This window comes from Microbacterium hydrothermale (assembly GCF_004854025.1).
GTDB classification, from domain to species: domain Bacteria; phylum Actinomycetota; class Actinomycetes; order Actinomycetales; family Microbacteriaceae; genus Microbacterium; species Microbacterium hydrothermale.
Genome location: NZ_STGM01000002.1, coordinates 626,065 through 683,735, shown reverse-complemented (window position 1 = coordinate 683,735; position 57,671 = coordinate 626,065). Strand labels below are relative to the sequence as shown.

The window sequence follows — 57,671 nt, the reverse complement described above, 5'->3', positions numbered from 1 at the left end:
GTTCACGCCCGACGTCATGGCGCGCTTCATCGACAACGCCGCCGCCCTCGACGTCGAGATCATCGACGACTGGCTCTTCCTCTACGCGCGTCGCGACCTGTCGACCCTCGATCCGGCGACGTGGCGGTGGCTGTTCGCCACGGTGGCGGCGATCGACGACAAGCTCGCCCAGTGGGCGCGCTGGCGCGACGAACGCCTGGCCGCCGAGACGCCGTCGGCAGCGCCCACGGCCGGGGCGGCGGCATCCGGGATCCCCGGAGAGGCGTCGGCCCTGCTCACTCCCCCGCCGGTCGGGGTCGCGCGCGAGGGACGACGCCTGCGCCGCGGGTTCTCGTGGGTCGGCGGCGTGATCGCCGTCCTCGCGATCGCGTGGTGGCTGCTGACGGTCGTGACCGACATCTTCGTGCGCTGACGCACGGCGACCCCGCGTCCGGTCGCGCCTCAGGCCCCGCGCGTGGTGCGCCAGAGCTCGCGGCGCGCCTCCTGCTCGACCGGGTCGGGCACGGGCAGCGACGCGAGCAGCCGCCGGGTGTAGTCGTCGCGCGGCTCGGTGAGCACCTGCACCGTCGTCCCCTGCTCCCGGATGACCCCCTGACGCAGCACCACGACGCGGTCGGCGACCTCGTCGACGACGGCGAGGTCGTGGCTGATGAACAGGCAGGCGAAGCCGAACTCGGCCTGCAGCTGCGCGAACAGCTGGAGCACGCGCGCCTGCACCGACACGTCGAGCGCCGAGGTCGGCTCGTCGGCGATGAGCAGCTTCGGGTCCAGCGCGAGGGCGCGCGCGAGCGACGCGCGCTGACGCTGACCGCCTGAGAGCTCGTGCGGGTAGCGGTCTCCGAACGTCTGCGGCAGCTGCACCGCGTCGAGCAGCTCGTTCACCCGCTGCCGCGCCGCGCGGGCTCCGGAGGCGCGCTTGTGCACGATGAGCGGCTCGGCGATGCACTCCGCGATCGTCAGCAGCGGGTTGAAGCTCGTCGCCGGGTCTTGGAAGACGAAACCGATGTCGGGGCGCGTCCGGGCCAGGTGGCGGGGCTTGGCGCCGCGCATCTCGGTGCCGAGCACCTTGAGCGATCCGCCCACCACCGAGGTCAGGCCCACCATGGCGCGACCGATCGTGGTCTTGCCCGACCCCGACTCCCCCACCAGGCCCAGCACTTCGCCGGGGCCGATCCAGAAGTCGACGCCCTTCACGGCGACGACCCCCGCGGAGCCGAAACGCCCGGGATAGCCGATCTCGACCTTCTCGGCCACGACGAGACTGCCCTCGGGCGGAGAGGTCGGTGCGGGGGTGTCGAGCGACTGCCGCGCGCTCTTGCCGCGGCCGACGTGCGGCACGGCGGCGAGCAGCTCGCGGGTGTAGTCCTGCTGCGGTGCGGCGAACAGCTCGCGCACCGGCGCCTGCTCGACGATGTCGCCGCGGTACATCACGATCACGCGGTCGGCGAGGTCGGCGACGACGCCCATGTTGTGGGTGATGAGCACGATCGTCGCCCCGAACTCGTCGCGGCACGTGCGCAGCAGGTCGAGGATCTCGGCCTGCACGGTCACGTCGAGAGCGGTGGTGGGCTCGTCGGCGATGATCAGGCCGGCATCCAGCACCAGGGCCATCGCGATCACGACGCGCTGCTTCTGACCGCCCGAGAACTGGTGCGGGTAGTCGTCGACGCGCTTCTCGGGGTCGGGGATGCCGACTCGGCGCAGGATGTCGACCGCCTTCGCCTTCGCCTCGGACTTCGAGAGCTTCTCGTGCGCGCGCAGGCCCTCGGCGATCTGCCACCCCACGGTGTAGACGGGGTTCAGCGCGGTCGACGGCTCCTGGAACACCATCGCCGCGTCGCGGCCGCGCATCTCGCGCAGCTGCGCGCCGGTGGCGTGCACGATGTCGGTCTCGCCGCCGTCGCGGCCGCGCACGATCACGGCGCCCGACAGGGTCGCGGTCTCGGGGAGCAGCCCGAGCAGCGTGTTCGCGGTGACGGTCTTGCCCGAGCCCGATTCGCCGACGATCGCGAGCACCTCTCCGGCGCGCGCGTCGAGCGAGATGCCGTTAATGGCGGCGACGGGGGCGCCGTCGGTGGCGAAGGTGACGCGCAGGTCGTCGATACGGGCGACGGATGCCGCGGTGCCGGTCATGAGGGGGTCCCGTCGGTCGTGTGGCCCGGGGTCGCGGTGGTCGACGCGTCGGCGGGAGCCGCGGAGGGGTCGACGGCCGTGACCGGGGCGGGGGCGCGACCGGCGCGGCGGCGCGTGCGCAGGCGCGGGTCGCTGAGGTCGTTCAGGCTCTCGCCGACGAGCGTGATGCCCAGCACGGCGAGGACGATCGCGATCCCGGGCGGGATGGCCGTCCACCAGATGCCGCTCGTGACGTCGCTGACCGAGCGGTTGAGGTCGTAACCCCACTCGGCGGCGGCGGTGGCCTCGATGCCGAAGCCGAGGAAGCCGAGCCCCGCGAGGGTCAGCAGCGCCTCGGAGGCGTTGAGCGTCACCACGACGGGCAGCGAGCGCGTCGAGTTGCGCAGCACGTGGCGCAGCAGGATGCGCCCGGTCGGCACGCCGATCACGCGGGCCGATTCGACGAACGGCTCGGCCTTGACGCGCACCACCTCGGCGCGGATGACGCGGAAGTACTGCGGCACGAACACCACGGTGATCGAGATCGCGGTGGCGAGGATGCCGCCCCACAGGGTCGACTGCCCCCGCGTGATCGCGATCGACATGACGATCGCGAGCAGCAGCGAGGGGAAGGCGTAGATCGCGTCGCACAGCACCACGAGGATGCGGTCGAGCCAGCCGCCGAAGTAGCCGCCGACCAGACCGAGGAAGATGCCGAGGAAGATCGAGAACGCGATCGCGCACACGATCACCAGCAGCGCCGTCTGCGCTCCCCAGATCACGCGCGAGAGCACGTCGTACCCGCCGACGGTCGTGCCGAGCAGGTTCAGGGCGTCGGGCGCCTGCTGCGTCCCGAACTTCACTCCGTCGGCCTCTTGCTGCGCGAAGCCGTAGGGCGCGAGCAGCGGGGCGAAGACCGCGATGATCACGAACACCGTCGTGATGACCAGGCCCAGCACGAGCATCCCGCGCTGCAGGCCGACGCTGCGGCGCAGGTGCGAGACGACCGGCAGGCGATCGCGCAGCGGGACCTTGCGCTCGGTCAGGGCGGTGGGCGTCGTGGCATCCGACATGTCAGTACCTCACTCGCGGGTCGATGATCGCCGCGATGACGTCGACGAGGAAGTTCGTGAAGGCGACCAGCACCGCGATCATCACGACGATGCCCTGCACGGCGACGAAGTCGCGGGCCTTGAGGTATTCGCTGAGCATGAAGCCCAGTCCCTTCCACTCGAACGTCGTCTCGGTCAGCACCGCGCCCGACAGCAGCAGGGCGATCTGCAGGCCGATGACCGTGATGATCGGGATGAGCGCGGGCCGGTAGGCGTGCTTTGTGACGAGGCGGTACTCCCCCACGCCGCGCGAGCGCGCCGAGGTGACGTACTGCGACCCCAGCGTGCCGATGACGTTGGTGCGCACGAGCCGCAGGAAGATCCCCGCGGTCAGGATGCCGAGGGCCACACCGGGCAGGATCGCGTGGATCAGCACGTCGCCCACCGCCGCGCCGTCGCCGAGGCGGATCGCGTCGAGCAGGTAGATGCCGCTCGGGGAATCCAGTGCCGCCAGCTTCAGCTCGGTGCGGGTGTTCGCTCGCCCGGCGACCGGCAGCACGCTCAGCCACACCGCGAACACGAGCTTGAGCAGCAGGCCGACGAAGAAGATGGGGGTCGCGTAGCCGAGGATCGCGCCGATGCGCAGCGTCGCATCCTGCCAGCGGTCGCGGCGGTACGCGGCGATGAGACCGAACGGGATGCCGATCAGCAGCGCCACGACGAGGGCGTAGATCGCCAGCTCGAGCGTCGCCGACCCGTACTGCAGGAGGATGCCGATGACCGGGCGGTTGTCGGTGATGGTGGTGCCGAAGTCGCCCCGCAGCACCCCCCAGATGTACTCGAAGTACTGCTGGTAGAGGGGGCGGTCGTACCCGGCGGCGGCGATGCGCTCCGCGAGTTGCTCGGGAGGGAGGCGCCCGCCGAGGGCGGCCGTGATCGGGTCGCCGGTGACCCGCATGAGCAGGAACACGACGGTCACAAGGATGAAGACCGTGGGGATGATCAGGAGGAGTCGGACGAGGATGTAGCGCCAGAGGCCGCCGCCTTTCGGGGCGGCGGGCGCGGCGATGACGGGGGCGTCGACGGCGGTGGCCATGAGGACCTAACTGGGGAACGGAAAGCGGCGGGCACCCGGTCCATTCACGGAGGGACCGGGCACCCGCCGATCGATTACTTGTGCAGCGGGGCGTAGCGGAACTTGAAGGATCCGTCGAGGACGGCGCCCTCCACGCTCGAGCCCACGACCGCGACCTGCTTGCCCTGAAGCAGGGGCAGCGTCGACAGGTCGGCGGCCACCTTGTCCTGGATCTCGCCAAGCTGCTGCTCGCGCGTCGACTTGTCGGTCTGCGTCGCCTCTTCGACGAGCAGCTTCTGCACCTCGGCGTTGTCGTAGTGGTTGCCCAGGAAGTTGTCCGCCGAGAAGAACGGGGTCAGGTAGTTGTCGGCATCCGAGTAGTCCGGGAACCAGCCGAGCTGGTACGCGGGGTAGACGTCGGCCGTGCGGTCCTTGGAGTACTGCACCCACTCGGTCTGCGCGAGGTTGACGGTGAACAGACCGTCCTCCTCGAGCTGCGCCTTCACCGCGGCGTACTCGTCACCCGACGAGGGGCCGTAGTGGTCGCCGTTGTACTGCAGGTTCAGCGTGACGGGCGTCGAGACACCGGCGGCCTCGAGCGTCGCCTTCGCCTTCGCGGCGTCGGGCGCTCCGCTGCCGTCGCCGTACAGGCCCTTGAGGGCTTCGTTGGCGCCCGCGACACCCTGCGGCACGTAGGAGTACAGCGGCGAGTAGGTGTCCTTGTAGACGTCGGTCGCGATCGCCTGACGGTCGATCAGGTCGGCCGCCGCCTGGCGCACCGCGAGCGACTTGGCCGCGTCGGCCTCGGGCGTCGTCGCGCCGTAGGGCATCGTGTCGAAGTTGAACACGATGTAGCGGATCTCGCCGCCGGGGCCGTCGACGATCTTGACCGCGTCGTTCGACGACAGGTCGGCGATGTCGGTCGCGCTCAGGCTGCGGAAGGCCACGTCGATCGCGCCGGACTGCACGTCGAGCTTCAGGTTCGAGGCGTCGGCGTAGTACTTCGCCGAGATCCCGCCGTTCGCGGGCTTCGGCAGCGAGCCCTGGTAGTCGGCGTAGGGCGCGTACGAGATGAGCTCGTTCTGCTTGTAGGACTCGATCGTGTACTGACCGGCGAAGGGCTTGGCCTCGACGATGGTGTCGTCGGGGGTGACCGCGTCGGCCGAGAAGACCTCTTCGTCGACGATGGGAGCCGCGGGGCTCGACAGGATCTGGGGCCAGATCTGGTCGTTGCCGTTCTTCAGGGTGAACACGACGGTGGTGTCGTCGGGCGTGGCGACGCTGTCGAGGTTGCCGAGCAGCGAGGACGGGCCGTTGGGGTCGGCGATGGTCACCTGGCGGTCGAACGAGAACTTCACGTCCGACGAGGTCAGGTCGTGGCCGTTGGCGAACTTCAGGCCCGACTTCAGCTTCACGGTGTATTCGGTCGGCGAGGTGAACTCGGCCGACTCGGCGATGTCGGGCGTGACGTCCGAGGTGCCGTACTGGCTGTTCAGGAGGAAGGGGTAGACCTGGTTCATCACGGCGAACGAGCCGTTGTCGTACGAGCCGGCCGGGTCGATCGAGCTGATCTTGTCGGTCGTGCCGACCACGAGCGGGTCGGTCGAGCCGCCCTCGGAGCCGGTGTCTCCGCCGCCGGCGGAGCAGCCGGCCAGGACGAGTGCCGAGGCGCCGAGAGCGCCGAGGGCGAGACCGAGACGGCCTCGACCACTGGTGTGCAGTGTCATTGCGTTACCTCTGCTGTGAAGTGTCGATTGCGACAAATGCCGCCATCCTTCGGACATCTTTGTCCTCGGCGGGCCTGTCACCAACTGCTCCGAGGTTTTTTAACGTTACCGAAACTCGCGGCAGAAGTCGGATTTCTTCCGGCGCGGTCTCGCACCGCCCCGAAGATCTCCGCGGGGGAGCGCTCCCGACACCGAGCCGTCGCGGTCAGTGCGCCGACCAGCCGCCGTCCATGACGTAACTGGTACCCGTGACCATTGCGGCATCCGGACCCGCGAGCCAGAGGGCGAGGGACGCGACCTCGCTCGGCTCGACGAGCCTCTTGATCGCGGCATCCTGCAGCAGCACCGTCTCGAGCACCTCGGACTCCGGGATGCCGTGCGCCCGCGCCTGATCGGCGAGCTGCTTCTCCACGAGCGGCGAGCGCACGTATCCGGGGTCGATGCAGACGCTGGTGACCCCGCGCGGTCCCCCCTCGAGGGCCGTCGTCTTGGACAGCCCCTCCAGCCCGTGCTTCGCCGTGACGTAGGCGGACTTGTATGCCGATGCGCGTATACCGTGCACGCTCGACACGTTGAGCACCCGCCCGAACCCTCGCTCGTACATGCCGGGGAGGGCTGCGCGGATGAGCAGGAACGGTGCTTCGAGCATCAGGCGCAGCATGAACGAGAAGCGCTCGGGGGCGAAATCCTCGATCGGGCTGACGTGCTGGATGCCGGCGTTGTTGACGAGGATGTCGACGTCGAGGCGCAGATCGGCGAGGGCGGCGGTGTCGGACAGGTCGACCGCCCACGCGCGGCCGCCGATCTCGTCGGCGAGGGCCTGTGCACCCTCGGCGTTCAGATCGGCGACCGTCACCGTGGCGCCGGCCTCGGCGAACGCCCGCGCGATTGCCGCACCGATGCCGCTGGCACCGCCGGTGACGAGGGCACGGCGTCCGCTGAGGTCGATGCTCATGGCTCCTACTTCCCCCGCGCAGCGCGCTCGGCGTCCGCGGCGTCGATGTCGCGCAGCGAGATGCCGCGCGTCTCCTTCAGCGACAGTACGGCGACCGAGGTGATCACGCAGGCCCCCACGATGTACAGGGCGATCGGCAGCCACGACCCGAAGTCCTTGAGCCACTGCGTCGCGAGGATCGGGGCGAGCGACCCGGCGAGGATCGCCGTGACCTGGGCGCCGAGCGAGACGCCCGAGTAGCGCATGCGCGTCGGGAACAGCTCGGCCATGACCGCCGGCTGCGGCGCGTACATGCCGGCGTGGAACACGAGGCCCAGCGCCACCGCCGCGACGATGACGACCGGGTTCAGAGTGTCGAACATCGGGAAGGCGAAGAATGCCCAGGTCGCACTGAGGATCGCGCCGGTGAGGTACACGGGCTTGCGGCCGATGAGGTCGGCCAGTCGCCCGATCGGGGGGATCACGGCGAAATGGATGATGTGCGCGATCAGCAGCGCGAGCAGCAGCTGGCTGGTGTCGTAGGAGTGCACGACCTTGAGATAGACGATCGAGAAGCTGACGACGATGTAATAGACGATGTTCTCCGCGAAGCGCACGCCCATGGCCTGGATGACACCCTTCGGGTAGCGGCGCAGCACCTCGACGACACCGAACGACGTCGCCTTCTCCTGCTCGACCTGCTTCTTCGCCTCGAGGAAGATCGGGGCCTCCTCGACGTGCGTGCGGATGTAGAAGCCGACCAGCACGATCACGGCGGAGAGCCAGAACGCGACGCGCCAGCCCCAGTCGAGGAAGGCGGCGGGGGAGAGGATGAACGACATCACCAGCAGCACGGTCGTGGCGAGCAGGTTGCCGACGGGGACGGCGGCCTGCGGCCAGCTCGCCCAGAACGCACGCGAGCGGTTCGGGCTCTGCTCCGCGACCAGGAGGACGGCACCGCCCCATTCCCCGCCCACGGCGAAGCCCTGGATGAAGCGCAGGGCCACGAGCATCGCCGGGGCCCAGTATCCGACGGAGGCGAAGCCCGGGAGGCATCCCATCAGGAAGGTCGCGGCTCCGACGATGATGATCGTCGCCTGGAGGGTGGGCTTGCGGCCGAAGCGGTCGCCGATCTGTCCGAAGACGATGCCGCCCAGGGGGCGCGCGACGAAGCCGACCGCGTACGTGACGAAGGCGGCGATGATGCCGTCGAGCGGGGAGCCCGACGACGGGAAGAAGAACGTGCCGAACACGAGGCTGGCGGCCGTGGCGTAGAGGAAGAACTCGTACCACTCCACAACCGTTCCGGCCATCGACGCGGCGACGACCCTCTTGATCCTGCTCGTGGGGGCGTCGGGGGAGGCGTTCGCGGTGCGCTGCTGCGCGGCGGGGGATTCCATGCTGGCTCCTTCGGTGTCGACGGTGACATCCGGTGACGAGTCTGCGGGCGCTCGGAGATTGCGACAATGCCCATTCGTGCTCCCGCGCTGTGCACAATTGCACGATGGATGCCATCACCGCGCGCGCCGACGACCTGCTCATGCTCCTCGCGGTCGCGCGAACCGGCACGTACAGCGCCGCGGCGCAGGTGCGCGGCGTCGATCACACGACCATCGCCCGCCGCATCGCGGCGCTCGAGGACGCCCTCGGGGGCCGCGTCGTCGCCCAATCGGGCCGCGGGTGGGAACTCACCTCCCTCGGCCGCCGCGCGACGGAGGCCGCCGGGCGCATCGAAGCGGCGATGACGCAGCTGGCCGCCGGGGGAGAGGAACCCGACCCCGTCGCAGGCGTCGTCCGTATGTCGGCGACCGACGGCTTCAGCGCGTTCATCGCGGCCCCCGCGATCGCCCGCTTGCGGGAGCGGCATCCCGACCTCGTCGTCGAGATCGTCGCCGCGCAGCGCCGCGCGGCCCTGCACCGTCCCGGTCTCGATCTCGAGGTGGTGGTCGGTCGTCCGCAGACCTCGCGAGGGACCACCGTCGAGCTCGGCTCGTACACGCTCGGCATGTACGCCTCGCGCGCCTACCTCGCCGAACACGGGGAACCGCGCGACATGGACGAGCTGCAGACGCACCGCCTGGTCTACTTCGTCGACGCGATGCTGCAGGTCGAGGCGCTCGACCTGCCCCGCAGGGTGGTGCCCCGCATGCGCGACGGCGTCACCTCGACGAACGTGCTCGTGCAGGTCGAGGCCACGCGCGCCGGGGCGGGCATCGGCATGCTCCCGTGCTTCGTCGCCGACCGCCATGACGATCTCGTGCGGCTGCTGCCGCAGCTCGTGACCGAGCGTCTGCCGTACTGGATGGTGATCCGCGCGGATTCGCTCCGGATCCCCGCCGTCGCCGCCCTCGCCGACGCGCTGCGCGAGCAGACGGCGCGCTCGCGGACGATGCTCGAGGGACGGGCCTGAGCCCGGGTCAGCGGGGGACCGGCTGCGTTCCGAGGTCGTGCAGCTCCGCGGCGGCGCGCGCGCCCGTGCGCAGCCCGAGCCGCGGCGCGACCTCCGTGGCCAGCAGCTCGATCGAGCGGAGCGTGATCTCGGTGGCCGGATCGACGGAATGCACCTGGAACGCCACGTCCGTGGCGAGGGAGAGGGTCCGGTCGGCGGAGAGCGAGGCGACGACCTGCTCGACCGTTCCGAGGTGCGTGTCGGTCGCCCGCGCGAGGTCGCGGAGATCGCCCTCTGCATTCCTCTTGAGGAATGTGCGGGTCAGACGCCGGACGCCGTGGTCCGCCGCCCTCCAGGTCTCGTCGAGGCGGTCGGCATCCACCACCACCGCGGTGCGCGAGGCGAGGATGCGGGGCGGAACGCCGTCGGGCAGGGCGGCGAGATAGGCCTCGACGATCGGCACCTGCACCTCGTGCAGCGCCTGCCCCTCGTCGCGCGGCTGCGTGCGGGACAGGAGCAGACCGTCGCCCGCGAGTCCCGCGCGGCGGCCCCCGTCGACCGAGAAGGTGGCCTGCCAAAACCGCCCGCCCAGGTGGGGTGCGGCGGGGTTCAGATGCAGATCGGTGTTCCGGATGCCGCGCCCGCCGAACGCGTCGCGCAGCACCGTCACGTGCGCGGCCTGGATCTCGCGCCGATCGTCGGAGGAACGCTCGAACGCGGCGAACGACGACGGGGTTCCGCCCGTGCCGATGCCGAGCTGCACGCGGCCCCCGCTCAGGGCGTCGACGACGGCGGCATCCTCCGCCACCCGCACCGGCTCATCGAGGGGGAGGGTCACGATGCCGGTGCCGAGCGCGATGCGCTGCGTCTGCACGGCCGCGGCGGCGAGGAAGGGGAACGGAGACGGCAATCCGCCCTCGTCGCGGTCGAAGTGATGCTGAGCGACCCACGCCGACGCGAACCCGTTGTCCTCGGCGGCGCGTACCTGCGCGAGCGCCGCGCGGTATCGCTCGCCGTCGGTCCCGGCATCCAGAAGCCGCGTGAAGAACCCGAGCCGTGCGCCGGTCATCCGTCATCCTCTCCGACGCATTCCCGCCACGGAATGCCGTCGCTCTCCAGGCTAGGACCGTCCGGGGAGGGGTCGGCCGGGTGCCGGCGACTCCCACGCGTCTCTCAGCGCGATGCGACCTCGATCGGGTCACCGGTGCGGGCGAGGTCGGCCTCGATCTCGCGCACGATCGGGATCACCGTCTCACCGAAGCGCTCGAGCTCCTCCTGGAAATGCAGGAACCCCAGCAGGAACAGGTCGACCCCGCGCTTCTTGTAGGCGATGATGCGCTCCGCGATCTGCTGGGCGTCGCCGAACAGCTGCGTGCGGAAGCCGTCGTTGTACTGCACGAGATCGTCGAGGGTCGAGTCGGCCCACATCCCCTTGCCGTCTTTCGTGGAGGCGCCGGCTTCCTGCACGCTCTTGCGGAACCCGTCGACCGCGCCGCCGTCGGCGTGGGCGATGATCTCGCGCAGCTGCGCCTCGGCCTCGGCGCGGGAGTCGCGCTGGATGACGAAGCCGTTGAGCCCGAAGCGCGTACGGCGCCCGTGCTCGGCGGCGATGCGCGTGACGTCGTCGTACTGCTCGGTGAAGCCGTCGAAATCTTTGCCGTTCGAGAAGTACCAGTCGGAGTACGCGCCGCCGTTGAACCGGGCCGCCGTGGAGTTGCCGCCCTGGAAGATGTCGGGGTGAGCGCGTCCCGGCACCTCGTACGGGAACGGACGCAGGGTGAAGTCGGTGATGTCGTAGTACTTCCCGTGGAAAGAGAACTTCTCCTGCGTCCACAACCCGCGCAGCACCTGGATGAACTCAGCCGCACGCTCGTACCGCTCGTCGTGCTCGAGCCACTCGAGGCCGAGGTCGGTGTACTCGTCTTTGAACCATCCGCTGACGACGTTGACCGCCGCACGCCCGTGCGAGAACTGATCGGCGGTGTTGATGAACTTCGCCAGGACCGCCGGATGCCAGATCCCGGGGTGGATCGCCGAGATGACCTTGAGCTTCTCGGTGTTCAGCAGCAGCGCGAGGCTGATGGAGGTGGACTCGTGCTGCTGCGCGGCGCCGTAGCTCGAGGCGTAACGCACCTGGCTGAGGGCGTATTCGAAGCCGACGCGCTCCGCGGTCTGCGCCAGCTTCACGTTGTAGTCGTAGCCCCAGTCGGTGCGCTGCTCGATCGAGCTGATCACGAGCCCGCCGCTGACGTTGGGCACCCAGTAGGCGAACTTCAGCGGCTCGTGGGTGGGCGTGGTCTCGGTCATGGGGTCCTCCTGGCGGGATCGGAACCCGGCTACCGTCGCACCGGTCCGACGCACCGTCAACGACATGTGACGGACCGTTTCGTCGTGTGACGCCGGCGGACGCGCTCCGGGCGAGGATGGAGCGCATGACCTCTCCTCAGCGCGTGCGTTTCGGCTACTGGACCCCGATCTTCGGCGGCTGGCTGCGCAACGTCGACGACGAGCACACGCCCGTCTCGTTCGCGCACATCGCCGAGATCGCGCGGGCCGCGGAGGAGGGCGGGTTCGACCTGACGCTCATCCCCGAGCTCAACCTCAACGACATCAAGGGCGTCGAAGCGCCCTCGCTCGATGCCTGGGCCGTCACCGCCGGTCTCGCCGCGGTGACGTCGAAGCTCGAGCTGATGACCGCCGTCCGCCCCGGTTTCCACAACCCGTTCCACACCGCGAAGCAGGCCGCGACGATCGACGAGATCAGCGGCGGCCGGTTCACCCTGAACGTCGTGTCGGCCTGGTGGGCCGAGGAGGCCAAGCAGTACGACGGCCTCTTCAGCGCGCACGACGACCGCTACGCCCGCACGATCGAGTGGGTCGAGGTGCTGCGGGGCCTGTGGTCACAGACGCCCTTCGCCTACGAGGGCGAGTACTACCGCACCGAGGGGACGTACACCGAGCCGAAGCCGCGGGTCGTGCCGCGCCTGTACGCCGGGGGCGAGAGCGAGGCCGGGCGCACCGCGATCACCCGCTACGCCGACGCGTACCTCACCCACGGCGGCACCCTCGAGGAGCTCGAGACGAAGGTGGCCGACATGCGCCGTCGCCGTGCCGAGGCCGGAGCCGCGCCGTTCGAGGCCTTCGGCATGGCGGCGTACGGCATCGTCCGCGACACCGAGGAGGAGGCGCAGGCCGAGGTCGACCGCATCACCGACGTGCGCGGGGGAGCGGCCTACGGCTCGTACCAGGACTTCGTCAGCAAGTCGAAGCTCGACACCCAGGTCGACCTCAAGGAGTACTCGGTCTCGAATCGCGGCCTGCGCCCGAACCTCGTCGGGACCCCCGATCAGGTCGCGGAACGCATCGTCGCGTTCGCGAACGTCGGCGTCTCGACCCTGCTCCTGCAGTTCTCGCCGCACCTGCCTGAGATGCAGCGCTTCGCGGCCGAGGTCATCCCGCGCGTGCGCCGTCTGGAGGCGCAGCGCGACTCCTGACGCACGCCGTCGCGGTCTGAGCAACGCGAGGTGGCTGAGCAACGCGAGGTGGCTGAGCCCGCGCGAGGTGGCTGAGCCGCGCGAGGTGGCTGAGCCCGTCGAAGCCACCGCCCCACCGCGCCCTCGGGCCCTTCGACGAGCTCAGGGCCCTCCGGAACGCCCGCGCAAGGTGGCTGAGCCCGTCGAAGCCACCGCCCCGAAGCGCACCCGGACCCTTCGACAGGCTCAGGGGCCCGGCTATCCCGCCGCGCGGAGCGCCTGATCGAGGTCGGCGATGAGGTCGTCGGCATCCTCGAGTCCGATCGACAGGCGGATGAGGCCGTCGCCGATCCCGAGGCGGTCGCGCGTCTCTTGCGTGAAACCGAGGTGCGTGGTGGTCGCGGGATGCAGGGCCATCGATCGCGTGTCGCCGATGTTTGTCATGCGGCTGAACAGGCGCAGAGCATCGAAGAAGCGTTCCGCCGCGTCTCGCCCTCCGCGCACGGTGAACGAGAACACCGAACCCGAGAGTCCGTCGTAGTCGCGGACGGCGAGCGCGTGCTGCGGATGGGACGGGAGTCCGGCGTAGTCGACGCTCTCGACCGCGCCGTGACCCTCGAGCCATTCCGCGATCGTGCGGGCACTGGCGAGGTGTTGGCGCATGCGCACCGACAGGGTCTCCATGCCCTGCTGCAGCAGGAAGCCATTCAGTGGCGACAGGGCGGGACCTGTGTCGTTGGCGATCCCGAACCGCAGCGACAGCTCGAACGCGCGTGCGCCGAATGCCTCGACGAACGACGAGTGCGCGGCGACCGGCGTGTCGGTGAGCGCCGGGTAGGAACGGTCGGATGCCACCCAGTCGAACGTTCCGCCGTCGATCACCGCACCAGCGAGGTTGGCACCGTGGCCCGAGAGGAACTTCGTGGCCGAGTGCACCACGACGTCGGCGCCGTGCTCGATGGGGCGGATGAGGAAGGGCGTCGCGATGGTGTTGTCGACGACGAGGGGGATGCCGTGCCGGCGCGCGATGCGCGAGACCGCGTCGATGTCGACGACGTCGTTCTTGGGATTGGGAAGCGTCTCGGTGAAGATCGCCTTGGTCTCGGGCCGGATCAGGGCGTCCCACTCGGATTCGTCGAGAGGGTCCCAGACGTACTCGACGCGCACTCCCATGCGCGCGAACGTGCGGTCGAAGAGCACGCGGGTGCCGCTGTAGATGCTCGCCGTCGAGACGATGTGCTCTCCGCTTCCCGCGAGACCCAGGAGCGCCATGGTGATCGCGGCCTGACCCGACCCGACGACGAGCGCTCCCGATCCGCCCTCGAGTGACGCGAGACGCCGCTCGGCGACCTGGTTGGTGGGGTTGGCGTTGCGCGAGTAGAGATGACCCAGGTCGACGGCGCCGAATCGATCGGTCGCCTCTTGGAAGGAGGCGAAACGGTAGGCGGCCGAGAGGTGCACGGGCGTGATGCGCGACCCGTGCGTGAGGTCTTCTTCTTCGCCCGCGTGCACCTGGCGGGTGGCGAAGCCGAAGCCGGTCCAGTCGACGTGCGGCGGCGCGGGCTCAGCCACGGAGACCGATCGCTTCTTGCGGGAGGAGCGAGCCGAGCCAGCGCGCGATCTCGCGGGGCCCGGAGCGGGGGGCCGTGGCTTCGACGTCGGGGTTGTAGTTCGTGTTGGTGTTGACGTCGTACGTGACGGTGCGCCCGTCGCGCGTCTCGATGAACTCGATGCCGGCGATGCCGACCCCCTCGGCCGCGAGGAAGGCCAGGTAGCGGTCGATGAGGGCGGGATCGACGTCGTCTCGTCGACGGAAGAGCGGCTCGGGCTCCACGCCGTCGGCCCCGGGAACGGCGCACGCCTCGGCGGGGCAGAGTTCGAAGCTGCCGGCGCTCGTGTCGACGCGGACGGCGTAGACGAACTCGCCCGCGACGAACTCGGCGCGCGTGATGAAGGGGGTCTTCGCGACGAGCAGCTCTTGCAGCAGGGTGATGCCGTCGGGGGAGGGCTCGAACGAAGGGCCGTCGACCCACGCGGCGAACTCGTCGACCGTCTCCCATCGACGCACACCGAGGCCCTTGCCGCCCTGATTGTGCTTACTGATGAAGGGGGCGCCGAATTTCTCGGCCTGGGCGACGATGTCATCCGTTCCGAAGACCGCGACGGTGCGCGGAACATCGATGCCCGCGTGCCGGAGCGCCGCGTGCTGCGCGACCTTGCTGACCTCGAGCTCGAGAACGTCGGCGCCGTTGATGACCGTGCGCCCCCACGAGGAGAGCCACCGCAGGACCGCCCGCCCGAACTCCTTGCTGTGGGCGTGATCGCGGGTGTGGGCGGAGGCGCTCAGCCGCGACCAGAACACACCCTCGGGCGGCTCCACCGCCAGGTCGATCGACCCGTCGGTGAGCATCCACTCCTCGAACGGCACGCCCTCCGCCTCGAACGCCGCCGCGAACGGCGGAATCCACTGGGGGTTCTCGTGGATGACATAGACCTTGCCCGACATGTCGCCAGGCTAACCCGGGGCTCCGACATCGCCGCCCTCGTCCGTCACGAGGCGACACCGAAACGACGGGTCCCTAGTCTGGAGGTCTGCCGGAAGGATGCCATGACCTCTGATTTCATCGCCGCCAATCGCGCCAACTGGAACGAACGAGCGACCCTGCACGCCGCGCGTGACGGATCGGGCTACGGCGTGCAGCGCTACGTGACCGAACCGGAGGCGTTGTCCGACGTCGTCCGCTTCGACGCACCCCTCCTCGGAGACATCGCCGGCAAGCGCACCGTGCACCTCCAGTGCCACATCGGCACCGACACCCTCTCCCTGGCGCGTCTGGGCGCTCGAGTGACCGGTCTCGACTTCTCCGAGAACGCCGTCGCCGAGGCGCGGCGACTCGCCGCCGAGGCGGGAGCCGACATCGAATACGTCCAGGCGGAGGTGAAGGATGCCGCCACCGTGCTCCCGCGCGAGTCGTTCGACCTCGTCTACACGGGCATCGGCGCCCTGTGCTGGCTTCCCTCGATCGACGAATGGGCCGGTGTGGTGGCCGACCTGCTGGCGCCCGGGGGAACCCTGCACATTCGCGAGGGACACCCCGTGCTGTGGTCGATGAACGAGACCCTGCCCGGTCTGACACTGGCCTTCCCGTACTTCGAGCAGCCCGTGCCGCTCGAGTGGGACGACGACAGCACGTACGTCGAGGTGGCGGCGCCCCTGCAGTCCACCCGGACGTACGAGTGGAACCGGGGTCTGGGCGAGATCGTCACCGCCCTCCTCTCCCGGGGCTTGCGCATCGACACGCTCGTCGAGCACGACAGTGTTCCGTGGGAGGCGCTCCCGGGTCGGATGACCCTGCGAGCCGATGGCGAGTACGCGCTGACCGAGCAGCCTTCCGTCATGCCACTGAGCTACACGATCAGGGCGTCGAAGGCAGGATGACGGTCGGTTCCGGCGAGGAGGTCATTTGCGGCTGCAGTTCGAAGATGTCCCCGGGGACGCAGGGGCTGACGTAGCTGAAGTTCACGATGCCCGTTCCGATCCACAGATCGGAGAGCGAGCCGTCTGGATTGACCCCGGCGAGGTACGGCGGGTCGGACAGGATGTAGCGCACAGGGTCGAGCGTCGTGTCGACGGCGGTCTCGGCATGAACTCCGAGCTTGCCCCAGGCGTCCTGCACACGTTTGAGCATCTCCTCCGGTTCGGCCTGCGAGGGTTGGGCGAGGCGAGCTTCTCGGCGCAGCACCACCCCGTTTGCTCCGCCGGAGGCGTCGCACGCAAACCATTGGTTGTCCTGTTCCCACCCCTCCCTGCCGAGCACAGCGGTCACCGCCTCGAAAAGCGAATCGCCCTTCTCAGATACCTGTTGCGGCGTCACGACCGACTCCCCCCGTCCTGGTTGAGAGGCACACGCGGCCAACGCGCCCCCCATCGAAAGCAGGAGGACAACACCTCCGAAGATTTTCACGAGGGCCGAACAGCCCATTTGCCACCTCCCATGACCGCTCGTTCAATCGATGTCCCGCCCATGATGAGGCGTTCATCGTGTCCCATCGTCGCCAGTGCAGTGTTGTGCAGCGCGGTGGTGTTGTTCGTGAAGTAGCTCGCATCGCCGTTCTCCACCGAGCCGAGCGGGCCATGCCGGCGCACCGGCTCGAGGATCACGCCCTCCGTCTCGGCTGCCTCGGATGAGAAGACCCGTGCCCCGAAGTCCGGCGACGTGGGATCTTCTCGTCCCGACAGGAGCTGCCCGATCGGCGCCCACTCGTCGCGGACCGCCTGCGACGCGAACACTTGCCCAGGGGGAACGTTCAGATCAGAAACGTGATCGACCTCATCCGCAACCCCCGCGGACCCGAGCAGAACGAGATGATCTGCTCGTGCCGTCTCCAGCCCGAGAGTCGCGACGTCTGTCCCGTAGGAATGCGCGACGATGCTCAGATCGAGCGGGGCGGACGCCGCCTGTCTCATCTGTTGGAGTGCGTCGATATCGTGCGCGAGGTTTTCAGCGCCCGCACGCGCCCGGTCGTCGAGAAGGACCTCACCGGCAGCCACTGTCGGCATAGGCGGGTGATAACCGATCCAGGCGACAGCGGCGAGCGAATCTCGGGTCGCACCGGTCAGTTTCTTCTGCTCTGCGATGAGCTCGTCTGCTGCTCGCACGTAATTCTTGACGTCCCCGCCCACCGTCGTCCCCATTCCCGGCACGATCACGCTCACGTGCTCAGCCGCATCCAGATCCCCGACCGCCACCTGCGCCAACGGTGGCCGGTCCAGCACGAGCGAGGCGATCGTGTTCCCCTCGGCCGCTCGTTCCAGTGCCTCCAACGCCCGCACCTGCTCCGACTGATCCCACGGACTGTTCCGCGCCTCGGCGAGCGCTTGCGCCAGCACGATGCGATTCGCGCGGTCGCGCGCGGCGTACGCCACCCCGCCGAGATTCCCGACGACCCCCGGCGCCTCGGCGATCAGCACGTTCTGTTGCGCAGGGCTCAGTCGCCGCCACCACGGTGCGACGTCCTCCGACGCCGTCTGCTTCAGACGCTCGATCAGATCGGGGCGAGCTCGCAACAGCGCCCGCAGCGATCCCTCATCGAGGGACTGCAGCACGTCGAGGACGCGCTCCGCGGTGACCGGCGCGACGCCCAGCCCGACCCCCAGGGACGCCCAGAAGTCGCCTCGTGCTCGAACCTTCTCGATCGCCACCCGAACGGCCTGAGCAGCGATCTCGCCGGCGGCCGCCACGTCGGCGCGAGCGTCGGCGAGCATCGCCTCGGCGCGGGCCCGCGCCTCTTTCGCTGTCGAGGGAACCGCACCTTGATGGCGGGGGTCGGCGATGAAGGCGGGCCAGCCCTGCGCGAACGAAGCGAATGCTCCCGCTGCCGCCGTGGCATCCTCCGGGAGAGTCGCCGCGAAGCTCCACGCCTCGATCGCCGCCGCCGCCAGCCCCTGCGCCCGTCGGAGCGCCAAAGCGTACGTCCGCATCGGCTCGACGATCATCGTCACGCCCTGACCGATCTCCAGCCACCGTTTCGCAACGGCCTCCATCCGCGCGGTGTACGCATCGGCGCCTTCGCCGGTCCAGCCCTCGATATCGGCGTGCCAGCGCAGTCGCTCCACCACTTCGCCGGTGACCTTCGCGCGCCGTTCCCCCAGATGGGAGACCTCGTACGCCGCTTCGACGGACCCGGGCACGATCTCCTCGGGAATCGACGCGGACGAAAGGCTGCTCACGTGTCACCCGCCAGCGCCCGGATGGTGGCGTCGGACCCTTCTTCGGCCCGCTCGTACAACGCAGCCGCCTCTCGGAGACCCGCGGCGGTGTCGTCCACCTGTGCCGTCGCCTCCGCCCAGCCTCCCGTCATCGCCTGCATGAAGGCGTCCACGGCCTGGCCGAGCTGCGCGTGCCCGAGCTGTCGCGCGTCGGCGACCGCCGTCTCCGCCTCGGCTGCTCGCGCCGTCAGGTCGAGCGATCCGGCCGCGCGACGCAGGGTGTCGGTGACGACGGTGAGGCTCCGCATCCCGGAACCGTACTGAGATCTCGATACACCGCCGCGAAGTTGTCCACAGGCTCACCCGGATGTGGGCGATCCTTCATCCATCTGGACAACCGTGCCACCGCAGCGGTCCGGGCGGTGGGAAGCGGGTCGTCACCGTCGTTCACGGGGCCTGATCCGACGCGGCGATGCCCGCGATCATCACCGCCCGAAGAACAGCGCGGCGCCGCCCGCGATGACCATTGCGGCGAGCACGACCCCGAGGTACAGACCCACGCGAGCGCCGTTCACCCGCGATCCCCGCGACTTCAGGGGTGCCGTGTGGACCGCGAAAGCCGGCGGTGCGGCGGCCGGGCTTCCAGCGGCCGGAGGCAGCTCCGCGGCGGCCTGTGGGAGCCTCAGCTCGCGCACGCGCGCCACGAACAGGTCGACGGTGGCCAGGACGGCCCGCCACGACGTCGCGTCGTCGTTCGACAGTGAACGCGGCGCGTAGAGGAAGAGCCACTGACCGCGCAGCTCCACGTCGAGAGGATGGGCCTCGTCAGCGAGGGCGTCGATGATCTCCGGCGTGAGCAGCGCATCGACGACCTGTTCCGAACCGGGTGCGGCTTCCACCCGCACGCCTGGACGACTGTCGTCCACCGCAGCCCCGGCCGGGGTCGCCGGAAGCGCCGACCGCGCGCGGTTGCGAACCGCCTCGATGGTGACCGAGGGCACGGCGACCCCCAGATCCACGGCGGCGTACCCCCACTGCTGCGTGAACTGATTCCCCACGGCGACCTCCGTGTAGAAGCTGTCGCCGACCTCGACCATCGGATCTCCCGGAATGCGCACGATGTTCACCGCGCGCTGAGAGAACCGCGCCTTCCCGTCCACCTCGCGGAACACCACCCCGGGGAGCTGCTGATCGACGGCGTGCGTGAAGTACTGCCATCCGTTCTCCGACGCCAACCGCGAGACCGCGTGGGCGGTCGGGTCGGTCCGTGCCGGGGGAGCGACAGGGTGCGTCAACGCGGTGTAGTCGATGCCGGCGTGCACGTTCCCAGTCTGTCGCGCTTCGGAGAGCAGCGCAGCAACGACGCGATGCCGGCCGAACTCGCCGGATGCCGCCGCGTCCGAGCCGGCGGGGCGCCTCCACCCATGACGAACGTCACCCCCGAGTCGTGACCCAGGCCCCGGGTACAGGGGGCCGCGCGACGCGAGCATGAAGTCATGACCTCCTCCTCCACCGGCCCCGCCGCGATCGACGCGCGGGGCGTCGTCAAGAGCTTCGGCTCCGTCCATGCCGTCCGCGGCATCGACCTCTCGATCAAGCCGGGCGAGATCGTGGCGTTCCTCGGGCCGAACGGCGCGGGCAAGACCACGACGATCGACATGATCCTCGGCCTCACCACACCCGATTCCGGATCCATCGAGGTGTTCGGCCACAGCCCGCGCGGAGCAGTCGCCCGCGGTCTCGTCTCGGCGGTGCTCCAGACCGGCGGCCTACTGAAAGACCTGACCGTCCGCGAGACCGTCGAGCTCACGGCGAGCCTGTTCGCCGAGAAGCGTCCCGTCGACGAAGCGCTCGAGCGCGCCGGCATCCGGAGTCTCGCGAATCGACGCGTCGGCCTGTGCTCGGGCGGCGAGCAGCAGCGGCTGCGCTTCGCGATGGCGCTCGTGAGCGATCCCGCGCTGCTCATCCTCGACGAGCCGACCACGGGGATGGACGTCGAAGCGCGCCGCTCGTTCTGGAACGCGATCCGAGCGGATGCCGCCCGCGGACGCACCGTGATGTTTGCGACGCACTACCTCGACGAGGCCGACGAGTACGCCGACCGCATCGTGCTGATGCGCGGGGGAGAGATCGTCGCCGATGGCCCGACCTCCGAGATCAAGAACCTCGTGTCGGGACGCGTGGTTCACGCGACGCTTCCGGATGCCGACATCGCGGCGCTCGCGTCCGTGCCGGGCGTCGACTCGGTCGAGGCCGCCGGCGAGCGCGTCGCGATCCGCACGAGCGACTCCGACGCCCTCGCCCGGCTCCTGCTCACCACCACGGACGCGCGAGACCTCGAGATCACGGCCCAGAACCTCGAGAGCGTCTTCCTGACCCTCACTTCCGACACCGCCGCACCCGCCCAGAATGGAGCCGTCCGATGACCGCCATCTCCCTCGACCGCCCGGTCCCCGCGTTCGGCGGATTCACGCTGACCTACCTGCGGATCGAGCTGGTGCGCAAACTCCGCAACCCGCGCAGCATCTTCTTCACCGTGGCGTTCCCCGTGCTGATGTTCTTCATCGTCGGATACCAGTTGCTCGACGAGCCGTTGACCGGAACCCCGGTGGCATCCGGTGGCGTGTCGGTGGCCGCGTACATCATGGTCTCGATGGCGATGTACGGAACCATGATGTCGGCGACCCAGACCGGGGCGTCGGTCGCCGTGGAGCGCGCGCAGGGCTGGTCGCGGCAGTTGCGGCTCACTCCCCTCAACCCCGTCGCGAACGTCGTGGTCAAGATGCTCGCGGGAATGATGTTCGGGCTGGTGGCCGTCGTCGCGACCTACGCGGTGGCCGCGGGCGCCGGCGTACAGCTCGCCCCCGTGCAGTGGATCGCGACCGGTCTCGCGGCGTGGCTCCTCGCGAGTGCCGTGTTCACGACGCTGGGCCTCATGGTCGGTTACATGGTGCCGGGCGAGAACGCGGCGCAGATCACGAGCCTTGCGGTGGTGCTGCTGGCGTTCCTCGGCGGGCTGTTCTTCCCGCTGTCGTCGATGCCCGACTTCCTCCAGGTGATCGGCAAGCTGACGCCCGTGTACGGCATCGGCGAGCTCGCCCGGTCGCCCCTCACCGGCGATGCCTTCGACCTCGGCGCCCTGATCAATGCGGTGGTGTGGCTCGCGGTATTCGTCGCCGGGACTGTGTACTTCTTCCGCCGCGACACGCGGCGCGCGTGACACGCCTATCGTGAACGACGTGAGCATGACGACCGGCCCGGAGCGAGCGATCGTTCCGGGCCGTCGCCCGTTTCAGCGCGGGTGGCTGATCGGTTCGTCGGTCTCCCTGATCTGGACCTTCCCGACGCTGCTCACCCTCTGGGAAGAACCGGACCTGGCCCCGAAGGTCCTCGGAACCGCGATCGTCGTTGTTTTCGCCGCGCTGTTCATGGCGACCGCACCCCTCGCGCGCATCACCCCCTCATTCGGCCGCCGGTTGATTCCCCCCGTCGTGCTCTTCGCGCTGAGCCTGTCCCTCTGGCCGTGGCTCGGTGCCGACGTGCGCTGGTTGTGGACGTTCGTGGGCGTCTCCGTCGCCGTCTCGCGTATGGGATCCCGCACCATGTGGACGACCGTCGGCGTGCTGAGCGGGCTTTCATTCGTCGTGGGAGAGTGGAGCGAAGCCGACACTTTCACGAGCGTGCTCAACTCGGCGATCATCCTCTCCGTCTCGATGATGATGTTCAGCTTCATGCGAAACATCTCGACCCTCGAGCGTCTGCGCGATGCGCAGGCTCAGATCGCCGAACTCGCCGCCGAGAAGGAGCGCGGGCGCGTCGCGCGCGACGTCCACGACATCCTCGGCCACTCGCTCACGGTGATAACCGTGAAGGCGGAACTCGCGGGACGACTCCTGGATGCCGGCTCCCCGGCCGCTCGCGACGAGGTCGCCCAGATCGAAGAACTGGCGCGCGGTGCCCTCGCCGATGTCCGCGCGACGGTGCACGGGTACCGCGGCGTGAGCATCAGCGGCGAGCTCGCCGCCGCGCGAGCGGCGCTGGAGAGCGCCGGGGTCTCCGCCGACCTCCCCGGATCGACCGAGCAGGTTCCCGCCGACCGTCGCGAACTCGCCGGTTGGGTCGTCCGCGAGGCGGTGACCAACGTCATCCGTCATTCCGGTGCCACCGCCTGCCGGGTTCTGCTCGACGGGCGGTCGATCGAGGTGGCCGATGACGGCTGCGGCCCCTCGTCCACGGCATCCACCGGCTCGGGGCTGACGGGCCTTCGCGAGCGCGTCGAGACGTCCGGCGCTCGTCTGACCGTCGGCCGCAGCGATCTGGGCGGGTTCCGTGTGAGGGTGGCGTGGTGATCCGCCTCCTCATCGCCGACGACCAGGCTCTCGTCCGCGGCGCCCTGGCCGCGCTCCTCGGGCTCGAGTCCGACATCGAGGTCGTCGCGCAGGTCGGCCGCGGCGACGAGGTGGTCGAGGCCGCCCGCACCTCCCAGGCCGACGTCGCCCTGCTCGACATCGAGATGCCCGGAATCGACGGCATCGCCGCGGCATCCCTCCTCCGTTCGGAGGTCCCCGGATGCCGCGCCCTCATCGTCACCACCTTCGGACGCCCGGGCTACCTGGCGCGCGCCATGCAGGCCGGTGCGTCGGGATTCGTCGTCAAGGACACCCCCGCGACCGAACTCGCGGACGCCGTCCGGCGGGTCGCTCAGGGTCTGCGCGTCGTGGACCCGGCGCTGGCCGTGGAATCACTCGCCCAGGGGGATTCCCCCCTCACCGAGCGCGAGACCGACGTGCTCGCCGCGGCCCGATCCGGAGGCTCGATCGCCGACATCGCGCGGATGGTCCACCTCTCGGAGGGCACGGTCAAGAACCACCTGTCGAGCGCGATCGGCAAGACCGGCGGCCGGAACCGGGCGGATGCCGTGCGCGTGGCTGTGGAGCGGGGGTGGATGTAGCGAAACGCCTTGCCCGTTCGTTCACTCCGGCAGGAAAAGCGCCAGCGCCATCATCGGAGAAGCGAGGATGCCGGTCACTGCCGTCGCCACCGTCCACGACCCGTCGATGGAGAGCGTCCGCCCGCCCCCGCCCGGGTCTTTGGTCCCCGTGTAAGTGACGAGGTAGGGGATGTCGATGGTGGTCGCCATCTCGGTCGCGACGATCGCGAGCAGCATGAGCACCACCGCGACGAACACTGCGGCGATGACGGGGGAGAGCAGGGCGAGCACCAGGCGACCGACACGGAATCTCATCAGGCACCTCTCGCACGGCACGTCACGCCCGCTATAGCGCGGGGCGGACCGGGCGTCGCGCCCGGAGGCACCACACGCTAGTGAGCGCTGCGCATCAGCATCCGCGGATCCGCTCGCGTTTCACCCCCTCGAGCGCGAGCTTCCCCCGCGCGCGTGAAGGAAACCGCTCACCGCGCACGCACTGCCGCTCCTCACCATGTCGTTCGCGACCACCGCCTGGTATCGCGAACGACGCTGGAGAGCGAGTCTCATTCGGCAGCAGCGCCCACCCCGAACGCCACCGCCTCCTCCTCCGTCAGCATCCGCGAACGGATGAGGAATCGCATCCCCGTCGGCCCTTCGACCGAGAAGCCCGCGCCGCGCCCCGGCACGACGTCGATCGTCAGGTGCGTGAACTTCCAGTACTCGAACTGCGACTCCGACATGAAGACCTGGATCGGATCGTCGAGCCCGGCGTCGATGGTGCCCAACAACACGTCGCTGGGTCCGGTCAGGAACATCCCCACGGGGTAACACATCGGCGAGCTGCCGTCGCAGCACCCGCCCGACTGGTGGAACATCAGGGGGCCGTGCCTGGCCGTGAGATCGCGCAGCAGCGCAGCTGCGGCATCCGTCACATCCACACGGGAGAGCTGGGTCGCCATGTCCCACTCCTTTCGGTTCATGTCCCAAAATGTGTCGGTGTCGCGGCCGGTGACCGGCAATAAGTGGGACGAGGGTCAGCGCGGCAGTCGCAGGAGGGCCGACGGTCAGCGCGGCAGCTGCAGGGACGCCGCCGGTCACCGCGCCAGCCGCAACGGGCCCGGAGCGACGGCGACGAAAAGGGGTGTGACCCCCGGGACGAACCCGGGGGTCACGCGGGTCGGGATCGCCGCCACGACCCCGACACGGCCGATCAGAAGAAGCCCATCGCGCCTTCGGCGTACGACACGAGCAGGTTCTTCGTCTGCTGGTAGTGGTCGAGCATCCTGAGGTGGTTCTCACGGCCGATGCCCGACTGCTTGTATCCGCCGAACGCCGCGTGCGCGGGGTACTGGTGGTAGGTGTTCGTCCAGACGCGTCCGGCCTCGATCGCCCGGCCCGCGCGGTACGCGGTGTCGCCACTGCGGCTCCACACGCCGGCGCCGAGGCCGTAGAGGGTGTCGTTGGCGATCGAGATCGCGTCGTCGAAGTCGTCGAACGACGTCACCGACAGCACCGGTCCGAAGATCTCCTCTTGGAAGATGCGCATGTCGTTCGTGCCCTCGAACACCGTCGGGGCGACGTAGTAGCCGCCCGACAGGTCGCCGCCGAGGTCGACGCGCTCCCCGCCGGTGAGCAGCTTCGCGCCGCCCTGCTTGCCGATGTCGATGTACGACAGGATCTTCTCGAGCTGGTCGTTCGACGCCTGCGCGCCGATCATCGTCTCGGGGTCGAGCGGGTTGCCCTGACGTACCTTCTTGACGCGCTCGAGGCCGTCGCCGAGGAACTGGTCGTAGATCGACCGCTGGATGAGCGACCGCGACGGACACGTGCACACCTCGCCCTGGTTGAGGGCGAACATCGTGAAGCCCTCGAGCGCCTTGTCGTAATAGGCGTCGTCGGTGGTGCGGGCGACGTCCGCGAAGAAGACGTTGGGGCTCTTGCCACCGAGCTCGAGCGTCACCGGGATGAGGTTCTGCGACGCGTACTGCATGATCAGGCGACCGGTCGTCGTCTCACCCGTGAAGGCGATCTTGCGGATCCGCTTGTGCTGAGCGAGGGGCGCACCCGCCTCGATGCCGAACCCGTTGACGATATTGACGACGCCCGCGGGGAGCAGGTCGCCGATGATGTCGAACAGGAAGAGCAGGGATGCCGGGGTCTGCTCCGCCGGCTTGATCACGACGCAGTTGCCCGCGGCGAGGGCCGGGGCCAGCTTCCACGCGGCCATGAGGATCGGGAAGTTCCACGGGATGATCTGCCCGACCACGCCGAGCGGCTCGTTGAAGTGGTAGGCCACGGTGTTCTCGTCGAGCTGGCTGAGCGAGCCCTCCTGCGCCCGCAGCACGCCCGCGAAGTACCGGAAGTGGTCGACGGTCAGGGGGATGTCGGCGGCGAGGGTCTCGCGGACCGGCTTGCCGTTCTCCCACGTCTCGGCGACGGCGATCTTCTCGAGGTTCTCCTCGATCCGATCGGCGATCTTGTTCAGGATGACGCTGCGCTCGGCCGGAGTGGTCTTCTTCCAGCTCGCGAACGCCTTCCACGCGGCATCCACCGCCCGATCGATGTCGTGAGCGTCGCCGCGAGCCACCTCGCAGAAGGGCTTGCCGGTGACGGGGGTGATGTTCTCGAAGTACTCGCCGCTGTGCGGTTCGACCCACTCGCCGCCGATGTAGTGCCCGTACCGCGAGCGGTACTCGGCGACGGCCCCGCGGGTTCCGGGTGCGGCGTAGACGCTCGAGACGCCTTCTTCGACGATGGTCATGCGTGTCTCCTTCGACGGTCATGAGTCGCCGCGACGGCTTCGGGCGGCGATGCGCCGACGCTACGCCGGGGGAGGTTGCATCGGGTTGCACCGGGTTGCGACCGATCGCGGAGGAGCCGGGCGCGCCGAGATCACCCGATCGGCGCGGGATCACATGCATTTCCCTAGAAATGACGTGTGATCTCGGCGGCAGCGCGTGCTCTCGAGACTCCGGCGCGGTGGCGGCGCGAAAGCGTGCCCGACGGGCCGGCATCACGGGATGACGGATGCCACGACCCCGCGGCCGCGGGGTCCGTCACCGCCCGATGCGCTCAGGCGTCGGCGTCGGCCAGCACCGAGCGCAGCGGGGGGACGTTGACCTCGTGCAGGTCGACGTCATCGAGACGCTCGATACTCTGCACGCGCGGAGCGATCGCGCGGTCGTCGGCGACGATCCAGCTGCCCACGAGCAGGAACCGGTCGTTGCCCGCGGTGATCGGCCCGGTGAGAGCGAAGGTCTGGTGCGTGGGCGTGAGGAAGGTCACGCGGACGGGCGTGCCGTGGGGGAGCGTCGAGGGGTCGACGACATCAGCCTCGAGAGCCGGTTGCGGCGGATCGATCCCGAGGTCGATGCGCTGGATCTCGGAGCTGGTGGCGAGGATGACGTCGCCGACGAGGGGCTGACCGCCGACACCGATGCGCACGGTGCCCTCGAGGGCGTAGAGCCCGTAGCGCGGGGAACGGACGATCACGCGGGCGACATCGCCGGCCGAGACCTCGGCGAGCGCCTCACGGATGCGCGCCACATCGCGACGGGCGCGGGCTGCCGAGAAGATGTCAAGCGCTTTTTCGTCCATATGTTCACTGTAACCACGGCCTCCGACATCGGGCACCCGTGCGGCGCGTCGCCTGTGGACACGCGAGCGGCGATCGCCTCAGTCGCGTTCGAGCCGCTCGATGCGGGCGACCAGACCGGCGCGTTTCGGCGAGCGCGCGGGGAGCATCGACAGGCACAGTCGCAGCACGTCGTCGTCGTCGCGGCCGTCGAGCGTCTCGGCGTAGGCGAGAAGAACGTCGACCCCCGCCTCGGCGATGAGCGCCTCGCGCAGCGCCGAGCGCACCGATTCGCGCACCTCGACCACGCCCGGGGCGTCCGACTCCGGCAGCACGGGGCCGGAGTAGGCCGCCAGGGCGACGCGATGCGCCCCCCGGTCCAGCAGCGACAGCATGTGCTGCGCGTCGGTCTCGAGACCGTCGGGCAGGCGGTAGGGACGCGACGCCGGCACCAGCCGCGGCGCGACCGGCACCAGCGCGCGGCGCAGTCGCACCATCTCGGGTCGGAGCGTCTCGACCGCCGCGTGCCCGTAAACGGCCTCGCTCAGGGCCTCGGCCGAGAGCCCCTCGCGGTGCACCGCCAGCAGCAGGAGGATCTCCGCGTGCCGCGCACTGAGCTCGAGCGTCGACCCGCCGACCTCGAGCAGAGCGCGGTCCCTCCCGAGGATGCGCAGGAGGGCACGCGACGGCGTCGAACGCTTCGGCGGCGGAGCCTGCTGCGCGCGCAACCTCGCGACGAGCAGTTCGCTCTCGACCGCCCGGGCCGTGGCATCCACGAGCAACTGCGCCTGCGGGGTGACGGCCTCGAGCCCTCCCGTGACGTCGATCACCCCGAGCAGTCGCCGCGTCTCGGGATCGTGGACGGGCGCGGCCGTACACGACCATGGCTGCACGAGCCGGTTGAAGTGCTCGGCCCCGCGGATCTGCACCGACCGGTCGAGGGTCAGGGCCGTTCCCGGCGCCGAGGTGCCCACGGCATCCTCGGCCCAGTTCGCTCCCGCGACGAAGCCCATGTCGCCCGTCAACGAGCGGATGTGGCGGTCGCCCTCGACCCAGAGCAGCCGCCCCGCCGCGTCGCCTACGGCGACGACGACGCCCGATTCCTCGGCGGTTCCGGGCAGCAGCAGGGCCCGGATCATGTCCATGACCCCGGCGAGAGGGTGGGCGCTGCGGTACGCGTCGAGCTCGTCGCTGGCGAAGTCGAGGCTCGGAAGACCCTCGGGACCGACGAGGGATGCCAGCGACCGCCGCCACGAATCCTGCACGAGCGGGCGCACGTCGGCGAGCCGTCGGTCGTCGTTGCCGGCGAGGAGTTCGTCGTGGGCGCGCGCGATGAGCAGCCCCGAGGTCTCGGGGGAGATCGGCGGTCGCGACCACGGTGAGGGCACGGGACTCCCATCGGCGGTGACGGAGGTGGGTCTCAGTGTAAGTCGGGCGGGGGCCGAACGGCAGGGGTCAGGGCGCGTTGCTCTCCGGGGGGTCGCCCCAGGAGACGACCCGTGCGCGCCGCAGCGGCACCACCCCGGGCGCCAGCACATGCGGGATGCCGTGGAACCACGCCCCGCTCACCCCGCGGCGCGCGCACTCCTCGAGCCAGACGCGGTTCTGCGCCGTCGTGGTCACGGCGGCGCGGTGCGACGCCCGGTCGAACGGTCGGACCTCGCGTGGATCGAGGGGATCGCCGGTGGCCGTCAGCGTGCGATCGACGACGACGGTGCCCTCCGGGAGGTCCGCGGCCGGGATGGCCCAGAACTCCATCGGCGGGCGCTCCCGACCGCGGATCTCGCGCCACGCCGACCAGATCGCGTGCGGGTGCACGGGCGAGAGGAAGACGACCTCCGTCCACGAGCGCCCGAGTCCCGGGATCACCGTGTCGCGCAGACGCCGCCGCTCCGGGGTGTCGTCGTACTTCGCGAGGGCGCGCCGATGCGCCTCGGGATCGACGCCCGCCAGGTCGCTCAGGGGCAGCAGCGAGGACGTGCCCGCCACGAGCTCGATTCGGGCGTGGAAGACGTGACCAGCGGCATCCATCCCCCCACCCTGACGGTGAGAACGGTTCCCGATCAGCGGAAAACGCCGTCAACCCCCGCCCCGGGAGAGAGATCGTGGACGCACGGTGGATTCACTGAGAGAAAGGGATGCCATGAAGGCAGTGCAGTATCGCGAGATCGGCAAGGGCCCCGAGGTGGTCGACATCGAGGAGCCCCACGCGGGCCCGGGCCAGGTGCGACTGAAGGTCACGGCCGCGGGGCTGTGCCACTCGGACTGGTTCGTGATGGACCTTCCCGAAGACCAGTACACCTACGGTCTGCCGCTCACGCTCGGCCACGAGGGAGCCGGCATCGTCGACGAGCTCGGCGAGGGCGTCGAGGGCGTGCAGATGGGCGCGGCGTACGCCATCTACGGCCCCTGGGGCTGCGGTCGCTGCCACGCCTGCGCGCAGGGCGCGGAGAACTACTGCCCCTACGCGGCCGAGATGGGCATCACCCCTCCGGGACTGGGCAGCCCCGGAGCGATGGCCGAGTACGTCATCGTCGACGATCCGCGCCACCTCGCGCCCCTCGGCGACCTCGACCCCGTCGAGACCGTGTCGCTGACCGACGCGGGACTCACGCCGTACCACGCGATCGTTGCGGCGAAGGAGAAGCTCTACCCCGGAGCCACGGCCGTCGTGATCGGCGTCGGCGGTCTCGGACACGTGGGCGTGCAGATCCTGCGCGCCATCACCCAGGCCACCGTCATCGCCGTCGACCTCGGCGAGGACAAGCTCGCCCTCGCCCGCGAGGTCGGGGCGCACCACACCGTGACCTCCGACGAGCACGCCGCCGAGCGCATCCGCGAGCTCACGAACGGCCTCGGCGCCACCGCCGTGTTCGACTTCGTCGGCGTGCAGCCCACCATCGACCTCGCGCGCGCCGTCGCCGGGCTCGACAGCTTCATCCACATCGTCGGCATCGGTGGCGGCATCCTTCCCGCCGGCTTCTTCTCCACGCCGATGGGCGCGGCCGTCCGCGCGCCGTACTGGGGAACGCGCAGCGAGCTGATCGAGGTCCTCGACCTCGCCCGCAGCGGCGCGGTCGGCGTGCACGTCGAGCGCTACGGCTTCGACGGCGCCGTGGAGGCCTACGGCAAGCTGCACAAGGGACAGGTGCGCGGTCGCGCCGTCGTCGTCCCCTGACGCAAGCCTCGAGGGGGCGGCATCCGATCGACGGATGCCGCCCCTTCTGCGTGTCTGGCTGGGAAGAAACCTCGAGTCTCACACTACGCACTACTGCGCACTGCGTGGTACTGTCCGTGGCAGAGAAGCGAAGGGGGCCGCGTGGATACGACGCAGCTGTTGAAAGGGGTGCTGGATGCCGCCGTACTGGCGGTGGTGCAGCACGACGACGGGTACGGCTACGACATCGTGCGGCGCCTGCGCGAGGCGGGTCTCGGCGAGGTCGGCGATGCATCGGTGTACGGGACGCTTCGGCGTCTGTACTCCGCCGGCGCACTGTCGAGCTACGTCGTGCCGTCCGAGGGAGGACCGCACCGCAAGTACTACGCCATCAACCCGCAGGGCCGCGAGCTGCTCGACGCCCAGCGCGCCAGCTGGACGCACTTCTCCTCCGCCATGACGAGCCTGCTCGACGACACCACTCCCACCCCGAAGCTGCGCGCGATCGGAGACGCACGATGATCACCACGACCGTCCACGACGACATCCGCGCCTTCGCCGCCGCGGTCCGCTCGCACCTTGACGACCTGCCCGCCGACGAGGTCGACGACCTGCTCGACGGGCTGGAAGCCGACCTGTCCGACCAGGCGTCCGAGGCGGGTGATGACTTCGAGCTTCCGGATGCCACGACCTACGCCGCCGAACTGCGTGCGGCCGCGGGACTCCCGGAACGCGGCAGCGTCGCCACCCCCAAGAAGCGCTTCGCCATCGTCGACGACGTGCGGCACGGATGGCGGGAGATCCACGACCGGGTCCGCGCCAACGCGGCCGGGGCATGGCTCCTCGACCTCCTCGTCTCGCTCCGGCCCGCGTGGTGGGTGCTGCGGGGCGTCGTGTTCTATCTCTGGATCTTCCTGTCGGTCATGTCGAGGCCGAGCACCGGCGGCATCCTCGACGCGTTCCTCACGCTGAGGTACAACCCGGTGTCGTGGGCCATCCTGCTGACCTCCCTGCTCGTCAGCATCCAGTGGGGCAGGGGACGCTGGGCCCCCTTCAGGTGGATCCGTGTGGTGCGAACGGTGTCGACGGTGATCGCGGTCATCGCGGTGCCCATGCTCGCGGGATCAATCTCGACGGCCATGACCCAACTGTTCACCGGCTGGGTCGACGCCCCGCAGGTCGGATACGAGACACCAGGTCTGGCGATCGACGGGCAGCGCATCCGCAACATCTACGCTTACGACGCCGCGGGCGACCCGATCACCGGAGTGCAACTGTTCGATCAGGACGGCAACCCGCTGCGTACGGTCCAGAGCGATGCGGCATCCGAGTCCTACGATCCGTACTTCGCCGGGGGTGGCGGTCCCGTCCCCGTTCCGGAGACGTACCCGGGCGCGGCCCCTCAGTGGAACGTCTTCCCTCTGCGCGAGGTCCCCGCCGGAGAATGGACCTGGGACGGCGTCGGAGGACTGTCCGCTGCCAGACTCCCCGCGTTCCCCTTCGACCGCGTGCAGCCTCTCCCCGAGCCCGATCGCTCGGCCGTCTCCACCGGCCTCGGCCCGACTCCGTCCAGCGGAGTCAGCCCGACCCCGCTCGTGCAGCCCACCGGATCGATCACCCCGTGACCGATCAGCCGCGGATCGTCAGCATCGACCTGACGCACCTCGTGATCGCCGCGCTCGCGCAGGTCGACGACGATGGCGATCAGCCCCACTGAGACAGGTGCCCGGTACGGATCTTCGGAGGAGTGGGGGCTTCCGAATGCCGTGCCGGGCACCGGCAATCGGCGTTATTCCGAATCGGGCATGTACCGACCGGCGCCCCAAACCGCAGACGCATCCGCTGCCGTGCTCCACCGCCGGCGTGTCACGCCCGCGATCCGGACGACGATCGCCGATCAATGACGAATCGGGCTCAGCCCCGCGCCGCCCACCAGGCCCGCAGGCGCTCCTCGGCCTCGTCCTCGCCGAGCACGCCCTCGTCGAGGCGCAGGTCGAGCAGGAAGCGGTACGCCTCGCCGACCTCGCGTCCCGGACGCAGGCCCAGGATCTCCTGGATGCGGTTGCCGTCGAGCTCGGGGCGGATCGCATCGATCTGCTCCTGCTCGCGCAGCGACGCGATGCGGGCTTCGATGTCGTCGTAGGCGGATGCCAGGCGCTGCGCCTTGCGCTTGTTGCGCGTGGTCACGTCGGCCCGCGTGAGGATGTGCAGGCGCTCGAGCTCGTCACCGGCGTCGCGCACGTAGCGGCGGACGGCGGCATCCGTCCACGCCCCCTCGGCGTAGCCGAAGAACCGCAGGTGCAGCTCGACCAGGCGCGAGACGACCGTCGTGGTCGCCGCGTCGAAGCGCAGCGCCTGCAGGCGCTTGCGGGCCATGCGCGCGCCCTTGATGTCGTGGTGGTGGAAGGTGACCCCGCCCCCGGTCTCGAGGCGCCGTGTGGCGGGCTTGCCGATGTCGTGCAGCAGCGCCGCCAATCGCAGGGGCACGTCGGGGGCGGCATCCGGATGCCGCTTCTTCTCGAGCGCGATCGCCTGGCGCAGCACAGTGAGCGAGTGCTCATAGACGTCTTTGTGGTGGTGGTGCTCGTCGACCTCGAGGCGCAGCGCCGGCACCTCGGGCAGGAACTCCTCGATCAGGCCGGTCTCGACGAGCACGCGGATCCCGCGCACCGGATCGTCGGTCTGCAGCAGACGCACCAGCTCGGCCTGCACGCGCTCGGGGCTGACGATGGCGAGAGACGCCCGCAGCTCGGCGATCGCATCGAGCGTCGCGGGGTCGACCGCGAAGTCGAGCTGCGACGAGAACCGGGCCGCGCGCAGCATGCGCAGCGGGTCGTCGCCGAAGCTGACGGCCGGATCGATGGGGGTGCGCAGGCGCCCGGCGAGCAGGTCTTCGACGCCGCCCGTCGGGTCGACGAGGGTGCGCGCGGGGACGCGCAGGGCCATCGCGTTCACGGTGAAATCACGGCGGCTGAGGTCGGCCTCGAGGGTGTCGCCGAACTCGACGGTCGGCTTGCGGGTGACGCCGTCGTAGCTGTCGGCGCGGAACGTCGTGATCTCGACCTGCTCGCCCTTGACGCGTGCGCCGATGGTTCCGAAGGCGCGACCGACGTCCCACTGCACCGACGAGATGGGCTTCACGAGGGCGAGGATCTCGTCGGGACGCGCATCGGTCGTGAAATCGAAGTCGTGGGTGATGCGACCCAGCAGGGCGTCGCGAACCGGGCCGCCGACGATCGCCAGATCGCGGCCCGCGTCAGCGAAGGCGCGGGCGACGGCGGAGACGACGGGGTGCGCCGCGAGCTCCTCGAGGCGCGCGAGACCCTCGGCCATGTTCAGCATGCCTTCGAGCCTAACCGGGGGCGCCGACGGCGTCCGGCGGCCGTGGACGACCCGCGGGGCTCAGTCCTCGAACGAGAGGAACCCGGTCACCAGCAGTTCGCGCACGCGGGGGAGCACGTCGGCGCGCAGGTGCGCGGCGTCGACCTCCATGAGCTGCGCGATCGCATCCACGAGCGTGCCGACCGGCAGGTCGCCGTCGCAGGCCCCGACGAGAGCGGCCAGGGCCGGGTCGACCTCGATCGTGCGGGCGAAGCCGCCGCCCTGACGCAGCTCGATCACCGAGGGATCGCCTTCCCCGGGGCGATGGTGGCGGGCCTCGGTCACATCGGGTGCGACGCGCAGCACGCTGTCGGCGAGGTCGTCGTCGTCCAGGAGCGCCGCGCGGTCGTGCGCGGCCAGGCAGTCCGCAAGGTGCGGACCGAAGCCCGCCTCGCCCCCTCCCGCGACGCGCTCGTAGCGCGTGAGGGTGGGGCTGCCGGCGAGGGGCCTGCGCACGAGCACGTAGCCGAATCCCACCCCGGTCACCCCGCGCCGCGCGAAATCTTCAAGCCACGCCTCGACGAGGCGGGCGTAGGCCGGCGTCCCCGGGACGGTCCCCCCGTCGCGGACCCAGAGCTCCGCGTACGCCAGCGGATCGAGCACCTCGCGCTCGATCACCCAGGCGTCGAGGCCGTCGCCGACCCATCCACTGACGCGATCGAGCCCCGACTCGCCGTCGTGGTACTCCCAGTTTCCGAGCGACTGGGCGATCCCGCCCGGAGCGAGGTGCGCGCCGACCTCGCGGATCACCGTGGCGACGAGCGCATCGCCCTCCATCCCGCCGTCGCGGTACTCGTACGCCGGCACCCCCTCGACGCGCGGGGTGATGACGAACGGGGGATTGGATGCCACCCGGTCGAACGTCTCGTCACCCACCGGTTCGAACAGCGAACCGAGGCGAGTGTCGATCCCGTCGACGTCGTTGAGCAGGGCGTTGAGGCGGGTGAAGCGCAGGGCGCGCTCCGAGATGTCCGTCGCGACGACGCGGTCGACCAGACGCCGCAGACGCAGGGCCTGGATGCCGCATCCGGTGCCCAGGTCGAGCGCCGTGCCCCCGCGACGGGTCAGCTGCAGCCGGGCGAGGGTCTGCGAGGCCCCTCCCACGCCGAGGACGTGGTCCTCGGGCAGCGGCCCGCCCAGCGCGGCCTCGTCGAGGTCGCTGGCGATCCACCACTCCACCTCGCCCTCCTCGTCGGCGAAGGCCTGCGGGCGCACCAGCACGGCGGGCCGCACCCTCCCCGCGTCTGCGTCGAGGGCGACGAGGCCCAGCGCGGCAGCGCCGTCGACGCCGAGCGTTGGCAGCGCCGCGTCCGCCTCGGCACGCGACACGGTCAGACCCAGTCCCCACAGGCGACCGAGCACCGCGAGGGCGTCGTCGCGGCCGGCGAGGGCGCGCTCCGCCGGCCCGCGCAGACCGCGAGCGACCGCGTCGTCGGCCTGAGCGCCCCAGGCGTCCCGCAGCGCGGCGCTGGCGTAGCCCGCCGCACGCAGGTCGGAGGCGAGGGCGTGACAGAGCTGGACGTCGGGTTCGGGGAGCACCGGTCCATTCAACCGTCTGCGCGAGGCTTTCGGCGGGCGTGAAGGCACGCGGCCTAGACTCGTCGCGGTACGAGGACCCGCCCCCTCGTTCCACCGACGCTCGTATGACCGTGACTTCCCCGCCTTCGGGCTCACCCGTGCCGCGGCGCCCTCGCACGCGCCGACTGCTGGCGACCCTCGCAACGCTCGCGCTGGCCCTCGGAATCGCCGCGCCCGCAACGGCGGCCGCCGCCGCCGAGGCCACGCCGTCGCCCTCAGCATCCGCCTCCCCCGCGACCCTGGCCGCGGCCCCGGCGGCCAACGGCATCCTGCGCTCCGGCGATTCGCTCTCGGTCGTCGCGACGCTCTCGGCGGGATCGACGGGCACGACCTCGACGCCCGTCGCGCTCTCGCTCGGACGCGGTGCGCTCACCGACGACGCGGCCCTCCAGCGGTGGCTGAGCGGCGACGCGACCGGGGTGAGCGTGCAGCAGGTGGCGACGGGGACGGTGGATGCCACGTCCTCCGGGTCCCAGACCACGACGACGCTCTCCGTGCCGGCGACCGACGCCTCGCTGGCCGGTCTCGCGGCGGGTGTCTACCCGGTGCAGGTGACCGCGGCAGGTCTCTCGGCGACGAGCGTCATCGTCGTGCCCGCCGACACGGGGGCGCAGACCCCCATCGCCCTCGTGGTCCCCATCACCGCGGCGCCGATGACCCGGGGCCTGCTCACGGCGAACGAACTCGCGGAGCTCACGGCCGTCGACGGCGCGCTGTCGGCCCAGCTCGACGCGGTCGACGGCACGGGAGCGACCCTGGCGGTGGATCCCGCGATCCCCGCCGCCATCCGGGTGCTCGGTTCCGCGGCACCGCCGACCGCGGTGGCGTGGCTGCAGCGTCTGCTCGGACTCCCCAACGATCGTTTCGCCCTGCAGTTCGGCGACTCCGACGTCGCGTCGCAGCTGCGGGCGGGTCTATCCGGACCGCTGGCCCCCACGTCGTTGCAGACGTACATGAGCGCCGCCGACTTCACTCAGCCGGCGCCGGCCGTCTCGGCCGCGTCGACCCCCGACCCCTCACCCGCGAGCACCCCGGGGCAGCCGACCTACCCCTCCACCGCGGCGCTGCTCGACATCGGCACCTCGACGCCGAACGTGTACTGGCCCGCGACGGGTTCGGCGGGCTCCGACACCGTCGCCGCCCTCGGCGCCCTCGGCAGCGCCGACGATCCCGCGCACGTTCTCGTGCCCTCCACGAGCGTGGCCGGGGGAGCACGTCAGGCCGCCGCCGCCGTCGGGGGAGTGTCGACGCCCGTCTACGACGCCGAGGTGTCGCGCGCCCTCGCCGATGCGGCCGGGCAGAACGACGCCACCTTCCGCGGGGCCTCCCTCGCGGCCGCACAGGGATACCTCGCGCTCGCCCGCGCGACGACCGGAGCACAGCCCGTGCTGGCCGTACTCGACCGCGGCACCGACCGCTCCCGCGTGAGCCTGCGGGCCACGCTGGGTCTCATCGCCACCGCCCCGGGATTCGCGGGCTCGCGTCTGGCCGCCGTCGCCTCGTCGCCGGCATCCGAGATCACCCTCACCGATCCCGTCGTCGACGACGCGCGCGTCGGCGATGTCGGCGCACTGCTCGACGACGAGCAGGTCATCGACCGCTTCGCGACCATCCTCGACCAGCCCGAATTGCTCACCGGTCGCGAGCGCGCCGAGGTGCTGCAGGTCACCAGCATCTCGTGGACGGGGGATGCCGCCCGCCAGGCCGTGTCGGACCACCGCGACGCGACGCGCACGACGCTCGACTCGGTCGGCATCCTGTCATCCGACTTCCGGCTCGTGAGCTCGAGCGCTCCGCTCCGGCCCTGGGTGCGCAACGACCTGCCCTGGCCGGTCACGGTGGTGCTCTCGGTGCGCCCCGACGATGCGCGTCTGCGCGTGCAGCCCCGCACGACCGTCGACGCCCAGGCCTCCGCGAACACGCGCGTCGAGGTCCCCGTCGAGGCCCGCATCGCCAACGGCGAGGTGAGCGTCGACCTGCAGCTGTTCAGCCCCACGGGAGAGCCGATCGGACAGCCGCAGGCGGTCGACGTCGAGGTGCGCGCCGAGTGGGAGAGCATCGGACTGATCGTCATCATCGTCCTGGTCGTCGCGTTCCTCAGCCTCGGGGTCGTGCGCACCGTCGCGCGGCGTCGTCGGGCCGCCGCGGCCCCGCCCGACGACGCCGAGCCCCCGCTCGACGGCGTGGGGAACAAGGATCCGGATGCCGACGGGCGCGGCGCAGCCGATCCCGAAGACGACGAACACATCGACCTCGAGCAGGAGACGCGCCCGTGAGCAGTATCGGACGGGCGAGTGTGCTCATCGGGGCCGGCACGATCGTGTCGCGCGTCAGCGGTCTGCTGCGACAGGTGGTCCTGGTGGCCATCGTCGGGTCGGTGCAGAGCTACGCGGGCGACGCGTTCGGCCTCGCCAACTCGCTGCCCAACAACATCTACGCCCTCATCTCGACCGGCGTGCTGACGGCCGTCATCGTCCCGCAGATCGTCAAGGCCGCGACGCACGCGGACGGGGGCCGGGCCTTCATCTCCAAGCTCTTCACGCTCGGCACGGTCATCCTGCTGGCCACCACGGCCGTGGCGATGATCGCCGCACCCTGGATCGTGTCGCTGTACACGCCCGCGACGACCGCACCCGATCAGATCGCCCTCGCCACCGCGTTCGCGTACTGGTGTCTTCCGCAGATCTTCTTCTACGGTCTGTACGCCCTGCTCGGTGAGATCCTCAACGCGCGGAAGGTCTTCGGGCCTTACACCTGGGCGCCGATCGTCAACAACGTCGTCTCCCTCGTCGGCTTCGGCGTCTTCCTGCTCATCTTCGGCGGGCCCAACACCGCGGTCGCGCAGTGGACCCCCGGCATGATCGCGCTGCTCGGCGGAGTCGCCACGGGCGGGATCGTGCTGCAGACCGTCGTCCTGCTCGTCTTCTGGCGCCGAGCAGGATTGCGGGTACGTCCCGACTTCCAGTGGCGGGGTGTGGGACTGCGTCACATCGGTCGCCTCGCCGGATGGACCTTCCTCATGGTCATCGTCGGCCAGCTGGCGGGCATCGTGCAGAGCCGCGTGCTCTTCGAAGCGACCGGGAACGGCCCCGCCGTGCTCGCCTCGCAGAACGCCTGGCTCGTCTTCATGCTCCCGTATTCGCTCATCGTGCTCTCGATCGGAACCCCGTACTTCACGCAGTTGAGCGAGCATGCGACGGCCGGTCGAGACGATCGGGTGCGCGACGACATCATCCGCAGCATCCGCGTCCTGGGCCTGTTCATCGTCGCCGCCACCGCGGCTCTGGTCGCCGCGGCCGTTCCGGCGTCCCGCATCTTCACGAACGACGCGTCCGAGGCGGTCGCCGCCGCGCCGGTGCTGCTGTGCTTCCTCGCGTGCCTCCTGCCCCTCGCGGTGCTGTTCGTCATCCAGCGCACGTTCTACGCCTACAACGACACCCGCACGCCGTTCTTCTTCACGCTCGTACAGGGCGTCCTCGTCGTGCTCACCGCCCTCGCCGCCGCCGGGGCACTGGGGGCGGGGCTCCTTCCCGTCACGCAGCTCGCCGCCGCCGTCGCGCTGGGACAGTCGATCTCGAGCATCGTGCAGGTCGTGATCGCGACGGCCATCCTGAACCGTCGGCTTGGGGGCATCGGCATCCGTTCGTGGCTCCTCCCGCTGGTCCGCTTCGTGCTCGTCGGCATCCCGGCCGGGGCGGCCGGGTGGGCCGTCGTGCTGCTCTGCGGCGGTCCGGAGGGCTGGCTCTCGGCGGACCGCCTGACCGGGGCGCTCGGTGCCGGGCTCATCGGCGCCGTCGTCCTCGCCGTCTACATCGGCATCCTTGCTCTGTTCCGCACACCCGAGCTCACTCCCGCGATCGCGCTCGGCCGACGGTTCCTCCCCAAGCGCTAGCCCCCCGCCCCCGGAATACCCCAGGGCTAGCATGGGTTTCATCCGGCGGAATCAACGAAGGGAACGCGCTACCGTGCGTCACGTCATCATCATCGGATCCGGCCCGGCCGGCTACACGGCCGCCATTTACGCGGCCCGAGCCAACCTCGAGCCCCTCGTCGTCGCGAGCTCCGTCGAGGCCGGCGGCGACCTCATGAACACCACCGAGGTCGAGAACTTCCCCGGCTTCCCCGACGGCATCCAGGGCCCCGACCTCATGGCGAAGATGCAGGCGCAGGCCGAGCGCTTCGGTGCACAGGTGCTCTACGACGACGTCGTGTCGCTCGAGCTCGACGGTCCCGTCAAGAAGGTCACCCTCGGCAGTGGCAAGGTCGAGGAGGCCGTCTCCGTCATCTACGCGACCGGCTCGGCCTACCGCAAGCTCGGCCTCGAGGGTGAAGACCGCCTCTCCGGCCGCGGTGTCTCGTGGTGCGCCACCTGCGACGGCTTCTTCTTCCGCGACCGCACGATCGCGGTCGTCGGCGGTGGCGACTCGGCCATGGAAGAGGCGAACTTCCTCACCAAGTTCGCGTCGAAGGTCTACATCATCCACCGCAAAGACACGCTGCGCGCGTCGAAGATCATGCAGGAGCGCGCGTTCGCGAATCCCAAGATCGAGTTCATCTGGAACAGCGCCGTCGACGAGATCCTCGGAGAGGATGCCGTGAACGGTGTCCGTCTGCGGTCGACGGTCGACGACACCCTGCGCGAGCTCCCGCTCGACGGTCTGTTCGTCGCGATCGGCAACGACCCCCGCACGCACCTCGTGCACGACAAGCTCCAGCTGACCGACCAGGGCACCATCTGGGTCGACGGACGTTCGTCGCGTACCTCGGTCGAGGGCGTCTTCGCGGCCGGCGACGTGATCGACCCCACTTACCGGCAGGCGATCACCGCGGCCGGGAGCGGAACCGTCGCCGCCCTCGACGTGGAGCACTTCCTCGCCGCGCGCGGTGAGGCCGGCGAGCCCGCCGTCGCCGAGAGCCCCATCGAGGGGCTTCCCGACGCGGCCGTGGTCTGAGGAACAAATCCGCCGTCACCGGCGTTTTCAACTACTGACGCTCTTATCTAAGGAGAAATCACATGACCGCCAAGGCGACGACCTCCGCGACGTTCGAGCAGGACGTCCTGCAGGCCGACGGACCCGTTCTCGTGGACTTCTGGGCCGAGTGGTGTGGACCGTGTCGCATGGTCGCCCCCGTCCTCGACGAGATCCAGAACGAGAACTCGGGCAAGATCACCATCCTCAAGCTCAACGTCGACGAGAACCCCGATCTGGCGATGAAGTACCAGATCACCTCGATCCCCGCGATGAAGGTCTTCCAGGGCGGTGAGGTCAAGACGACCATCATCGGCGCGAAGCCCAAGTATGCGCTCGAGCAGGACCTCGCTCCGTTCATCGGCTGAGTCCTCTCCGTCCTCGAAAGCCCCGGCACCGTCGTGCCGGGGCTTTCGCCGTTCCCGGGGCGCCGGCTCTCTCCCAGGAGGGCCAGGATGCCGCGTCCGTCCGCCGACACCGCGTCGAGGCGTGTGTGGTGAGGCCGGTTCCGCCGCACGGCCGAGCGGGAGGTGTCCGGCGGGCTGGACCTCGGCACCCCCTCGGCGCTGCGCCTCCCGGGGACGCGACAGGCGGCGCGGGGGAGGTGCGGGGAGCGGAAGGCGGGCGCTTCGGCCCTGCGGCGTGTCGGGCGCCGGGGAGCTGCGGCTCACTCGCGGGTCGGGCACTGCGGCTGACTCGTCGGCCAGGCGCGCGAGACAGCTCTCGAGCGACGGATCGATCGCGAGGCGCTGAGGCTCTGCGAGGGACCGAGCTCCCGCGGCAGCGGCCGCACGACGACGTTCGCGCGTCGTGGGGTGCGACAGAGGGCACGGCAGCCTCCACCGCCCCAGACGCCGTGTGGGGCGCTCAGGACGCGTCGAGACGGACGCTCGCGTCCCAGCGGCGGTGCGGCTCGTCTTCGCCCAGAATGCGCCACACAGCGCGCGTGAGGGCCGGGTAGTCGAGGGCGATCTGCCGGAGGACGCGGTAGTTGCGCGCCTTCGTCGGTCGGACGCCCCCGTTCTCCGTGATGTTCTCGGCACGAAGAGTGAGGACGACGAGCTCGTCGACGCTGGGGAGGTCTTCCATGAAGTCCCACGGATCTTCACCGCCGCGGAGTCGCTCGTGGATCAGCACGGCCAGCTCATCGGAGGCCTCGGCGCGCAGAAGCTCGAGGCTGGCGCGACGGCGCGGGTGGTCTTCGTTCGCAGTCACCGTTCCAGCGTACGTCGCACCACCGACACCGGGCGCCCTCGGGCGTTCGCTCCCCGCGTGACGACGAGGAGACCGTCGACCTCAGCCCGTGTAACCGTCCTCACCGAGCGCGGCGAGGATGCGATTCAAGTCTTGGATGCTCGCAAAATCGATGCTGATCTGGCCTTTTTTGGCGTTCAGTGAAACCCGGACCTTGGTGTCGAGACGATCGCCCAGACGCTCCGCGACGTCATCGAGACCGGACCGACGAGAGCCCGCGGTGGGCTTCTGCCGAACGGGGGCGACACCCGGCATCTTCGCTGCCGCTTCGGCCGCGCGAACGGAGAGGTCCTCGTTCACGATCTTGTCGGCGAGCTTCTGCATCTCTTTCGCGTCGTCGAGCGAGAGGATTGCGCGGGCGTGACCGGCACTCAGCACGCCGGCCGCAACACGCTGCTGCACGGGGACCGGCAGCTTGAGTAGCCGGATGGTGTTGCTGATCTGAGGCCGCGAACGACCGATTCGCGTCGCGAGCTCTTCCTGGGTGATTCCGAAGTCCTCGAGCAGCTGCTGGTACGCGGATGCCTCTTCGAGAGGGTTCAGCTGCGAACGGTGCAGGTTCTCGAGCAGGGCGTCCCGCAGAAGGTACTCGTCCTCCGTCTCCCGGACGACGGCGGGGATGGTCTCGAGGCCGGCCTCACGCGATGCGCGCGTGCGGCGCTCGCCCATGATCAGCTCGTACGTTCCGTCGCCCTTGTCGCGCACCACGACCGGCTGCAGCACCCCGAACTCACGCACGGAATGGATGAGCTCCGCGAGGTCGTCCGGATCGAAGTGCGTGCGCGGCTGGCGAGGGTTCGGAACGATCGACTTCGGATCGATGTGCACGAGGCGCGCGCCGGGAACGCGGACGAGGGAATCGTCGGTGGTGTCGGCGGCGACGGGGGAGTCGTCCTTCGGAGCGGCGTTCCCCTCGGGGAAGAACACGTCGACGGGGCGAGCCTCCGAGGGCTCCGCCGTGGGGATGAGGGCGCCGATGCCGCGGCCCAGTCCGGTCCTCTTGGCCATCAGGAACCCTTCTTCGTGGTGTCTCGCGAGACGATCTCGACCGCGGCTTCGCGGTAGGCGATGGCGCCCGCTGACTGGCCATCGTACGCGATGACGGTCTGTCCGAAGCTCGGTGCTTCGGAGACGCGGACCGAGCGGGGGATGACGGTGTCGAGCACCTCGCTCGTGAAGTGAGATCGGACTTCCTCCGCGACCTGCTGAGCGAGGCGGGTACGACCGTCGTACATCGTGAGCAGGATGGTGGACACGTGCAGCGTGGGATTCAGATGCTTCTGGATCATCTGCACGCTCCCCAACAGTTGGCTCAGGCCTTCCAGCGCGTAGTACTCGCACTGGATGGGGATCATGACCTCGTCGGCGGCCGTGAACGCATTGATGGTGAGAAGCCCCAGCGACGGCGGGCAGTCGATGATGACGAAGTCGAGGTGGTTGTCCTCGATCGCGAGATAGTCGCGAAGGGCGCCGCGCAGACGGTGCTCGCGAGCGACCTGGGAGACGAGTTCGATCTCCGCGCCCGCCAGGTGGATCGTGCTCGGGGCGCACAGCAGGTTCGGGGACTCCGGGCTCGTCTGCACGATGTCAGCCAGCGGGAACTCATCGATGAGCACGTCGTAAATGCTGGGGGTTTCCGCGTTGTGGGCGACTCCCAGCGCCGTCGAGGCATTGCCCTGGGGATCGAGGTCGATCACGAGCACGCGCGCACCGACGGACACGAGGGCGGCAGCGATGTTAACAGCCGTCGTCGTCTTTCCGACGCCGCCCTTCTGATTCGAGACCGTGAAGATGCGGGTGCGGCCCGACAGTTCGACGGACGCGGCCTCCAGTGCTCGACGCCGAGCGGAAAGATCAGCGATCTCGCGGGCGATGGGGGAGTCGTCAAGAGAGAACGACGTGGACGCCTCATCGGACTGTTTCACGTGAAACACACCTCTCCGTCGCGAACTTGCTCAGTCTACCCGCGCCCCCCGACATCCACGTCGTCCGCGACAGATGCCACCCGTCTCACATCCGCCCTCATTCGCTGAAGCACGCGTCTGGTCACCCATAGAGCGATCGACACCACGCTCCCACGAGTACCTCCGACCTTCGCCGACGCTGTGCGCGTGACGGGGAACGTTGAACTGAGGACCTCCGTGGTACATCCCCGCGTCCAACCCACACAGACGGGACGGGTGGAATGACGCAGCATCAGGCCCGTTCGGCACGGATGGCGCCATCCACCCCGTCCTGCGACGTCGTCGGAGAAGGACTCCGCGTGCGGGCATGCTCGACGCGCGGGGTCCCCCGCGCGCCCGCAATTGTCACCATCGCCGAGCCAAGTGCATCGGCCGCCGGCAGCCTCTCACCCCCCGCAGGGACGAGTGTCACGCGAGTGATGTTTCACGTGAAACAGATTCCGCGAGCATGCAGAGAAGCAAGTGGTTTCCTGCACCCCTCGGGGACGCTTCAGAACGTTTGTCCCCGTCGGAAGCGCCCGTTTGTTCGGACGCCACCGGTCGCATATTGACGAGTGGACGCGGACAGGATGCCGGCCGGCATCGGTTGCGAGACGCGCTTCAGCGCCCGCTACCGTGCGCTCGTTGATGCGGCACCACTTCGTGCTTCGTTCCATGGGGATCGACCAATCCCCGCCAGGCACTCATCGTGAAGTCGGGGAGAAGCTTCTCACGCGGATGTGGACGTTTGTACCCCTCCCAGAGGGCGACTCCGGAGGCGATGTAATCCAAGATCGGCTGATCTACTGCTTCTGCACGACGCGAGCGGGGGCTCAGGCAAGTGCTTGGGAAGCTCCTGCGGCGGCTCGTTACAGACCTGAATCCCATAGAGCTGGCAAGAGCCGATGATTCCCGGCGACATCGCTGAACGGCAATTCAGGCACCGACTCAGAATCGCAGAATCGCGAGATCCGATGATCCCGTGCCTGTCTTCGCGAGCCCTCGGCCAGCCGAGCCGCAAGGGTGGCTCCGCCGACGCTGAGAGGACGCGTCGATGAGAGAGTGCGGCGCACCAGGGTGCTTACCGCGCGCGGTGGCACCGCGGGTCCCCGCCGCAGTCCACCCACGACGTCCTGCCTTCTCACGGTCGCAGCCACCACTCTTGCCCTGGTCGACTGTGACCTGAGGATGTCGTGAGACGTGCGGCGCGCCTCACGATCGAAGGACGTGAGGCGTCCCACGGAAGCAGCGGTGAGGCGAGCGAGCGCCCACCGTCGGAGGCGCGGACGGTCGCCCTCGTCGCGCAAGCGGTTATCGCCCACACGTGTTCGTAACAGGCCGCGACACCCACCGGCAGGCGAGAGGGCGGACGGGACCGTTCCCCTGCACTCTCGACCCCCATCCCTCACCGCAATCGATCCCGGCGCGCGTCGCTCACCCAGATGCACCGTCCGGAAACTCCGATACGACGCCTCGAGTCACGAACGTGCCTATCCCTCCGGCGCCAGCGCCTAGGTTGCCGCAGCACCCTTAGAGCAAGTGCGCTTCGTCGGCATCTGATGCGCCCAAAACCCCCAGGTTCGCCCGTGCTTCTCACCGCCGCATCCAACTGCCACTTCGAACCCGCCCGGGCCCCGCACTCACTCACTCAGACGTCCCACCCGAGGCGACGGCAGTACCGACTCAAGCATTCGGGGCGAATCGCGCGTGTAGGCAGGCGGGTTCACACGCCCATCCCCTTCGGCGACCTCAACAGTCGGTCTTAGCCCGGCAATCGCAACGGCGCATCCTTTCCAGCTCGCCAAGCCAGCAGACTTCTCCGTCATGCGGCGGCCGCGGGGGAGAACGAAGGCGTCGGAATTGCTCAGCATTGGGAACACGCCGTTCACGCAAAACTGCGGCCGCTCTGGGTCTTGCGACGGACGTCCTCAACGGCGGGCCAAGGCAAGGGCGCGCGCCAACCGCAGACTCATCAGCCGGAATGCGCGCCCGAATGAGTACGTGACCAATTCCGCCCGCAGTTCTGCACACGAGCGCCGCCTAGACGATGTTTCACGTGAAACGCGACGTGGACAGGACCGGCCCAGACGGGACGTCGGCTTTGTGACGGGAAGCGGGGCTGCCCGTGGGTGCGCCATTTACTCGTCCTCGCGTCATTGACTTGAGATCAACCGGACGACCAGCCGCTGGGCGAAATGGAGACGCACGCACGACGACGGCCCATGGCCGCCGGGGATCAACGACCGGCGCACCACGGACTCTCACAGGCTCGCGTGTGCTGCAGGACATGCGGAACGGTGCGGGTCCATCCACCTCGTGAAGACGAGCTCTGCCGCAGATGATTCAGCCGGTCGCGATGTTTCACGTGAAACAGGCGCACAGCGCCACTCTCCGTCGGGGAGAGGCTCATGACGACGATCCCGATCGACCGTCCCCAGGTGATGGTCGGGAAAGCGACGACCGCGCCGATCTGATGAAGGCCGCCGGCTACCCGCCTGATCAATCGAGCTGACGACGCCGAGCTCGAGAGTCGAAAAGAGCTCGAGGATCAGCTTCGGCGATGTCCCAGGCACTCAACGCGCGCCCCAGAACGAGCTGCACCCTATGGTCAACGATGTTGTCACCTCCGCGGGGCGGAGCGACACGGCAGCTCGGAACGAGGCAACCGCAGGGGAGTGAGTGATGGACTCGGGACAGACGGTTGCGTCACGGCAGAATCGACAGCTGCGGCGCGACCTACAGAAGCACGGCACGCATGCACCTCAGCGGTCGACCACCGGGGGAGAGCGGCGAATCTGGGTGGAGGCTCTCGCGTCCAAGGACCACCCATCGCTGCAGGGGCAGACCAGCCCTCGACGCCCTCGCCAGCGAGTCTGCAAATCTTGAACCCGGGGCCGTCACCACGATCACGAGTCACCCTCATAGCCACGGACACCGCGACGACCGCCGTGAGCCGTCCGCCACCGGCGATGACGCGCGGGAGCCCCTGCGCGTCATCGCGATCCTGCGCCCGTCTGTGTGTGTGCGGCCCACACGGAGGTGACCCCGAGCGAGCTTCCCAACCCGGAACTACTTCCGCCGGTCATCGCCGTGGACAGCAGCCGGGGGACCAGAGGGAGCCCGCAGATTCGACGGGGGAGTATCCCGCGCTACGCCACCCCGCGCCCTCGACAACCCCACCGCGCAAGGCGATGCGATGTTGGCGCTCCGACCGAGCACGCGCATTCATCAGGGCAACGACCACGTCCCGAAGTGAGTTCGATTTCCAGGCGATGGCGTGCGGGGACACACGGATCCTTGCCCACGCGCACCACGTCGCACGCACGGCTCGACACAGAGGACCTTGCAGATGAATGTGCGCCAAATTGACGCAAGCCCATGAGGCGGACAGTGTCCTCTCACCGCTGCAAAGCCACATCACGGACATGGCGGCATGCGAAGTGAGAGGGGGGCAGTGGGCAGCGGGCCCGCCGCTCAGCGTAGGAGATCCCCCACCCGGACGAGGACCCTTCGCGTTCGCTCGTCAGCCGTCACAACCGCACCACGCAGGCAGCAACGCACGTCACCACCCTGTCGCACTCCGAAGCGTCAGCGGCCGCGTGGGGCATGTCGGTTTCACGTGAAACACCGTCGGCGCCTCACGACGGATACGCGGTCGCCTCCCCTCCACCATGCTCAGGCGGCAGTAAGCTCTCGCTGCGCCGCCACGAGAAGGCGAACCTCCATTGATAACCCAACAGCCTCACGCTCCTGCACACGCCCCCGGAAACAACAGCCGGATGGGACTCCACGGCGCGCAGAAGCAGCTCACCCCGATAGAAGACCGCGAGGTCGAGAAACCCAGTGCTCCGGGTGCTCATCACCCCGGACTCCATCACTTACCCGTCGCGGACACCACGGGCAACGCGGCGCCCAACTCAGCGGGCTCAGCGCACAGTTCACCTGCCTGACCCAAACGCCTGCCGCGCAGCGCACGCGTCGAGAGACCCATAGCGCGCAAGGAACCACGACCGACGGGGCACGACGTGAACCCCGAGCCGCGAACGGAGATTCGCGACGCACGCATGGAGCCGCAGCCCGACGAGTGCCGGCACGCGACCCACAACCGCCAACCCGAAGCCCAAGAATCGCACCCGCAGTTCTCTCGTGAAGAGCAGTGAGGTAGCCGCGACGGCTGACTACACATCTCCATGCCATCCCGTGGCGCGAGAGGCGCACGCACTCAGCGCGGGTGCTCCGCTTCAGCGATCCAGCCCCCGACCGACCACCGCGACGTCGAGCGCTTCACACCAGACGAAGAGGCGAGGGCCACGTCCCTACGCAGGCCCGGAGCACAAAGTACGCGACCCAACAGGAACCTGAATCGCTGTAGCCCCCGGCGGCCTCCGCACCCCACGCAAGGACGGGAACCCTCGCACACTCTGCGCCCGCGAGAACGAGTAACGCAGGTGAGCAATGCCGCGGCATCCCACCCCTATGCCTGCGGGGGCCGCACGTCGCACCGATAAACGGAACTAAATACCAGATCAGACGGCTTTTACACCTACGTCAGCGTGAAACGGTCGCGGAGAACACCCTCGTCGGCTCGTTGAGCACGCCCTCGCCGACGATCTCGACCCTCACGTCCTCAAGGCCGAACTTCCGGATCTGCTTCGCCGCAGCGTCGACCTCTGCCGCGACGTTCGCTCCCTTGAGGAAGACCAGCTTCCCCCGGGGTCGGACGAGGGGAGCGGTGAACGGGAGCAGGGTGCGCAGCGCGCTCACCGCGCGGGCCGTCGCCACGTCGAAGACCCGTCCGCCCGTCCACTCCTCGCCGCGCATGCGCGCGACAGTCACGTTCAACAGCTCCAGCTCGGCCACCTGCTCCGTGAGCCACGCCGTCCGTCGCTCCATGGGCTCGATGAGCGTCCACTCCACATCGGGCCGTGCGATCGCCAGCACCAGACCCGGAAGGCCCGCACCGGAGCCCACGTCGACGGACCGTCCGTGGAAATACGGCGCCGCGATCGCGCTGTTCAGGATGTGACGCGTCCACAGGCGCGGTACTTCGAGCGGGCCGATGAGGCCCCTCTCCTCACCGTGTCGCGCGAGGTTCTCGGTGAACCGACGCGCTCGATCGATGTTGTTGCCGAAGAGCGACGCCGCGACGGCCGGCTCGGTCTCGAGCTGCTCCGACATCTCGATACTCAGCCGCGACGCAGCACGGTGTGACGATCGGCACCCTCACCGAACGACTCGGAGGAGTACCCGCGGTCGGCCGCGATGTCGTGCACGAGCTTTCGCTCGTAGCTCGACATGGCGGGCAGCGACGCCTGCGAGGCGCCTTCGTCGAGACGGGCGATCGCACGGTCGACGAGGGTCTCCAGCTGACGCTGGCGGGCATCCCGCGAGCCGCCGATGTCGAGGATCAGGCGTGAGAAGCGCCCCGTCGCGTTCTGCACGGCCAGCCGCGTGAGCTCCTGCAGCGCCTGCACGGTGTCGGGGTGCGACAGGCTGCCGAGAGCCTCGGCGTCCTCCGCCTCGACCGAGACGTACGCGCGTCCCGCGCGCACATCGAGCGCCAGATCGCCGTCGATGTCGGCGATGTCGAGGAGACCCTCGAGGTAGTCGGCCGCGATGTCGCCCTCCTGCTCGAGCTGCTCCTCGGTGGCGGCGGTCTGGTCGGGGGCGATCTGATCGGACGTCGTCATCGTGATCTCCGGGTCTCAGGAGGCGGGGGAGGAGCCGGGGCTACCCGCGGGACCGCCCGCGGCTCCGGTGTTCTTGGCGGACTGCTGCTTCTTGGCGCGCTGCTTGCCGACGGGCTGCTGACGCTTCGGGGCCGCGGCGCGCGCACGCTCCGCCTCCTCAAGAAGACGCTGCTGCTCGGCCTGGTACTTCTCGATCGCCACGACCTTGCCCGACGAGTCGATGGCCTTGCCCTTGCGTGCAAGTCGCTCCTCGCGCGCCTTCGCCGCGTCCGAGCCGGGGGTGGGCATCTCGCGGATGACCACGAACTGCTGGACCATCGTCCACAGGTTGCTGACGAACCAGTAGATGACGACACCGAGCGGGAAGAAGACACCCGAGAAGATGAACGCCAGCGGCAGGATGTAGAGCATGATCTTCTGCATCTGGTACGCCTGACCGGTCTTGGCCTCGGGCGACAGGTTCTTCGAGATGATCTGCAGCTGGGTGAAGAACTGCGACCCGATCATCAGTACGACCAGGGTCAGGAGGATCGCGACGGTGACCTGCCCATCGGGCTGGCTCCACGCGGTGACCAGGTTCACGTGCATGGATGCCACGTCGAAGAGGCGCGCGTCGTAGAACTCGGTCGTGAGTTCGGGGGTCAGCAGCCCCACTCCGCCGACGCCGCTCGCCGCGTGCTTCGACACGTCGTTGAGCACGCTGAACAGCGCGAAGAAGATCGGCATCTGCACGAGCAGAGGCAGGCAGCTGGAAACCGGCGTGGTGCCGTGCTTCTTGTACAGCGCCATCGTCTCGCGGCTCATCGCCTCGCGGGAGAGCTGGTCGCGCTTGCCCCTGTACTTCTCCTGCACCTTGCGGAGCTCGGGGGCGATCTCCATCATCTTGCGCTGGCTCTTGATCTGCTTCACGAAGAGCGGGATCAGAGCCGCGCGGACGATCAGAACGAGGCCGATGATGGACAGCACCCACGTGAGGCCGGCGGCCGGAGCCATGCCGAGGGCCGTGAACAGCGCGTGCCAGCCCACGAGCACGAGCTCGACCGCCCATTTCAGCGGCCAGAGGATGGTCCCAATGAGATCGAATTGCACGATCAGTCCTTTCGGGCGGGCACGACGAATCCGTGCCGAGTGAGTTCGTGGCGGAAGGCCCGGTGAGGACGGACGTCGTCGATGCCACCCTGAGCCCAGGGATGACACCGTGCGAGACGGGCCGCGGTCAACGCGATGCCCTTCACGAGTCCGTGCTGCTGCACGGCGCCCACCGAATAGGCGGAGCAGGACGGGTAGTACTTGCACACGTCGCCGTAGACGTGCGAGATCGTCGCGCGATAGCCATGCAGGAGCGCGAGCCCCGCGTTCCGCGGGAGCAGGGGCACGGATGCGAGGACGGCGTCCGCCCGGAGTCGGCCGGCGCCCGTCGACGAGGTCGGGAGTGTCGAAGCGCTCATGCTGACGCTTTTCGTTCGAGGCACCTCACCACGTCGGCGCGAAGGGTCGCGTAGTCGATCGTGGCGGCGGAGGGAAGTGCACGGATGACGATCGAGGCGCCCCCGCGGATGGACGGGAGCGCCTCGGCGCACACCGCCTTGAGGCGGCGGCGGATGGTGTTGCGGGTGACAGCGGAGCCGACCTGTCGGCTCACGATGAAGCCGAATCGCGGGGCGTCGGTACTGACCTCGGCCGACGAACCGACATAGGTGATCGTGTGCGCTCCGGCACAACGAGAACCCCGTCGGACTGTGGCTTTGTAGTCCGATCCGCGGGTGAGTCGGTTCGGCTTCGCGAGCACCGGGTCTGTCAGGCCGAGAGCTCGGTACGGCCCTTGGCGCGACGCGCCGAGAGGATGCTGCGGCCGGCACGCGTGCGCATGCGGGCGCGGAAGCCGTGCTTCTTGGCGCGGCGGCGGTTGTTGGGCTGGAAGGTGCGCTTGCTCATGGGTCACTCCGGAGGTGGTGTCGCCCGATGCTCTTCTGCCGGGGACGGGGTCGGGACTGCCGTATAGGCATAAGTCAACCGACTAAGGCTACGTCGCGCGCGGCGTTAACTCAAACCGGGGAGGCGACCGCCCATTATCCCCAGGCGTTGTCCACAAGCGTGGCAAAGACACGCGGCCGGGTCTTACAGTGGATTTTGCTCCGCGAGAGCCGCGAACTAGCGTGGCCCCGGAAGTTATCCACAGGTTCGGCGCGACACGTCGATCGCCCGTCGCGTCTAGATCCCGGAGGGGATATGTCTTTGCACGAAGTACCGGATGTCCCCGTCTGGTCGGCCGTGCTGGACCATCTTCTCACCGACGACCGCGTCACCCCCCAGCTGCACGGCTTCCTGAACCTCGCGGTTCCGCAGGGCGTGATGGGAGGGACGCTGTATCTCGACGTCCCCAACGATCTGACCGCCGCGCAGTTCAACAAGCGCATGCGGGCGCCGATCATGGAGGCCCTCGCGCAGGTGCAGGGTGAGGATCCGGCCGTCGGGACCTTCCGGGTCGTGGTCAACCCCGATCTGGTCGAAACGCCGCGGCCGGCCGCGTCGCCCGCATCGGCGGCATCCGACCGCGCTGCGGGACGAGACCGCTCGCCGGCCGCCTCGAGCACGCCGGCGGTGGAGCAGGCCCCCGATCCCATCGTCCCCGCCTCGCGAAACGACACCCGACTCAATCCGAAGTACACCTTCGACAACTTCGTCATCGGGCAGTCCAACCGCTTCGCCCACGCGGCCGCGGTCGCCGTCGCCGAAGCGCCGGCCAAGGCGTACAACCCCCTCTTCATCTACGGGGATTCCGGCCTCGGCAAGACGCACCTCCTGCATGCGATCGGCGACTACGCCGCGAGCATGTACGCCGGCATCCGCGTCCGGTACGTCTCCAGCGAAGAGTTCACGAACGACTTCATCAACTCGATCGCCAACAACCGCGGCTCGGCGTTCCAAGCGCGATATCGCGACGTCGACATCCTGCTGATCGACGACATCCAGTTCCTCCAGGGTCGAGCCGAGACGCAGGAAGCCTTCTTCCACACGTTCAACACCCTGCACGACCACGACAAGCAGGTCGTGATCACCAGCGACCTGCCGCCGAAGCAGCTGACCGGCTTCGAAGACCGCATGCGCAGCCGGTTCGAGTGGGGTCTCATCACCGACGTGCAGGCCCCCGACCTCGAGACGCGTATCGCGATCCTGCGCAAGAAGGCGCAGAGCGAGCGACTGCTCATCCCCGACGACGTGCTCGAGTACATCGCGACCGTCGTCTCGTCGAACATCCGCGAACTCGAGGGCGCCCTCATCCGCGTCTCGGCGTTCGCGAGCCTGAACCGGTCGACCCTCGACATGTCGCTCGCGCAGACGGTGCTGCGCGACATCATCGATCAAGACGACGCGAACGTCATCTCGCCGACCGACATCATCACGGCGACCGCCCAGTACTTCAAGCTCTCGGTCGACGACCTCTACGGCTCGAGTCGCTCGCAGGCCGTCGCGACGGCGCGTCAGATCGCGATGTACCTGTGCCGTGAGCGGACGAGTCTGTCGTTGCCGAAGATCGGCCAGCTCTTCGGCAACCGCGACCACACCACCGTGATGTACGCCTACAAGAAGATCAGCGACCTCATGAAGGAACGCCGTTCGATCTTCAACCAGGTCTCGGAGATCACCAGCCAACTCGGCCGCATGCGCTGAGCGCCCGTCTCCCCGAAGGGTCCGTCCGAGGTTCTCGGACGGACCCTTCGGTCGTTTTCGGCCCCCGACGGAGCTCCTGCCTGCGCTCGACACGATTTTTCAGCGAGTTCTGCACAGTGTGGAAAACCTGTGGATAACTCGGATTTGCTGCGGATGAGCTGTGCACGAACGCGTTAACTCTGTGGATGGCGGTGCGAGGCCACCCTCGGCCATCGCTGTTAACTGCCCAGGCTTCCCGCAGCGCGTCCACAGTTAACAACCTCCGCGATCCCTTGTGTTAACACGCGTGTCGGGAGTTATCCACACTGTCCACAGCGGTTAACAAGATGAAGATCATTTCTCGTTGTTAAGAGAGATTCGATGACCTTGCCGTGCGGACCGAACGACGCAGGCTCCGCCGGAACGGGGCACTAGCATGGGTAAGCCATACCCGCCGTCAAGGGAGCGCCCGTGAAGTTCCACGTCAATCGCGATGTGTTCAGCGAAGCCGTCTCGTTCGTGGTCAAGCTCCTGCCTCAGCGCAACCCGCAGCCGATCCTCGCCGGTGTGCTGATCGAGGCCGGAGAGCAGGGACTCACCCTCGCCGCCTTCGACTACGAGGCGTCCGCCCGGACGACCATCGAGGCCACGGTCGACGAACCGGGCACGATCCTCGTCCATGGCCGTCTGCTCAGCGACATCGCCAGCCGGCTTCCCAACGCCCCCATCCAGATCGCCGTCGACGACGACGGCGGCATCCTGCTGACGTGCGGCTCCGCGCGATTCACGCTCGCCTCCATGCCCGTCCAGGAATACCCCGCGATCCCCGAGGTCACCGGGGAGTCCGGCCTGGTCCCCGCCGACGAGTTCGCCACGGCGATCGCCCAGGTCGCCTTCGCCGCGTCGCGCGACGACGTCACCCCCGTCCTCACCGGCGTGCAGCTCGAGGTCACCGGAACGCAGCTGAGCCTCGTCGCCACCGACCGCTACCGCGTCGCCCTGCGCGAGATCCCCTGGGACGGCGGGGCCGCGGCATCCGACGAACCGACCTCCGCGCTCGTCCCCGCCCGCACGCTGCAGGAGGTCGGCAAGACCTTCGCGCACGGCGGCGACATCTCGATCGCGTTCTCGGGCTCGGGAGACCGCGAGATCATCGCGTTCTCGTCGGGCAACAAGACGGTGACCTCGCTGCTCATCAAGGGGAACTTTCCGCCCGTGCGCCGACTGTTCCCCGCCCAGACCGAGCACCACAGCGTCGTGAACACCGCCGAGCTCGCCGAGGCCGTCCGACGCGTCGCCCTCGTGCTGGACCGGTCCGCCCCCCTGCGTTTCACCTTCGGGGCCGACGGCGTCTCGATGGACGCCTCGGGTACGGAGCAGGCCCGCGCGACCGAGTCCGTCGACGCGACGCTCGTCGGCGACGAGGTGACGCTGGGACTGAACCCCCAGTACCTCCTCGAGTCGCTCGGCGCGGTCCGCAGCGAGTTCGCGCGCATCACGTTCACCTCGAGCGACAACGCCAACAAGCTCAGCCCGGTCCTCGTGACCCCGCAGACCTCGGTCGACAAGGGCGGCGAAGGGTCGTTCAAGTACCTGCTGCAGCCCAACCTGCTGCTGCGCTGATCGTCGGGCACCCTTCGCCTCGGCCGTGTCGGAGGCGACGGGTAGTCTGACTCGGTGATCGTGGAGCAGCTCGGACTGAAGGACTTCCGCAATTACGCGGGCGCCGACGTCGCGCTCTCCCCGGGAGCCAATCTCTTCGTCGGGCGCAACGGCCAGGGCAAGACGAACCTCGTCGAAGCCGTCGCGTACCTCGCCACCCTCGGTTCGCACCGCGTCTCGAGCGACGCACCGATGGTGCGCGACGGAACGGATGCCGCGATCGTGCGCGCACGCCTCGCCCACGGTGAGCGCAGCGTGCTGCTCGAACTGCAGCTCAACCGGCAGGGTGCGAACAAGGCCCGCGTGAACGGCGTGAACGTCCGCACGTCCGAACTCCCGCGGTACGCGCAGGTCGTGCTGTTCGCGCCCGAAGACCTGCAGATCGTCCGCGGCGATCCGTCGGCCCGCCGCCGTTTCGCCGACCAGCTGATCGTTCAGCGGACGCCGCGCATGGCGGCGGTCCTCGGCGACTACGAACGCGTGGTGCGCCAGCGCACCGCGCTGTTGAAGTCCGCGCGCGCTCGAGGCGTGCGCGGCGACGCCCTGAGCACGCTCGACGTGTGGGATGAGAAGCTCGTGACCCTCGGCACCGAGGTGATCGAGGCGCGCATGGCATTGGCATCCGATCTGTCGGAGCCGATGGCGCAGGCGTACGCGGCGATCGCCGGGGCCGACCACGCCCCGCGGCTGTCGTGGGCGCTCTCCGTCGGCGGCGGCGATCCCGAGGAGGGAGAGTCCTCGGGCCTGTCCGGATCGTCCGCTCCCCTGGGGGACCAGTTCCGCGCCGCTCTCGCCTCGCGCCGCAACGCCGAGCTCGAGCGCGGGCTGACGCTCGTCGGTCCGCACCGCGACGACCTCGTGCTCGAAGTGCGCGGGCTTCCGGTGAAGGGCTACGCCTCGCACGGGGAGTCCTGGTCGGTCGCGCTCGGCCTGCGGCTCGCCTCGGCCGAACTGCTGCGGGCGGAATCGCGCCTGGGCGACCCGGTCCTCATCCTCGACGACGTCTTCGCCGAGCTCGACGCGGGCCGCCGGCAGCGTCTGGCCGAGCTCGCGTCGGGCTACGAGCAGGTCATCGTGACGTCCGCGGTCGAAGAGGACGTTCCCGAGGGGCTCCGCGCGCACGTGGTGCGGGTCGACGCGGGTCGCATCGCGGAGGCGCGCGATGAGTGACGAGGGCGAACTCCCCGAGACCATGGCCACGTACCTGCGCTTGCGCGGGCTCGAGCCCTCGCCCTACCGCAAGAAGAAGCGTCGACGTCGGGTCGACGATGGCGACAACGCGCCCTTCGCACCGGGGCGCGATCCCCGCGGCCTGGGCGACGTGCTGTCATCGCTGACCCGGTCGGCCGGGTGGGAACCCCAGCTCTCGCGGGAAGACCTGGTGCGCACGTGGGACGAGGTGGCAGGAGCCGACACCGCCGCACACACGCGCCCGGTGGCTCTGGATGCCGGCACGTTGACCGTCCAGGCCGACTCGACCGCGTGGGCCAAGCAGCTCCAGTTGATGCGCGCCCACATCCTGTCGGAGATCATCCGCCGCTTCCCCGAGGCGGGAGTCGAGGCCATCCGCTTCGTCGGGCCTGACGTCCCCTCGTGGAAATGGGGGCCCAGAGCCGTTCCAGGCCGCGGTCCGCGCGATACCTACGGTTAGGCCATGGTCGGTCCCGGATCGACACGATTTCTCCCCGCGTAGGGGCGTACACGCCATTTCGCGGGCACCCGCGCGGTAAGATGGAGCTTCCGACGAATCGATCTGGAGCGCGCTCACTCATGACGTCCGATAACCCCGACAGCGTTTCCGAGGAACCCGAAGCGACCACCCCCGCGAAGGTTCCCAACGAGTACGGGGCAGACGCCATCCAGGTGCTCGAGGGTCTCGAGGCCGTCCGCAAGCGCCCCGGTATGTACATCGGTTCGACCGGCGAGCGCGGGCTCCACCACCTCGTGCAAGAGATCGTCGACAACTCCGTCGACGAGGCCCTCGCCGGCTACTGCGACACGATCGACGTCACGATCCTCCAGGACGGCGCCGTCCGCGTGGTCGACAACGGTCGCGGCATCCCGGTCGACATGCACCGCACCGAGGGCAAGTCCACGGTCGAGGTCGTCCTCACCGTCCTGCACGCGGGCGGCAAGTTCGGCGGCGGCGGCTACGCGGTCTCGGGTGGTCTGCATGGCGTCGGTTCCTCGGTCGTGAACGCGCTCTCCACGCGCCTCGAGGTCGAGGTGCGTCGCCAGGGTCACGTGTGGCGCCAGTCGTTCCGCGACGGCGGGTCTCCGCTGGCCCCGCTTGAGAAGGGCGAGGAGAGCGACCAGACCGGAACGTCGATCACGTTCTGGCCGGATGCCACGATCTTCGACACCATCGACTTCGACTACGACACGCTGCGCACGCGCTTCCAGCAGATGGCGTTCCTGAACAAGGGACTTCGCATCAGCCTGCGCGACGAGCGCCCGCAGTCCCTCGTCACCGAGGGCGAGCCGGGCGAAGAGGTCACCCAGGCACGCCACGACTCGTTCCTCTACGAGCGCGGCCTCGTCGACTACGTCGAGCACCTCAACCGCGTGCGCAAGGCCGACGTCGTCAACGACGAGATCATCGAGGTCGAGTCCGAGGACACCGAGCGCAAGATCGCCCTCGAGCTCGCGATGCAGTGGACGACCGCGTACACCGAGAACGTCTTCACCTACGCGAACACCATCAACACGCACGAGGGCGGCACGCACGAAGAGGGCTTCCGCGCCGCGCTGACCACGCTGGTCAACCGGTACGCCCGCGCCAACAACCTCCTCAAAGAGAAGGACGACAACCTCACCGGCGACGACATCCGCGAGGGCCTCACCGCCGTCATCTCGGTGAAGCTGTCCGAACCGCAGTTCGAGGGCCAGACCAAGACGAAGCTCGGCAACACCGAGGCGCGCGCCTTCGTGCAGAAGGTCGTCGGCGACAAGCTGGGCGACTGGTTCGACCGCAACCCCGGCCAGGCGAAGAACATCATCCGCAAGGCGATCGACGCGGCCACAGCGCGTCTGGCCGCGCGCAAGGCGCGTGAGACCGCTCGCCGCAAGAGCGTGTTCGAGTCCGCCGCGATGCCCGACAAGCTCAAGGACTGCACCTCGAAAGACCCGTCGATCAGCGAGATCTTCCTCGTCGAGGGTGACTCCGCCGGCGGTTCGGCCGTGCAGGGCCGCGACCCGCACACGCAGGCGATCCTCGCGCTGCGCGGCAAGATCCTCAACGTCGAGCGCGCGCGCCTCGATCGCGCCCTGGGCAACAAAGAAGTCCAGGCGATGATCCAGGCCTTCGGCACGGGCATCGGCGAAGACTTCGACATGGCGAAGGCGCGGTACCACAAGATCGTGCTCATGGCCGATGCCGACGTCGACGGCCAGCACATCACCACCCTGC

At 69.2% G+C, this 57,671-nt stretch carries 52 protein-coding genes (2 of these 52 only partly in view); 21 read left to right on the top strand and 31 right to left on the bottom strand.

The genetic code is table 11. The features are described 5' to 3' along the window. A protein-coding gene (locus tag FB047_RS06815) for a hypothetical protein (RefSeq protein WP_136586417.1) crosses the window boundary here: on the top strand, positions 1-412 show its end. It extends 713 nt beyond the left edge of the window; 412 of the gene's 1,125 nt are visible here — the last part of the coding sequence; the start codon falls outside the window, past its left edge; the stop codon is at positions 410-412. Positions 413-441: 29 nt separating this feature from the next. On the opposite strand, the gene FB047_RS06810 is transcribed toward FB047_RS06815, so the two are convergent. From FB047_RS06810 to FB047_RS06785, 6 genes are all read right to left on the bottom strand, one after another. Next, positions 442-2,133 (bottom strand): dipeptide ABC transporter ATP-binding protein, encoded by a 1,692-nt coding sequence (locus tag FB047_RS06810; protein ID WP_136586416.1) that lies wholly within the window; start codon positions 2,131-2,133, stop codon positions 442-444. Next, positions 2,130-3,185, bottom strand: coding sequence for an ABC transporter permease (locus tag FB047_RS06805; protein WP_136586415.1), 1,056 nt, complete (start codon positions 3,183-3,185; stop codon positions 2,130-2,132). The genes FB047_RS06810 and FB047_RS06805 overlap by 4 nt, the downstream gene beginning before the upstream one ends. A 1-nt stretch (position 3,186) precedes the next feature. Next, positions 3,187-4,260, bottom strand: coding sequence for an ABC transporter permease (locus FB047_RS06800; protein WP_136586414.1), 1,074 nt, complete (start codon positions 4,258-4,260; stop codon positions 3,187-3,189). Positions 4,261-4,334: 74 nt separating this feature from the next. Then, a complete protein-coding gene (locus FB047_RS06795; protein ID WP_136586413.1) occupies positions 4,335-5,966 on the bottom strand; it encodes an ABC transporter substrate-binding protein in 1,632 nt (543 codons plus the stop codon). Positions 5,967-6,171: 205 nt separating this feature from the next. Beyond that, entirely contained in the window at positions 6,172-6,921 is a 750-nt protein-coding gene (locus FB047_RS06790) for a 3-hydroxybutyrate dehydrogenase (protein ID WP_136586412.1), read from the bottom strand. Between the two features lie 5 nt (positions 6,922-6,926). Beyond that, positions 6,927-8,300, bottom strand: coding sequence for an MFS transporter (locus FB047_RS06785; RefSeq protein WP_136586411.1), 1,374 nt, complete (start codon positions 8,298-8,300; stop codon positions 6,927-6,929). Positions 8,301-8,404: 104 nt separating this feature from the next. Between FB047_RS06785 and FB047_RS06780 the strand changes: the two genes are divergently transcribed. Then, on the top strand, positions 8,405-9,310 hold the full coding sequence (locus tag FB047_RS06780; RefSeq protein ID WP_240752655.1) for a LysR family transcriptional regulator: 906 nt from the start codon (positions 8,405-8,407) through the stop codon (positions 9,308-9,310). Between the two features lie 7 nt (positions 9,311-9,317). Here FB047_RS06780 and FB047_RS06775 read toward each other — a convergent pair whose 3' ends face one another. Then, a complete protein-coding gene (locus FB047_RS06775; RefSeq protein ID WP_136586410.1) occupies positions 9,318-10,358 on the bottom strand; it encodes a putative FMN-dependent luciferase-like monooxygenase in 1,041 nt (346 codons plus the stop codon). Positions 10,359-10,462: 104 nt separating this feature from the next. Further along, on the bottom strand, positions 10,463-11,596 hold the full coding sequence (gene sfnG, locus FB047_RS06770) for a dimethylsulfone monooxygenase SfnG (RefSeq protein WP_136586409.1): 1,134 nt from the start codon (positions 11,594-11,596) through the stop codon (positions 10,463-10,465). 125 nt (positions 11,597-11,721) lie between these two features. Here sfnG and FB047_RS06765 point away from each other — a divergent pair, with 125 nt between their 5' ends. Beyond that, positions 11,722-12,783, top strand: a complete 1,062-nt coding sequence (locus tag FB047_RS06765; RefSeq protein WP_205822706.1) for an LLM class flavin-dependent oxidoreductase — start codon at positions 11,722-11,724, stop codon at positions 12,781-12,783. 237 nt (positions 12,784-13,020) lie between these two features. On the opposite strand, the gene FB047_RS06760 is transcribed toward FB047_RS06765, so the two are convergent. Both FB047_RS06760 and FB047_RS06755 read right to left on the bottom strand, forming a co-directional pair. Further along, positions 13,021-14,334 (bottom strand): O-acetylhomoserine aminocarboxypropyltransferase/cysteine synthase family protein, encoded by a 1,314-nt coding sequence (locus FB047_RS06760; protein WP_136586408.1) that lies wholly within the window; start codon positions 14,332-14,334, stop codon positions 13,021-13,023. Beyond that, the gene (locus FB047_RS06755) at positions 14,327-15,268 is read right to left on the bottom strand and encodes an ATP-grasp domain-containing protein (protein WP_136586407.1); all 942 of its coding nucleotides are present in this window, start codon (positions 15,266-15,268) and stop codon (positions 14,327-14,329) included. Before FB047_RS06755 ends, FB047_RS06760 begins: the two co-directional genes overlap by 8 nt. Before the next feature lie 102 nt (positions 15,269-15,370). On the opposite strand from FB047_RS06755, the gene FB047_RS06750 reads away from it, so the two are divergent. Next, positions 15,371-16,201, top strand: coding sequence for a class I SAM-dependent methyltransferase (locus FB047_RS06750; protein ID WP_136586406.1), 831 nt, complete (start codon positions 15,371-15,373; stop codon positions 16,199-16,201). Here FB047_RS06750 and FB047_RS06745 read toward each other — a convergent pair. The 4 genes from FB047_RS06745 to FB047_RS06730 form a co-directional block, all read right to left on the bottom strand. Beyond that, positions 16,179-16,637: a hypothetical protein gene (locus FB047_RS06745; RefSeq protein ID WP_136586405.1), complete on the bottom strand. Its 459-nt coding sequence runs from the start codon at positions 16,635-16,637 to the stop codon at positions 16,179-16,181. The two genes, FB047_RS06750 and FB047_RS06745, sit on opposite strands and share 23 nt — an antisense overlap. An 86-nt stretch (positions 16,638-16,723) precedes the next feature. After that, positions 16,724-18,493, bottom strand: coding sequence for an alpha/beta hydrolase (locus tag FB047_RS06740; RefSeq protein ID WP_136586404.1), 1,770 nt, complete (start codon positions 18,491-18,493; stop codon positions 16,724-16,726). Next, positions 18,490-18,780, bottom strand: coding sequence for a hypothetical protein (locus tag FB047_RS06735; RefSeq protein ID WP_136586403.1), 291 nt, complete (start codon positions 18,778-18,780; stop codon positions 18,490-18,492). The genes FB047_RS06740 and FB047_RS06735 overlap by 4 nt, the downstream gene beginning before the upstream one ends. 177 nt (positions 18,781-18,957) lie before the next feature. Then, positions 18,958-19,794 (bottom strand): hypothetical protein, encoded by an 837-nt coding sequence (locus FB047_RS06730; protein WP_136586402.1) that lies wholly within the window; start codon positions 19,792-19,794, stop codon positions 18,958-18,960. Between FB047_RS06730 and FB047_RS17360 the strand changes: the two genes are divergently transcribed. The 5 genes from FB047_RS17360 to FB047_RS06710 are packed head-to-tail and all read left to right on the top strand — an operon-like array spanning position 19,789 to position 23,423. Next, positions 19,789-19,923 carry a hypothetical protein gene (locus FB047_RS17360; RefSeq protein WP_276606270.1) on the top strand — a complete coding sequence of 45 codons (135 nt, stop codon included), beginning with the start codon at positions 19,789-19,791 and terminating at the stop codon, positions 19,921-19,923. The two genes, FB047_RS06730 and FB047_RS17360, sit on opposite strands and share 6 nt — an antisense overlap. 45 nt (positions 19,924-19,968) lie before the next feature. Continuing rightward, complete coding sequence (locus tag FB047_RS06725) at positions 19,969-20,898, top strand: ABC transporter ATP-binding protein (protein ID WP_136586401.1); 930 nt, start codon at positions 19,969-19,971, stop codon at positions 20,896-20,898. Then, positions 20,895-21,692 (top strand): ABC transporter permease, encoded by a 798-nt coding sequence (locus tag FB047_RS06720; protein WP_136586400.1) that lies wholly within the window; start codon positions 20,895-20,897, stop codon positions 21,690-21,692. Before FB047_RS06725 ends, FB047_RS06720 begins: the two co-directional genes overlap by 4 nt. A gap of 25 nt (positions 21,693-21,717) precedes the next feature. Further along, complete coding sequence (locus tag FB047_RS06715; RefSeq protein WP_136586473.1) at positions 21,718-22,821, top strand: sensor histidine kinase; 1,104 nt, start codon at positions 21,718-21,720, stop codon at positions 22,819-22,821. Continuing rightward, positions 22,818-23,423: a response regulator transcription factor gene (locus FB047_RS06710; protein ID WP_136586399.1), complete on the top strand. Its 606-nt coding sequence runs from the start codon at positions 22,818-22,820 to the stop codon at positions 23,421-23,423. Before FB047_RS06715 ends, FB047_RS06710 begins: the two co-directional genes overlap by 4 nt. A gap of 21 nt (positions 23,424-23,444) precedes the next feature. On the opposite strand, the gene FB047_RS06705 is transcribed toward FB047_RS06710, so the two are convergent. From FB047_RS06705 to FB047_RS06680, 6 genes are all read right to left on the bottom strand, one after another. Beyond that, positions 23,445-23,717, bottom strand: a complete 273-nt coding sequence (locus FB047_RS06705) for a hypothetical protein (protein WP_136586398.1) — start codon at positions 23,715-23,717, stop codon at positions 23,445-23,447. A 248-nt stretch (positions 23,718-23,965) separates the two neighbouring features. Next, entirely contained in the window at positions 23,966-24,361 is a 396-nt protein-coding gene (locus FB047_RS06700) for a DUF779 domain-containing protein (protein WP_136586397.1), read from the bottom strand. A 251-nt stretch (positions 24,362-24,612) separates the two neighbouring features. Then, on the bottom strand, positions 24,613-26,163 hold the full coding sequence (gene exaC, locus FB047_RS06695) for an acetaldehyde dehydrogenase ExaC (protein ID WP_136586396.1): 1,551 nt from the start codon (positions 26,161-26,163) through the stop codon (positions 24,613-24,615). Positions 26,164-26,474: 311 nt separating this feature from the next. After that, entirely contained in the window at positions 26,475-26,999 is a 525-nt protein-coding gene (locus tag FB047_RS06690) for a hypothetical protein (RefSeq protein ID WP_136586395.1), read from the bottom strand. A 78-nt stretch (positions 27,000-27,077) separates the two neighbouring features. Then, positions 27,078-28,364: a GAF domain-containing protein gene (locus FB047_RS06685; protein ID WP_136586394.1), complete on the bottom strand. Its 1,287-nt coding sequence runs from the start codon at positions 28,362-28,364 to the stop codon at positions 27,078-27,080. Between the two features lie 67 nt (positions 28,365-28,431). Further along, positions 28,432-29,007, bottom strand: coding sequence for a hypothetical protein (locus FB047_RS06680; RefSeq protein ID WP_136586393.1), 576 nt, complete (start codon positions 29,005-29,007; stop codon positions 28,432-28,434). A 112-nt stretch (positions 29,008-29,119) separates the two neighbouring features. Here FB047_RS06680 and FB047_RS06675 point away from each other — a divergent pair, with 112 nt between their 5' ends. The 3 genes from FB047_RS06675 to FB047_RS06665 all read left to right on the top strand — a co-directional run bounded on the left by FB047_RS06675 (position 29,120) and on the right by FB047_RS06665 (position 31,758). Further along, positions 29,120-30,154 (top strand): NAD(P)-dependent alcohol dehydrogenase, encoded by a 1,035-nt coding sequence (locus tag FB047_RS06675; protein ID WP_136586392.1) that lies wholly within the window; start codon positions 29,120-29,122, stop codon positions 30,152-30,154. Positions 30,155-30,295: 141 nt separating this feature from the next. Beyond that, positions 30,296-30,655: a PadR family transcriptional regulator gene (locus tag FB047_RS06670; RefSeq protein ID WP_136586391.1), complete on the top strand. Its 360-nt coding sequence runs from the start codon at positions 30,296-30,298 to the stop codon at positions 30,653-30,655. Next, a complete protein-coding gene (locus FB047_RS06665; protein WP_136586390.1) occupies positions 30,652-31,758 on the top strand; it encodes a hypothetical protein in 1,107 nt (368 codons plus the stop codon). The genes FB047_RS06670 and FB047_RS06665 overlap by 4 nt, the downstream gene beginning before the upstream one ends. A gap of 289 nt (positions 31,759-32,047) precedes the next feature. Here FB047_RS06665 and FB047_RS06660 read toward each other — a convergent pair whose 3' ends face one another. Continuing rightward, positions 32,048-33,475 carry a CCA tRNA nucleotidyltransferase gene (locus FB047_RS06660; RefSeq protein ID WP_136586389.1) on the bottom strand — a complete coding sequence of 476 codons (1,428 nt, stop codon included), beginning with the start codon at positions 33,473-33,475 and terminating at the stop codon, positions 32,048-32,050. A gap of 60 nt (positions 33,476-33,535) precedes the next feature. Then, positions 33,536-35,053: a DUF7059 domain-containing protein gene (locus tag FB047_RS06655; RefSeq protein ID WP_136586388.1), complete on the bottom strand. Its 1,518-nt coding sequence runs from the start codon at positions 35,051-35,053 to the stop codon at positions 33,536-33,538. A gap of 137 nt (positions 35,054-35,190) precedes the next feature. Between FB047_RS06655 and FB047_RS06650 the strand changes: the two genes are divergently transcribed. From FB047_RS06650 to trxA, 4 genes are all read left to right on the top strand, one after another. Next, complete coding sequence (locus FB047_RS06650; RefSeq protein ID WP_136586387.1) at positions 35,191-37,368, top strand: DUF6049 family protein; 2,178 nt, start codon at positions 35,191-35,193, stop codon at positions 37,366-37,368. Further along, entirely contained in the window at positions 37,365-38,984 is a 1,620-nt protein-coding gene (murJ, locus tag FB047_RS06645) for a murein biosynthesis integral membrane protein MurJ (protein ID WP_136586386.1), read from the top strand. The genes FB047_RS06650 and murJ overlap by 4 nt, the downstream gene beginning before the upstream one ends. 73 nt (positions 38,985-39,057) lie before the next feature. Next, complete coding sequence (trxB, locus tag FB047_RS06640; RefSeq protein ID WP_136586385.1) at positions 39,058-40,044, top strand: thioredoxin-disulfide reductase; 987 nt, start codon at positions 39,058-39,060, stop codon at positions 40,042-40,044. A 62-nt stretch (positions 40,045-40,106) separates the two neighbouring features. Further along, the gene (gene trxA, locus FB047_RS06635) at positions 40,107-40,430 is read left to right on the top strand and encodes a thioredoxin (protein WP_108319841.1); all 324 of its coding nucleotides are present in this window, start codon (positions 40,107-40,109) and stop codon (positions 40,428-40,430) included. Between the two features lie 499 nt (positions 40,431-40,929). On the opposite strand, the gene FB047_RS06630 is transcribed toward trxA, so the two are convergent. The 9 genes from FB047_RS06630 to rpmH form a co-directional block, all read right to left on the bottom strand. Further along, positions 40,930-41,277, bottom strand: a complete 348-nt coding sequence (locus FB047_RS06630) for a tryptophan synthase subunit alpha (RefSeq protein WP_136586384.1) — start codon at positions 41,275-41,277, stop codon at positions 40,930-40,932. Between the two features lie 81 nt (positions 41,278-41,358). Then, complete coding sequence (locus FB047_RS06625; protein ID WP_136586383.1) at positions 41,359-42,324, bottom strand: ParB/RepB/Spo0J family partition protein; 966 nt, start codon at positions 42,322-42,324, stop codon at positions 41,359-41,361. Beyond that, complete coding sequence (locus FB047_RS06620; RefSeq protein WP_420812644.1) at positions 42,324-43,250, bottom strand: ParA family protein; 927 nt, start codon at positions 43,248-43,250, stop codon at positions 42,324-42,326. Before FB047_RS06620 ends, FB047_RS06625 begins: the two co-directional genes overlap by 1 nt. A gap of 4,557 nt (positions 43,251-47,807) precedes the next feature. After that, positions 47,808-48,437, bottom strand: coding sequence for a 16S rRNA (guanine(527)-N(7))-methyltransferase RsmG (rsmG, locus tag FB047_RS06615; protein WP_136586381.1), 630 nt, complete (start codon positions 48,435-48,437; stop codon positions 47,808-47,810). 8 nt (positions 48,438-48,445) lie between these two features. After that, positions 48,446-48,949, bottom strand: a complete 504-nt coding sequence (locus tag FB047_RS06610; protein ID WP_136586380.1) for a Jag family protein — start codon at positions 48,947-48,949, stop codon at positions 48,446-48,448. Between the two features lie 15 nt (positions 48,950-48,964). Then, the gene (gene yidC, locus FB047_RS06605; RefSeq protein ID WP_205822704.1) at positions 48,965-50,038 is read right to left on the bottom strand and encodes a membrane protein insertase YidC; all 1,074 of its coding nucleotides are present in this window, start codon (positions 50,036-50,038) and stop codon (positions 48,965-48,967) included. A gap of 2 nt (positions 50,039-50,040) precedes the next feature. Then, the gene (yidD, locus tag FB047_RS06600; RefSeq protein ID WP_136586379.1) at positions 50,041-50,397 is read right to left on the bottom strand and encodes a membrane protein insertion efficiency factor YidD; all 357 of its coding nucleotides are present in this window, start codon (positions 50,395-50,397) and stop codon (positions 50,041-50,043) included. Next, entirely contained in the window at positions 50,394-50,738 is a 345-nt protein-coding gene (gene rnpA, locus FB047_RS06595; RefSeq protein ID WP_136586378.1) for a ribonuclease P protein component, read from the bottom strand. Before rnpA ends, yidD begins: the two co-directional genes overlap by 4 nt. A gap of 8 nt (positions 50,739-50,746) precedes the next feature. After that, positions 50,747-50,884 (bottom strand): 50S ribosomal protein L34, encoded by a 138-nt coding sequence (rpmH, locus tag FB047_RS06590; protein ID WP_005054680.1) that lies wholly within the window; start codon positions 50,882-50,884, stop codon positions 50,747-50,749. Positions 50,885-50,911: 27 nt separating this feature from the next. Between rpmH and dnaA the strand changes: the two genes are divergently transcribed. From dnaA to gyrB, 5 genes are all read left to right on the top strand, one after another. Next, positions 50,912-52,621: a chromosomal replication initiator protein DnaA gene (gene dnaA, locus FB047_RS06585; protein ID WP_420812645.1), complete on the top strand. Its 1,710-nt coding sequence runs from the start codon at positions 50,912-50,914 to the stop codon at positions 52,619-52,621. Positions 52,622-53,071: 450 nt separating this feature from the next. Then, entirely contained in the window at positions 53,072-54,223 is a 1,152-nt protein-coding gene (gene dnaN / locus FB047_RS06580) for a DNA polymerase III subunit beta (RefSeq protein ID WP_136586376.1), read from the top strand. Positions 54,224-54,277: 54 nt separating this feature from the next. Further along, the gene (gene recF / locus FB047_RS06575) at positions 54,278-55,432 is read left to right on the top strand and encodes a DNA replication/repair protein RecF (RefSeq protein ID WP_136586375.1); all 1,155 of its coding nucleotides are present in this window, start codon (positions 54,278-54,280) and stop codon (positions 55,430-55,432) included. Continuing rightward, positions 55,425-55,913: a DciA family protein gene (locus FB047_RS06570; protein ID WP_136586374.1), complete on the top strand. Its 489-nt coding sequence runs from the start codon at positions 55,425-55,427 to the stop codon at positions 55,911-55,913. The genes recF and FB047_RS06570 overlap by 8 nt, the downstream gene beginning before the upstream one ends. 119 nt (positions 55,914-56,032) lie before the next feature. After that, positions 56,033-57,671, top strand: the 5' portion of a protein-coding gene (gyrB, locus tag FB047_RS06565; RefSeq protein ID WP_136586373.1) for a DNA topoisomerase (ATP-hydrolyzing) subunit B. It continues 398 nt past the right edge of the window; the window shows 1,639 of its 2,037 coding nt (coding positions 1-1,639); the start codon lies at positions 56,033-56,035; its stop codon lies beyond the right edge, outside the window.

What these genes read in the sequence shown, in the direction of transcription:
- exaC (WP_136586396.1), bottom strand. Translation starts at nt 26,163, where the DNA reads ATGACCATCGTCGAAGAAGGCGTCTCGAGCGTCTACGCCGCACCCGGA.
- rpmH (WP_005054680.1), bottom strand. Translation starts at nt 50,884, where the DNA reads ATGAGCAAGCGCACCTTCCAGCCCAACAACCGCCGCCGCGCCAAGAAG.
- FB047_RS06725 (WP_136586401.1), top strand. Translation starts at nt 19,969, where the DNA reads ATGACCTCCTCCTCCACCGGCCCCGCCGCGATCGACGCGCGGGGCGTC.
- FB047_RS06775 (WP_136586410.1), bottom strand. Translation starts at nt 10,358, where the DNA reads ATGACCGGCGCACGGCTCGGGTTCTTCACGCGGCTTCTGGATGCCGGG.
- FB047_RS06795 (WP_136586413.1), bottom strand. Translation starts at nt 5,966, where the DNA reads ATGACACTGCACACCAGTGGTCGAGGCCGTCTCGGTCTCGCCCTCGGC.
- FB047_RS06705 (WP_136586398.1), bottom strand. Translation starts at nt 23,717, where the DNA reads ATGAGATTCCGTGTCGGTCGCCTGGTGCTCGCCCTGCTCTCCCCCGTC.
- FB047_RS06780 (WP_240752655.1), top strand. Translation starts at nt 8,405, where the DNA reads ATGGATGCCATCACCGCGCGCGCCGACGACCTGCTCATGCTCCTCGCG.
- FB047_RS06810 (WP_136586416.1), bottom strand. Translation starts at nt 2,133, where the DNA reads ATGACCGGCACCGCGGCATCCGTCGCCCGTATCGACGACCTGCGCGTC.
- yidD (WP_136586379.1), bottom strand. Translation starts at nt 50,397, where the DNA reads ATGAGCGCTTCGACACTCCCGACCTCGTCGACGGGCGCCGGCCGACTC.
- FB047_RS06570 (WP_136586374.1), top strand. Translation starts at nt 55,425, where the DNA reads ATGAGTGACGAGGGCGAACTCCCCGAGACCATGGCCACGTACCTGCGC.
- FB047_RS06790 (WP_136586412.1), bottom strand. Translation starts at nt 6,921, where the DNA reads ATGAGCATCGACCTCAGCGGACGCCGTGCCCTCGTCACCGGCGGTGCC.
- FB047_RS06675 (WP_136586392.1), top strand. Translation starts at nt 29,120, where the DNA reads ATGAAGGCAGTGCAGTATCGCGAGATCGGCAAGGGCCCCGAGGTGGTC.
- trxA (WP_108319841.1), top strand. Translation starts at nt 40,107, where the DNA reads ATGACCGCCAAGGCGACGACCTCCGCGACGTTCGAGCAGGACGTCCTG.
- FB047_RS06735 (WP_136586403.1), bottom strand. Translation starts at nt 18,780, where the DNA reads ATGCGGAGCCTCACCGTCGTCACCGACACCCTGCGTCGCGCGGCCGGA.
- FB047_RS06660 (WP_136586389.1), bottom strand. Translation starts at nt 33,475, where the DNA reads ATGCTGAACATGGCCGAGGGTCTCGCGCGCCTCGAGGAGCTCGCGGCG.
- FB047_RS06665 (WP_136586390.1), top strand. Translation starts at nt 30,652, where the DNA reads ATGATCACCACGACCGTCCACGACGACATCCGCGCCTTCGCCGCCGCG.
- dnaA (WP_420812645.1), top strand. Translation starts at nt 50,912, where the DNA reads ATGCTCTTCTGCCGGGGACGGGGTCGGGACTGCCGTATAGGCATAAGT.
- FB047_RS06610 (WP_136586380.1), bottom strand. Translation starts at nt 48,949, where the DNA reads ATGACGACGTCCGATCAGATCGCCCCCGACCAGACCGCCGCCACCGAG.
- FB047_RS06785 (WP_136586411.1), bottom strand. Translation starts at nt 8,300, where the DNA reads ATGGAATCCCCCGCCGCGCAGCAGCGCACCGCGAACGCCTCCCCCGAC.
- FB047_RS06800 (WP_136586414.1), bottom strand. Translation starts at nt 4,260, where the DNA reads ATGGCCACCGCCGTCGACGCCCCCGTCATCGCCGCGCCCGCCGCCCCG.
- FB047_RS06805 (WP_136586415.1), bottom strand. Translation starts at nt 3,185, where the DNA reads ATGTCGGATGCCACGACGCCCACCGCCCTGACCGAGCGCAAGGTCCCG.
- FB047_RS06700 (WP_136586397.1), bottom strand. Translation starts at nt 24,361, where the DNA reads ATGGCGACCCAGCTCTCCCGTGTGGATGTGACGGATGCCGCAGCTGCG.
- FB047_RS06750 (WP_136586406.1), top strand. Translation starts at nt 15,371, where the DNA reads ATGACCTCTGATTTCATCGCCGCCAATCGCGCCAACTGGAACGAACGA.
- FB047_RS06720 (WP_136586400.1), top strand. Translation starts at nt 20,895, where the DNA reads ATGACCGCCATCTCCCTCGACCGCCCGGTCCCCGCGTTCGGCGGATTC.
- FB047_RS06690 (WP_136586395.1), bottom strand. Translation starts at nt 26,999, where the DNA reads ATGGACGAAAAAGCGCTTGACATCTTCTCGGCAGCCCGCGCCCGTCGC.
- sfnG (WP_136586409.1), bottom strand. Translation starts at nt 11,596, where the DNA reads ATGACCGAGACCACGCCCACCCACGAGCCGCTGAAGTTCGCCTACTGG.
- FB047_RS06680 (WP_136586393.1), bottom strand. Translation starts at nt 29,007, where the DNA reads ATGGATGCCGCTGGTCACGTCTTCCACGCCCGAATCGAGCTCGTGGCG.
- FB047_RS06715 (WP_136586473.1), top strand. Translation starts at nt 21,718, where the DNA reads ATGACGACCGGCCCGGAGCGAGCGATCGTTCCGGGCCGTCGCCCGTTT.
- rsmG (WP_136586381.1), bottom strand. Translation starts at nt 48,437, where the DNA reads ATGTCGGAGCAGCTCGAGACCGAGCCGGCCGTCGCGGCGTCGCTCTTC.
- FB047_RS06755 (WP_136586407.1), bottom strand. Translation starts at nt 15,268, where the DNA reads ATGTCGGGCAAGGTCTATGTCATCCACGAGAACCCCCAGTGGATTCCG.
- FB047_RS06765 (WP_205822706.1), top strand. Translation starts at nt 11,722, where the DNA reads ATGACCTCTCCTCAGCGCGTGCGTTTCGGCTACTGGACCCCGATCTTC.
- FB047_RS06625 (WP_136586383.1), bottom strand. Translation starts at nt 42,324, where the DNA reads ATGGCCAAGAGGACCGGACTGGGCCGCGGCATCGGCGCCCTCATCCCC.